The organism is Cupriavidus phytohabitans (genome assembly GCF_017815025.1).
Taxonomy (GTDB): Bacteria; Pseudomonadota; Gammaproteobacteria; order Burkholderiales; family Burkholderiaceae; genus Cupriavidus.
This window is the reverse complement of the sequence record NZ_JAGIQB010000002.1, coordinates 1-56,166: the sequence shown is the minus strand read 5'-3', so window position 1 is coordinate 56,166 and position 56,166 is coordinate 1. Positions and strand designations below refer to the sequence as shown.

Annotated in this window: 49 protein-coding genes and 3 pseudogenes (1 of these 52 only partly in view); 24 read left to right on the top strand and 28 right to left on the bottom strand. The window is 67.6% G+C overall.

Going from position 1 to position 56,166, the window contains the following annotated elements; translation table 11 throughout:
• The 3 genes from J8I34_RS01565 to J8I34_RS01555 form a co-directional block, all read left to right on the top strand.
• Positions 1–2,278: the 3' portion of a penicillin acylase family protein gene (locus J8I34_RS01565; protein ID WP_209805191.1), read on the top strand. It extends 170 nt beyond the left edge of the window; the window shows 2,278 of its 2,448 coding nt (coding positions 171–2,448); the start codon falls outside the window, past its left edge; the stop codon is at positions 2,276–2,278.
• A gap of 122 nt (positions 2,279–2,400) precedes the next feature.
• Positions 2,401–3,108, top strand: coding sequence for a glutamine amidotransferase (locus J8I34_RS01560; RefSeq protein ID WP_029045920.1), 708 nt, complete (start codon positions 2,401–2,403; stop codon positions 3,106–3,108).
• Complete coding sequence (locus tag J8I34_RS01555; RefSeq protein WP_371748031.1) at positions 3,105–3,845, top strand: MOSC domain-containing protein; 741 nt, start codon at positions 3,105–3,107, stop codon at positions 3,843–3,845. The genes J8I34_RS01560 and J8I34_RS01555 overlap by 4 nt, the downstream gene beginning before the upstream one ends.
• Before the next feature lie 24 nt (positions 3,846–3,869).
• On the opposite strand, the gene J8I34_RS01550 is transcribed toward J8I34_RS01555, so the two are convergent.
• Positions 3,870–4,121: a DUF1289 domain-containing protein gene (locus J8I34_RS01550; RefSeq protein ID WP_245175716.1), complete on the bottom strand. Its 252-nt coding sequence runs from the start codon at positions 4,119–4,121 to the stop codon at positions 3,870–3,872.
• 172 nt (positions 4,122–4,293) lie between these two features.
• Between J8I34_RS01550 and J8I34_RS01545 the strand changes: the two genes are divergently transcribed.
• On the top strand, positions 4,294–4,761 hold the full coding sequence (locus J8I34_RS01545; protein WP_209774361.1) for a PaaI family thioesterase: 468 nt from the start codon (positions 4,294–4,296) through the stop codon (positions 4,759–4,761).
• A 243-nt stretch (positions 4,762–5,004) separates the two neighbouring features.
• Here J8I34_RS01545 and J8I34_RS01540 read toward each other — a convergent pair whose 3' ends face one another.
• From J8I34_RS01540 to prpB, 6 genes are all read right to left on the bottom strand, one after another.
• The gene (locus tag J8I34_RS01540) at positions 5,005–6,129 is read right to left on the bottom strand and encodes an asparaginase (protein WP_029045924.1); all 1,125 of its coding nucleotides are present in this window, start codon (positions 6,127–6,129) and stop codon (positions 5,005–5,007) included.
• Positions 6,130–6,336: 207 nt separating this feature from the next.
• On the bottom strand, positions 6,337–7,791 hold the full coding sequence (locus J8I34_RS01535) for a bifunctional 2-methylcitrate dehydratase/aconitate hydratase (RefSeq protein WP_029045925.1): 1,455 nt from the start codon (positions 7,789–7,791) through the stop codon (positions 6,337–6,339).
• Between the two features lie 25 nt (positions 7,792–7,816).
• Entirely contained in the window at positions 7,817–9,007 is a 1,191-nt protein-coding gene (gene prpF, locus J8I34_RS01530; protein ID WP_029045926.1) for a 2-methylaconitate cis-trans isomerase PrpF, read from the bottom strand.
• A 209-nt stretch (positions 9,008–9,216) separates the two neighbouring features.
• On the bottom strand, positions 9,217–11,829 hold the full coding sequence (gene acnD, locus J8I34_RS01525; protein WP_029045927.1) for a Fe/S-dependent 2-methylisocitrate dehydratase AcnD: 2,613 nt from the start codon (positions 11,827–11,829) through the stop codon (positions 9,217–9,219).
• A gap of 120 nt (positions 11,830–11,949) precedes the next feature.
• Entirely contained in the window at positions 11,950–13,107 is a 1,158-nt protein-coding gene (prpC, locus tag J8I34_RS01520) for a bifunctional 2-methylcitrate synthase/citrate synthase (RefSeq protein WP_209805190.1), read from the bottom strand.
• 101 nt (positions 13,108–13,208) lie between these two features.
• Positions 13,209–14,117 (bottom strand): methylisocitrate lyase, encoded by a 909-nt coding sequence (prpB, locus tag J8I34_RS01515; protein ID WP_029045929.1) that lies wholly within the window; start codon positions 14,115–14,117, stop codon positions 13,209–13,211.
• 295 nt (positions 14,118–14,412) lie between these two features.
• On the opposite strand from prpB, the gene prpR reads away from it, so the two are divergent.
• Positions 14,413–16,389: a propionate catabolism operon regulatory protein PrpR gene (prpR, locus tag J8I34_RS01510; protein WP_209805189.1), complete on the top strand. Its 1,977-nt coding sequence runs from the start codon at positions 14,413–14,415 to the stop codon at positions 16,387–16,389.
• A 13-nt stretch (positions 16,390–16,402) separates the two neighbouring features.
• Here prpR and J8I34_RS01505 read toward each other — a convergent pair whose 3' ends face one another.
• Positions 16,403–17,404, bottom strand: coding sequence for a cysteine synthase A (locus J8I34_RS01505; RefSeq protein WP_209774366.1), 1,002 nt, complete (start codon positions 17,402–17,404; stop codon positions 16,403–16,405).
• A gap of 177 nt (positions 17,405–17,581) precedes the next feature.
• Complete coding sequence (locus J8I34_RS01500; protein WP_029045932.1) at positions 17,582–17,875, bottom strand: putative quinol monooxygenase; 294 nt, start codon at positions 17,873–17,875, stop codon at positions 17,582–17,584.
• A 227-nt stretch (positions 17,876–18,102) separates the two neighbouring features.
• Here J8I34_RS01500 and J8I34_RS01495 point away from each other — a divergent pair, with 227 nt between their 5' ends.
• On the top strand, positions 18,103–19,326 hold the full coding sequence (locus J8I34_RS01495) for an HD-GYP domain-containing protein (protein ID WP_209774368.1): 1,224 nt from the start codon (positions 18,103–18,105) through the stop codon (positions 19,324–19,326).
• On the opposite strand, the gene J8I34_RS01490 is transcribed toward J8I34_RS01495, so the two are convergent.
• Positions 19,321–20,256, bottom strand: coding sequence for a LysR family transcriptional regulator (locus tag J8I34_RS01490; protein ID WP_209805188.1), 936 nt, complete (start codon positions 20,254–20,256; stop codon positions 19,321–19,323). The genes J8I34_RS01495 and J8I34_RS01490 overlap by 6 nt on opposite strands.
• A 115-nt stretch (positions 20,257–20,371) precedes the next feature.
• Here J8I34_RS01490 and J8I34_RS01485 point away from each other — a divergent pair, with 115 nt between their 5' ends.
• Complete coding sequence (locus J8I34_RS01485) at positions 20,372–20,689, top strand: DMT family transporter (protein WP_029045934.1); 318 nt, start codon at positions 20,372–20,374, stop codon at positions 20,687–20,689.
• A 107-nt stretch (positions 20,690–20,796) separates the two neighbouring features.
• Entirely contained in the window at positions 20,797–22,122 is a 1,326-nt protein-coding gene (locus J8I34_RS01480; protein ID WP_209805187.1) for a mechanosensitive ion channel family protein, read from the top strand.
• Positions 22,123–22,141: 19 nt separating this feature from the next.
• On the opposite strand, the gene purT is transcribed toward J8I34_RS01480, so the two are convergent.
• Both purT and J8I34_RS01470 read right to left on the bottom strand, forming a co-directional pair.
• Entirely contained in the window at positions 22,142–23,347 is a 1,206-nt protein-coding gene (gene purT / locus J8I34_RS01475) for a formate-dependent phosphoribosylglycinamide formyltransferase (protein WP_209805186.1), read from the bottom strand.
• 71 nt (positions 23,348–23,418) lie between these two features.
• Complete coding sequence (locus tag J8I34_RS01470) at positions 23,419–23,898, bottom strand: hypothetical protein (RefSeq protein ID WP_209805185.1); 480 nt, start codon at positions 23,896–23,898, stop codon at positions 23,419–23,421.
• A 169-nt stretch (positions 23,899–24,067) separates the two neighbouring features.
• Between J8I34_RS01470 and J8I34_RS01465 the strand changes: the two genes are divergently transcribed.
• Positions 24,068–25,048, top strand: coding sequence for an SDR family oxidoreductase (locus J8I34_RS01465; RefSeq protein WP_209805184.1), 981 nt, complete (start codon positions 24,068–24,070; stop codon positions 25,046–25,048).
• A 317-nt stretch (positions 25,049–25,365) separates the two neighbouring features.
• Here J8I34_RS01465 and J8I34_RS01460 read toward each other — a convergent pair whose 3' ends face one another.
• From J8I34_RS01460 to J8I34_RS01435, 6 genes are all read right to left on the bottom strand, one after another.
• Positions 25,366–25,698 (bottom strand): YnfA family protein, encoded by a 333-nt coding sequence (locus tag J8I34_RS01460; protein WP_029045940.1) that lies wholly within the window; start codon positions 25,696–25,698, stop codon positions 25,366–25,368.
• A gap of 71 nt (positions 25,699–25,769) precedes the next feature.
• Complete coding sequence (locus tag J8I34_RS01455) at positions 25,770–27,014, bottom strand: MFS transporter (protein ID WP_209774377.1); 1,245 nt, start codon at positions 27,012–27,014, stop codon at positions 25,770–25,772.
• A gap of 177 nt (positions 27,015–27,191) precedes the next feature.
• On the bottom strand, positions 27,192–28,193 hold the full coding sequence (locus J8I34_RS01450) for a Bug family tripartite tricarboxylate transporter substrate binding protein (protein ID WP_209774378.1): 1,002 nt from the start codon (positions 28,191–28,193) through the stop codon (positions 27,192–27,194).
• 111 nt (positions 28,194–28,304) lie between these two features.
• Entirely contained in the window at positions 28,305–29,069 is a 765-nt protein-coding gene (locus J8I34_RS01445) for a crotonase/enoyl-CoA hydratase family protein (RefSeq protein ID WP_029045943.1), read from the bottom strand.
• Positions 29,070–29,126: 57 nt separating this feature from the next.
• On the bottom strand, positions 29,127–29,891 hold the full coding sequence (locus J8I34_RS01440) for an SDR family NAD(P)-dependent oxidoreductase (RefSeq protein WP_029045944.1): 765 nt from the start codon (positions 29,889–29,891) through the stop codon (positions 29,127–29,129).
• Positions 29,892–29,973: 82 nt separating this feature from the next.
• Entirely contained in the window at positions 29,974–31,152 is a 1,179-nt protein-coding gene (locus J8I34_RS01435) for a thiolase family protein (RefSeq protein WP_029045945.1), read from the bottom strand.
• Positions 31,153–31,369: 217 nt separating this feature from the next.
• Here J8I34_RS01435 and J8I34_RS01430 point away from each other — a divergent pair, with 217 nt between their 5' ends.
• Positions 31,370–32,185: an IclR family transcriptional regulator gene (locus J8I34_RS01430; RefSeq protein WP_209805183.1), complete on the top strand. Its 816-nt coding sequence runs from the start codon at positions 31,370–31,372 to the stop codon at positions 32,183–32,185.
• Positions 32,186–32,314: 129 nt separating this feature from the next.
• Positions 32,315–32,761: an acyl-CoA-binding protein gene (locus tag J8I34_RS01425; RefSeq protein WP_209805182.1), complete on the top strand. Its 447-nt coding sequence runs from the start codon at positions 32,315–32,317 to the stop codon at positions 32,759–32,761.
• Here the strand turns inward: J8I34_RS01425 and J8I34_RS01420 are convergent.
• Positions 32,748–33,545 carry a crotonase/enoyl-CoA hydratase family protein gene (locus tag J8I34_RS01420; RefSeq protein ID WP_029045948.1) on the bottom strand — a complete coding sequence of 266 codons (798 nt, stop codon included), beginning with the start codon at positions 33,543–33,545 and terminating at the stop codon, positions 32,748–32,750. The genes J8I34_RS01425 and J8I34_RS01420 overlap by 14 nt on opposite strands.
• Before the next feature lie 281 nt (positions 33,546–33,826).
• Here J8I34_RS01420 and J8I34_RS01415 point away from each other — a divergent pair, with 281 nt between their 5' ends.
• Genes J8I34_RS01415 through J8I34_RS01385 form a run of 7 tightly spaced genes read left to right on the top strand, consistent with a single transcriptional unit; the run spans position 33,827 to position 39,848 of the window.
• Positions 33,827–33,991: a hypothetical protein gene (locus J8I34_RS01415; RefSeq protein WP_209805181.1), complete on the top strand. Its 165-nt coding sequence runs from the start codon at positions 33,827–33,829 to the stop codon at positions 33,989–33,991.
• 10 nt (positions 33,992–34,001) lie between these two features.
• On the top strand, positions 34,002–36,809 hold the full coding sequence (locus tag J8I34_RS01410) for a monovalent cation/H+ antiporter subunit A (protein ID WP_209805180.1): 2,808 nt from the start codon (positions 34,002–34,004) through the stop codon (positions 36,807–36,809).
• Positions 36,809–37,192, top strand: coding sequence for a Na+/H+ antiporter subunit C (locus J8I34_RS01405; protein ID WP_051320382.1), 384 nt, complete (start codon positions 36,809–36,811; stop codon positions 37,190–37,192). Before J8I34_RS01410 ends, J8I34_RS01405 begins: the two co-directional genes overlap by 1 nt.
• Positions 37,189–38,727 carry a monovalent cation/H+ antiporter subunit D gene (locus tag J8I34_RS01400; protein WP_209805179.1) on the top strand — a complete coding sequence of 513 codons (1,539 nt, stop codon included), beginning with the start codon at positions 37,189–37,191 and terminating at the stop codon, positions 38,725–38,727. The genes J8I34_RS01405 and J8I34_RS01400 overlap by 4 nt, the downstream gene beginning before the upstream one ends.
• A 3-nt stretch (positions 38,728–38,730) precedes the next feature.
• Positions 38,731–39,234: a Na+/H+ antiporter subunit E gene (locus J8I34_RS01395; RefSeq protein WP_209805178.1), complete on the top strand. Its 504-nt coding sequence runs from the start codon at positions 38,731–38,733 to the stop codon at positions 39,232–39,234.
• Entirely contained in the window at positions 39,219–39,491 is a 273-nt protein-coding gene (locus tag J8I34_RS01390; protein WP_029045952.1) for a K+/H+ antiporter subunit F, read from the top strand. Before J8I34_RS01395 ends, J8I34_RS01390 begins: the two co-directional genes overlap by 16 nt.
• Positions 39,492–39,503: 12 nt before the next feature.
• Positions 39,504–39,848 (top strand): Na+/H+ antiporter subunit G, encoded by a 345-nt coding sequence (locus J8I34_RS01385; protein WP_209805177.1) that lies wholly within the window; start codon positions 39,504–39,506, stop codon positions 39,846–39,848.
• A gap of 16 nt (positions 39,849–39,864) precedes the next feature.
• On the opposite strand, the gene J8I34_RS01380 is transcribed toward J8I34_RS01385, so the two are convergent.
• Entirely contained in the window at positions 39,865–40,734 is an 870-nt protein-coding gene (locus tag J8I34_RS01380; RefSeq protein WP_209805176.1) for a DUF72 domain-containing protein, read from the bottom strand.
• Between the two features lie 90 nt (positions 40,735–40,824).
• Between J8I34_RS01380 and J8I34_RS01375 the strand changes: the two genes are divergently transcribed.
• Positions 40,825–41,067, top strand: a complete 243-nt coding sequence (locus J8I34_RS01375) for a hypothetical protein (RefSeq protein ID WP_371748030.1) — start codon at positions 40,825–40,827, stop codon at positions 41,065–41,067.
• An 18-nt stretch (positions 41,068–41,085) separates the two neighbouring features.
• Here J8I34_RS01375 and fahA read toward each other — a convergent pair.
• From fahA to J8I34_RS01360, 3 pseudogenes are all read right to left on the bottom strand, one after another.
• Positions 41,086–43,779, bottom strand: a pseudogene (gene fahA / locus J8I34_RS35430) (fumarylacetoacetase).
• 66 nt (positions 43,780–43,845) lie between these two features.
• Positions 43,846–44,172, bottom strand: a pseudogene (locus tag J8I34_RS35425) (fumarylacetoacetase); the annotation flags it as partial.
• 7 nt (positions 44,173–44,179) lie between these two features.
• Positions 44,180–44,912, bottom strand: a pseudogene (locus tag J8I34_RS01360) (cyclase family protein).
• Between the two features lie 172 nt (positions 44,913–45,084).
• Between J8I34_RS01360 and J8I34_RS01355 the strand changes: the two are divergent.
• The 3 genes from J8I34_RS01355 to J8I34_RS01345 all read left to right on the top strand — a co-directional run bounded on the left by J8I34_RS01355 (position 45,085) and on the right by J8I34_RS01345 (position 47,964).
• Positions 45,085–45,798 (top strand): TetR/AcrR family transcriptional regulator, encoded by a 714-nt coding sequence (locus tag J8I34_RS01355; RefSeq protein ID WP_209774383.1) that lies wholly within the window; start codon positions 45,085–45,087, stop codon positions 45,796–45,798.
• Positions 45,799–45,891: 93 nt separating this feature from the next.
• On the top strand, positions 45,892–46,740 hold the full coding sequence (locus J8I34_RS01350) for a class I SAM-dependent methyltransferase (RefSeq protein ID WP_209774384.1): 849 nt from the start codon (positions 45,892–45,894) through the stop codon (positions 46,738–46,740).
• Between the two features lie 192 nt (positions 46,741–46,932).
• On the top strand, positions 46,933–47,964 hold the full coding sequence (locus J8I34_RS01345; protein WP_029050159.1) for a patatin-like phospholipase family protein: 1,032 nt from the start codon (positions 46,933–46,935) through the stop codon (positions 47,962–47,964).
• Here the strand turns inward: J8I34_RS01345 and J8I34_RS01340 are convergent.
• A complete protein-coding gene (locus J8I34_RS01340) occupies positions 47,945–48,598 on the bottom strand; it encodes an HD domain-containing protein (RefSeq protein WP_029050158.1) in 654 nt (217 codons plus the stop codon). The two genes, J8I34_RS01345 and J8I34_RS01340, sit on opposite strands and share 20 nt — an antisense overlap.
• Positions 48,595–52,095, bottom strand: a complete 3,501-nt coding sequence (locus tag J8I34_RS01335) for an adenylate/guanylate cyclase domain-containing protein (RefSeq protein WP_209805175.1) — start codon at positions 52,093–52,095, stop codon at positions 48,595–48,597. The genes J8I34_RS01340 and J8I34_RS01335 overlap by 4 nt, the downstream gene beginning before the upstream one ends.
• Before the next feature lie 192 nt (positions 52,096–52,287).
• Here J8I34_RS01335 and J8I34_RS01330 point away from each other — a divergent pair, with 192 nt between their 5' ends.
• Entirely contained in the window at positions 52,288–52,698 is a 411-nt protein-coding gene (locus J8I34_RS01330) for a DUF1801 domain-containing protein (RefSeq protein WP_209774387.1), read from the top strand.
• On the opposite strand, the gene J8I34_RS01325 is transcribed toward J8I34_RS01330, so the two are convergent.
• Together J8I34_RS01325 and J8I34_RS01320 are read right to left on the bottom strand one after the other, a co-directional pair.
• Complete coding sequence (locus tag J8I34_RS01325; protein ID WP_209774388.1) at positions 52,695–54,029, bottom strand: type II toxin-antitoxin system HipA family toxin; 1,335 nt, start codon at positions 54,027–54,029, stop codon at positions 52,695–52,697. The genes J8I34_RS01330 and J8I34_RS01325 overlap by 4 nt on opposite strands.
• Positions 54,030–54,031: 2 nt before the next feature.
• Entirely contained in the window at positions 54,032–54,412 is a 381-nt protein-coding gene (locus tag J8I34_RS01320; RefSeq protein WP_209774389.1) for a helix-turn-helix domain-containing protein, read from the bottom strand.
• A 316-nt stretch (positions 54,413–54,728) separates the two neighbouring features.
• On the opposite strand from J8I34_RS01320, the gene J8I34_RS01310 reads away from it, so the two are divergent.
• Positions 54,729–55,622, top strand: a complete 894-nt coding sequence (locus J8I34_RS01310) for a universal stress protein (protein WP_232232522.1) — start codon at positions 54,729–54,731, stop codon at positions 55,620–55,622.
• A 126-nt stretch (positions 55,623–55,748) separates the two neighbouring features.
• Here the strand turns inward: J8I34_RS01310 and J8I34_RS01305 are convergent, their stop codons facing one another.
• Entirely contained in the window at positions 55,749–55,916 is a 168-nt protein-coding gene (locus tag J8I34_RS01305) for a hypothetical protein (RefSeq protein ID WP_245175715.1), read from the bottom strand.
• Positions 55,917–56,166: the final 250 nt, after the last annotated feature.

Genomic DNA, 56,166 nt, shown 5'->3' with positions numbered 1-56,166 from the left:
CGGCGTGCCGCAGATCCGTGCCGCCAGCAAGGCCGACGCCTGGTTTGCGCTCGGTTATGTCCACGCGCAGGACCGGCTGTGGCAGATGCAGATGAACAAGCGCGTGGTGGCCGGACGGCTCGCCGAGATCCTGGGCCCCTCCGCATTCGATACCGACAAGTTCCTGCGCACGCTGGGCGTGCGGCGCAACGCCGAAGCGATCCTTGCGCAGGCCTCGCCGCAGACGCGGGCCGCACTGCAGGCATACGCCGACGGCGTCAATGCGTGGATCGACCACCGGCAGGGACCGCTGCCGCCTGAATTCCTGCTGCTGCGCACGCAGCCGGAGCGCTGGGAGCCGGCCGATACGCTGGGCTGGCAGACCATGATGGCCTGGGACCTGGGCGGCAACTGGAACCAGGAAACGCTGCGCATGCGCCTGGCGCAGGTGCTGCCGGTGGCGCGCATCAGCGAACTGCTGGCGCCGTACCCGGGCGAGCAGCCGCTGCGCACCATGGATTACGGCCACCTGTACAAGCAGTTGGCGCCGCTGGCGAATGCGATGGCCAGCGTCGGCGACAAGGCGCCGCCGGGCTATGTCGAGGGCATGGGCTCGAACAACTGGGTGGTTTCCGGCGCGCACACGCGATCGGGCAAGCCGATGCTGGCCAACGACCCGCACCTGGGTTTGCAGGCGCCGGCGCTGTGGTACTTCGCGCGCATGACGGCCCCGGGACTCGACGTGGCCGGCGCCACGCTGCCCGGCATTCCGGTGGTGGTGCTCGGGCACAACGACCGCATTGCATGGGGCCTGACCAATACCGCGCCAGATGTGCAGGACCTGTTTATCGAACGGCTGCGGCCCGGCAGCGAAACCCAGTACCAGACGCCGGACGGGTGGGCCACCTTCGAGACCCGCACCGAGACCATCCGGGTCAAGGGCGCGTCCGACGTGACGCTGAAGGTCCGCAGCACGCGCCACGGGCCGGTGGTCTCGGACGTGTCCGAGCCGCTGTCCGCCGCGGCCGGGCCGCTTGGCGCGCAATACGTGGTCGCGTTCCAGTGGACCGCGCTGCGTCCGGACGACCGTACCTTCCAGGCCGGCATGAAGATGAACGAGGCGCGCGACTGGGCCAGCTTTACCGCCGCGCTGCGCGACTTCCATTCTCCGCAGCAGAACATCGTCTACGCCGATGTCGACGGCAATATCGGCTTCTTTGCGCCGGGCCGGGTACCGCTGCGCCGCGCCGACAACGACCTGAAGGGCCTGGCGCCCGCACCGGGCTGGGAAGCGCGCTATGACTGGGCCGGCTTTATCCCGTTCGAGGCCTTGCCGCAGCGCTACAACCCGGCCGAAGGCGTGATCGTGACCGCCAACCAGCGCATCGTGCCGCCTGACTACCCGTACTTCATCACCAGCGAATGGACGGTGCCGTATCGGCATGACCGCATCCATGCGCTGCTGGCGGCCACGCCCAGACACACCTTCGACACCTTCGCCGCGATCCAGAAAGACGTGCTGTCGCTGGCCGTGCGCGATGCCTTGCCGCTGCTGCTGGCCGCACCGGTCAGCCACGACGGCGCACGGCCGCAGCGCGAGCGCGCGCTGCTCGATGCGCTGCGCGAGTGGGACGGCACCATGGACGCCGAGCGCGCCGAGCCGCTGGTGGTCACCGCCTGGCTGCGCGAGCTGTCGCGGCGGCTGTTCGAGGAAAAGGTCGGCGAGGCGATCTTTGTGCGGCTGTGGGACCAGCGCAACGTGCAGCAGCCGATGCTGAATATCCTGCGCGATCCCGGCAAGCTGGGGGCATTCTGGTGCGACCGTCCGCACACGCGCCCCGCAGAAAGCTGCAACGACGCGATCGCCGATGCCTGGACCCAGGCCATGGCCGACCTGTCGCGCCGCTATGGCGACGACCCGACACGCTGGCGCTGGGGCGAAGCGCATGCGGCCCGTTCCGAGCACAAGCCGTTCGGCAAGGTCGCGTACCTGTCGCCGCTGTTCAACCTGCGCGTGCCGACCGGCGGCGACACGTATACGGTCAACGTCGGCCGCCACAACCTGCGCGACGAGAAGGCGCCGTTCGAGAATACCCATGCCGCCAGCGTGCGGGCGCTGTATGACCTGGCCGACCTGCCGGGTTCGCGCTTCATGGATTCGACGGGGCAGTCCGGCAACGCGTTGCTGCCGCGCTATCGCGACTGGACCGGCAAATGGGCGGCGGTGGAGTACGTGACCATGCCCTTGGCACCCGCGCAGGCCGAAGCCCTGATCTTGGTTCCGGCTGCGGCAAAATAGCGCACCATGGCGGCATTCCGTGCCGGGATGCCGCCGCAATAGGTGATATCCCTCCGTGGTTTTCTCGCCGCATGGCCGTTGGCGCTACCATTAGGGCCCTTTCCGATCGGCAGGAGTCGCCCATGGCCACACGCACCACCCATGTCATCCAGCACCTCGCATTCGAGCATGCGGGCGTGATCGGCAACGCGCTGCGCGCGCGCGGCCATGCGCTGCGGGCATTCCAGGCGGGCGTCGACGACCTGCGGCCCATCGTCGATGACCCGGCCGACCTGCTGCTGATCCTGGGCGGCCCGATCGGCGTCTACGAGACCGATGCCTATCCGTGGCTGGAAGGCGAAATCGCGCTGATCCGCCAGCGGCTGGCCGCCGGCGGCAAGATGATCGGGGTTTGCCTGGGCGCGCAGCTGATCGCCCGTGCCGCCGGCGCGCGCGTGTATCCCGGTACGCGCGAGATCGGCTGGGCGCCGATCGTGCCGACGCCGGCAGGACTAGATTCGGCGCTTGGTGAGCTCGGCGCGGCCGGCTGGGAAGTGCTGCACTGGCATGGCGATACCTTCGACCTGCCGCCCGGCGCCGAACTGCTGGCGTCCACGGCGGCGGTGACGAACCAGGCGTACGCCATCGGCAACCAGGTGCTGGCGCTGCAATTCCATCCCGAAGTGCTGCCCGGCGACATCGAGGCCTGGCTGATCGGCCATACCGTCGAACTCGGCAAGGCCGGCATCGACCCGCGCACCATCCGGGCGCGCACGGCGGAAGTCGGCGCGAGCGTGGCGGCGGCAGGCGAACGCATGTTTGCCCGCTGGCTGGAGCAGGCGGGGCTGTGAGCACCTCAGCATTGCCGGTGCCGCCGCCGGCGTCGCATGTGCGGGCCGTGATCGACGCAGTGCTTGTTGGCGAAGTGCGGCCGTTCGGGCCCAGGGGTGTACCCAGCGGCATCGCCAAGTCAGCCGCCAGCGGGCGTGTGCGCATCGGCTCGCTCGGGCTGGAAGGCGACCAGCAGGGCGATCCCCGCCATCACGGCGGCCCGGAAAAGGCGCTGCACCACTATCCGCGCGACCACTACCCCGGCTGGCGTGCCGAACTGGCGGAACAGGGCGCGGCCGGCATTGCCGTGCTCGACGCTCCAGGTGCATTCGGCGAGAACCTGAGCACGCAGGGGCTGACCGAGGCCGATATCTGCATCGGCGACCGTTTCCGGCTCGGCACCGCGCTGGTCGAGGTCTCGCAGGCACGCCAGCCGTGCTTCAAGCTCAACCACCGTTTCGGCTATCCCGGCATGTCGCGGGCGGTGCAGCAGAGCCTGCGCACCGGGTGGTACTACCGCGTGCTGGAAGATGGCGAGGCAGGCGCGGGCGATACGCTGGCGCTGGTGGCGCGTCCATATCCGCAATGGCCGCTGCAGCGGCTGCTGCGCGTACTGTATGTCGACCGGCTCGACTACGCCGCGCTCGGCGACATGGCCGGGCTGGTTCCGCTGGCGGAAAGCTGGCGCAAGCTTGCACGGCAGCGCCTGGAGCGGCGCGAAGTCGAAGACATGGAGCGGCGCCTGGCGGGCGGCTGAGCGGCCGGTCGGCGAAGGTGGGTGTCAGCCCTGCCGGAAGCGTCGGGCCGTGCCCTCGCGCGTGATGCGCTCCCACACCGCCTGCTTTTCAGCATCGCTGAAGAATACCCAGTTGCTGACCTCGGCTGCGGTGCGGCCGCAGCCCTGGCAGATTTCATCGAACAGCGTGGAGCAGATGCCGACACAGGGGCTGTCCGGACGGTCGGACAGCGTGGAATCCGTATTGCCGGTGTCCGTTTCGGGGCGGAGCGGGGCGGATTCGAAAGACTGCGGCATGGTGTCGGGAGCGGGGTTGGGGTGAAACGGGGGGACATTATACGGGGTCCGGGTGGTGGCCTGCCGGGCGCGGGCGGGCCGCAAGCCAACTACGTCCCACGTAATTGAGCCGGGTCATCGCAGCCACTACCCTCCAGCCATACCCGCAAGGACCACACCCTGGAGCCGCCCCATGCTGCAAGCCATTGCCACTCTCGCCCCCTCGCGCCGCGATGCCGCCGTCGACCCCCGCATGCACGCGATGATCGACAACATCCTGCTGGGCTCGCCAGTCGCGCGGGCGCTTGGCGTGCGGCTGGCGAGCCTCGCCCCCGAGCATGTCGAACTCGAAATGCCGTTCCTGCCGACCAATGTGACCCATGGCAGCACCGTGCACGGTGGGGTAATCGCCACCCTGGTCGATATTGCCGGCGCCGCGGCCGCAGCGTCCGGAGCCAGCGCCGACGAAGTGAAGGGAGGGGCGACCAGTTCGCTGTCCGTCCAGTACCTTGCGCCGGCGCAAGGGGCGGCGTTGCGCGCCGTGGCGACAGTGGTGCGGCGTGGCCGGCGGCAGGTGGCGACCGAGGTGTCGGTCTACGCCGAGGCCGCCGACGAAGGCGTGCTGGTGGCAAAGGCGTTGATGAGCAGCGCCATGTTCTGAGTCGCTGGAGGACCAGCGCATGCGCGCTGGCTTCCGCTTTAAAATGCAATTAACCGCCAGAACTTGCGTCCCACACCGTTGCGCGCCAGTAAACTGGCGCGAATGCGCTTCCAATAAGGTGGTCAGCCGGTTTCCGGGGTGAGGGGGCTTTTTCCCTCTCCCACAATTGGGAGGGGGCCCAGAAGAGAAGGCGGGCGCGTCTGGCATCGGCGCCGACACGCCCGCGCCGCCATCAGTACGGCATCAGTACTTCCAGAAAACCTGCTGCAGCGCCTTCGGGTCGCTGGTCTGGGTCAGTGCCAGCGCCATCAGGATGCGCGCCTTCTGCGGCAGCTGGTCATCGGTGACGATCCAGTCGTACTTGTCGTCCGGCTGCTCCGCATTGCGGACCACCACGCCGCTGCCAGTGCGCGAGGCACGCACGATCTGCACGCCCTTGGCGCGCGCTGCCTTGAGCGGCTCGACCATGTAGTCGCCGACGCTGCCGTTGCCGGTGGCGGCGTAGATGATGGCCTTGGCGCCGTTCTTCACCGCGGCGTCGATGCTGGCCGGATTGACGTTGCCATAGGCGTAGACCACGGCCACTTCAGGCAGCTTGTCGATCTTGTCGATATCCCACTCGGTCTGCAGCGTGTGCGGGCGCGCCGGCAGGCGGTAGAACAGCGAGCGGCCTTCCACCACGTAGCCCAGCGGGCCGAACTGCGAGCGGAAAGTCTCCGCCTTGAAGGTATTGCTCTTGGTGACGTCGCGGCCGGTGTGGATCTCGTCGTTCAGCACCACCAGCGTGCCCTTGCCTTTCGAAGCGGGATTGGAGGCTACCAGCACCGCGTCATACAGGTTCAGTGCGCCGTCCGCGCCCAGCGCCGTGCCCGGGCGCATCGAGCCGACCACCACCACCGGCTTGTCGCTCTTCAGCGTCAGGTTGAGGAAGTACGCGGTTTCCTCAATGGTGTCGGTGCCGTGCGTGATGACGATGCCGTCGACATCGGGCTGCTTGAGCAGTTCCGACACGCGCTTGCCCAGTTTCAGCAGGCGTTCGTTGTTGAAGCTTTCCGAGCCGATCTGGAAGATCTGCTCGCCCTTGACGTTGGCAACCTTGGAGACTTCCGGGACCGACGCGATGATCTTGTCGACCGGCACCACGGCGGACTGGTAGGCCGCGGTATTGATGGCCGATGCGCCGGCGCCGGCAATCGTGCCGCCGGTACCGATGATGACGATATTGGCCTTGCGGGCTTGAGCGGGAGCCGTGGCGGGCGCGGCGGACGGCTGGGCGGCCGTTGCCAGTTGCGCACTGGCGGTGCCGCTGATGAGGCTGGCCGACAGCAGGGCGGCAGCCAGCGTGGTGACGCGGGCAAAACGGTTCATGATTCTCCTCGGTATATATACGAACGTGTAGGCGCGTATAGACGTGGCGGCACATACCTTTTGGGTGGAATGGTGCCGGCCACATGCAGGCGTCGGCTGTCCACCAGGCCTGTGTTCAGGCTGCGTGGCGGGCAGCGGCAGAGACTATACGTTAGGAGAATCTTGAGGGGTTATGCCGATTCGGCATGAACACCGCCGGGCGATAAACTAAATCGCATACATATCGAGATATTCATTGACCGCGATCGCCTCCAGGCGCGCCTGGTCCAGCGATACCGCCAGGATGGCCTGCTGCTGCTTCGGCGGGAAGCGCCGCGCCAGGTTGGCGCGAAATTTCTCCACCAGCAGCGGGATGCCCTCGGCGCGGCGGCGCATGTGGCCGAGGGGATACTCGACCAGCACTTCGTCGAGCACGGTGCCGTCATCCAGCGTCACGGTCAGCGCATTGGCGATCGAGCGCTTGTCGGGATCGTGGTAGTCGCGCGTCAGCGCCGGATCTTCCACGCAGGTGATCCTGGCGCGCAGCGCGTCGATGCGCGGGTCGGCCGCAACATCATCCTCATAGTCCGCGGCGGTCAGGCGCCCGAACAGCAATGGCACCGCCACCATGTACTGGATGCAATGGTCGCGGTCAGCGGGATTGCTGAGCGGGCCTTTCTTGTCGATGATGCGCAGGCACGCCTCATGGGTGCGGATGGTGATGGATGCAATATCCGCGGCCCCGTGCCCGGCGAGCGCGAGCGCGCCATGCAGCTGCATGGCCGCTTCCACCGCGGTCTGCGCATGGAACTCGGCCGGGAACGCGACCTTGAACAGCACGTTCTCCATCACGTATGTACCGTACGGCCGCTGGAATTTGAACGGCTGTCCCTTGAACAGCACGTCATAGAAGCCCCACGTCTTCGCTGTCAGCACCGACGGGTAGCCCATTTCACCGGTGCGCGCGATCAGAGCCAGCCGCACCGCGCGGCTGGTGGCATCGCCGGCGGCCCAGCTCTTGCGGCTGCCGGTGTTGGGCGCATGGCGATAGGTGCGCAGGCTCTGGCCGTCGACCCAAGCCAGCGACACCGCGTTGATGATCTCGTCGCGCGTCAGCCCCAGCATTTGCGCGACCACGGCGGTGGACGCCACCTTGACCAGCACCACGTGGTCCAGGCCCACCTTGTTGAACGAGTTTTCCAGCGCAATGCAGCCCTGGATCTCATGCGCCTTGATCATGGCCGTGAGCACGGCCCTCATCGTCAGTGGCTTGCGGCCGGCGGCAATGTCGTTGCGCGAGATCCAATCCGCGGTGGCGAGGATGCCGCCGAGGTTGTCGGACGGGTGGCCCCATTCGGCGGCCAGCCAGGTGTCGTTGAAATCCAGCCAGCGGATCATCGCGCCGATGTTGAACGCGGCCTGGACCGGGTCGAGCTGGAACTGGGTGCCCGGCACGCGCGCGCCGTTGGGCACGATCGTGCCCGGGACGACGGGGCCGAGCAGCTTGGTGCAGGCCGGGTAGGACAGGGCTTCGAGCCCGCAGCCGAGTGTGTCGATCAGGCAGTTGCGGGCGGTATCGTAGGCGAGGCCGCTCCTGATCTCGTAGCCGGTGACATAGTCGACGATGTCGACCAGCACCTGGTCCGGATCGGGGCGTTGCGTGGACGGCGTGCCGGTGGACATGAGCGGCCTCGCGGGAGGGCAAGGGTCAGAACGCGTCGCCCGGCACGCGCACCCAGCCTTCCATCAGCACGCGCGCGCTGCGGCTCATGATGGCCTTCTTGACGGCCCATTCGCCATTGACCTGCTGCGCCTCGGCGCCCACGCGCAGCGTGCCGGAGGGGTGCCCGAAACGCACTGCGTTGCGTTCGCCGCCGCCGGCAGCCAGGTTGACCAGCGTGCCGGGGATGGCCGCCGCGGTGCCGATGGCAACGGCCGCCGTGCCCATCATCGCGTGGTGCAGCTTGCCCATCGAGAGCGCACGCACCAGCAGGTCGACGTCGGCCGCAGCCACCTTCTTGCCGCTGGAGGCGGTGTAGTCGGCCGGCTTGGCCACGAATGCGACCTTGGGCGTGTGCTGGCGCTTGGCGGCCTCGTCCACGTCCTTGATCAGGCCCATGCGCAGCGCGCCATAGGCGCGGATGGTCTCGAACATCGCCAGCGCCTTGGTATCGCTGTTGATGGCGTCCTGCAGTTCGGTGCCCGTATAGCCGATGCTCTCCGCATTGACGAAGATGGTCGGGATGCCGGCGTTGATCATGGTCGCCTTGAGCGTGCCGACGCCCGGCACTTCCAGGTCGTCGACCACGTTGCCGGTCGGGAACATCGCGCCGCCGGCGCCTTCTTCCTCGGCGGCCGGGTCCATGAACTCGAGCTGCACTTCGGCGGCCGGGAACGTCACGCCGTCGAGTTCGAAGTCACCGGTTTCCTGCACTTCACCGTTGGTGATGGGCACGTGGCCGATGATGGTCTTGCCGATATTGGCTTGCCAGATGCGCACGGTGGCAACGCCGTTCTGCGGGATGCGGCTCGGGTCGAGCAGGCCGGCGCTGATGGCGAACGGGCCGACCGCTGCGGACAGGTTGCCGCAGTTGCCGCTCCAGTCCACGAACGACTGGTCGATCGAGACCTGGCCGAACAGGTAGTCGACATCGTGGTCCGCACGCGTGCTCTTCGACACGATTACGGTCTTGCTGGTGCTGGAGGTGGCGCCGCCCATGCCGTCGATCTGCTTGCCGTACGGGTCGGGGCTGCCGATCACGCGCATCAGCAGTGCGTCGCGGGCGGGGCCGGGGGCCTGCGCGGTCTCGGGCAGGTCTTGCAGGCGGAAGAACACGCCCTTGCTGGTGCCGCCACGGATGTAGGTGGCGGGGATCTTGATCTGGGGTACGTGGGCCATGGGAATGAATGTCGTGGTTAGGTATGCGAAGGGAGCCGATCGTAGCCGGCACCCCTGGCGGACGCTCCCCTCTCCCGCGAAGGGGGAGAGGGGTGGGGGTGAGGGCGGGAGCACCCACGAAGTGAAGCGCTTCGGTGCTGCACGCGCCGGCCCTCACCCCCGGCCCCTCTCCCGCGCGCGGGAGAGGGGAGCAAACACTCGGCAACTTGTTATGCCGCCGCCTTGCTCGACTCCAGGAAGTCCTGCGCAAACCGCTGCAGCACCCCGCCAGCCTCATAGATCGAAACTTCCTCGTCGCTGTCGAGGCGGCAAGTCACCGGCACTTCCACGCGCTCGCCATTCTTGCGATGCACCACCAGCGTCAGCGTGGCGCGCGGCTGGCGTTCGCCGATCACGTCATAGGTCTCGGTGCCGTCCAGCCCCAGCGTCAGGCGGTTCACGCCCGGCTTGAACTCCAGCGGCAGCACGCCCATGCCGATCAGGTTGGTGCGGTGGATGCGCTCGAAGCCTTCGGCAACGATCACTTCCACGCCGGCCAGGCGCACACCCTTGGCGGCCCAGTCGCGCGACGAACCCTGGCCATAGTCCGCGCCGGCGATGATGATCAGCGGCTGCTTGCGGTCCATGTAGGTCTCGATCGCTTCCCACATGCGCACGACCTTGCCTTCCGGCTCGATGCGCGCCAGCGAACCCTTCTTGACCTGGCCGTCGACCACGGCCATTTCATTGATGAGCGTGGGGTTGGCGAAGGTGGCGCGCTGCGCCGTCAGGTGGTCGCCCCGGTGCGTCGCGTACGAGTTGAAGTCCTCTTCCGGCAGGCCCATCTTGGCCAGGTACTCGCCGGCCGCGCTGTTCAGCAGGATCGCGTTGGACGGCGACAGGTGGTCGGTGGTGATGTTGTCGCCCAGCACCGCCAGCGGACGCAGGCCCTGGAGCGTGCGCTCGCCGGCCAGCGCGCCTTCCCAGTACGGCGGACGGCGGATATAGGTGCTCTGCGGGCGCCAGTCGTACAGCGGCGCGGCGCTCTCGCCGGTTTCGGCGGTCAGCGCGAACATCGGCTCGTAGACCTTGCGGAACTGCTCGGGCTTCACGCTTTGCCTGACGATGGCGTCGATCTCTTCATCGGTCGGCCAGATGTCCTTCAGGTAGACCGGCTTGCCGTCCTGGTCCGTGCCCAGCACATCCTTTTCGATATCGAAGCGGATGGTGCCGGCAATGGCGTAGGCGACCACCAGCGGCGGCGAGGCCAGGAAGGCCTGCTTGGCGTACGGGTGGATGCGGCCGTCGAAGTTGCGGTTGCCGGACAGCACGGCGGTGGCGTACAGGTCGCGGTCGATGATTTCCTGCTGGATCTTCGGATCGAGCGCGCCGGACATGCCATTGCAGGTAGTGCACGCGAACGCGACGATGCCGAAGCCGAGCTTTTCCAGGTCAGGCAGCAGGTTCGCTTCTTCCAGGTACAGCTCGACCGCCTTGGAGCCAGGCGCCAGCGACGACTTGACCCACGGCTTGCGCGTCAGGCCGCGCGCGTTGGCGTTGCGTGCCAGCAGCGCGGCGGCGATCACGTTGCGCGGGTTGCTGGTGTTGGTGCAGCTGGTAATGGCGGCGATGATCACGGCGCCATCGGGCATCAGGCCTTCGGCCTCCTGCGCGCGGGCCTTGTCCAGGTCCACGGCGATGCCACGCTCGGCCAGCGCCGAGGTCGGCAGGCGCTTGTGCGGGTTCGACGGGCCGGCCATGTTGCGCACCACGCTCGACAGGTCGAACTTCAGCACGCGCTCGTATTCGGCGTTCTGCAGCGAATCCGCCCACAGGCCCGCGGTCTTGGCGTACGTTTCGACCAGCTTGAGCTGCTCGTCCGTGCGGCCGGTCAGGCGCAGGTATTCGATGGTCTGCTCGTCGATGAAGAACATCGCCGCGGTGGCGCCGTATTCCGGGGCCATGTTGGAGATGGTGGCGCGGTCGCCGAGCGTCAGGCTCGACGCGCCTTCGCCGCGGAACTCCAGGTAGGCGCCGACCACTTTTTCCTTGCGCAGGAATTCGGTCAGGGCCAGCACGATGTCGGTAGCGGTGATGCCGGGCTGGCGCTTGCCAGTCAGCTCGACGCCGACGATATCCGGCAGGCGCATCCACGAGGCGCGGCCGAGCATCACGTTCTCGGCTTCCAGGCCGCCCACGCCGATGGCGATCACGCCCAGCGCATCGACGTGCGGGGTGTGGCTGTCGGTACCGACGCAGGTATCGGGGTAGGCCACGCCATGGTCTGCGTGGATCACGGGCGACATCTTTTCCAGGTTGATCTGGTGCATGATGCCGTTGCCCGGCGGGATCACGTCGACGTTCTTGAACGCCTTCTTGGTCCAGTCGATGAAATGGAAACGGTCTTCGTTGCGGCGGTCCTCGATGGCGCGGTTTTTCTCGAACGCCTGCGGGTCGAAGCCACCGCATTCCACTGCCAGCGAGTGGTCGACGATCAGCTGCACCGGCACCACCGGGTTGACCTTGGCGGGGTCGCCGCCCTGGTCGGCAATGGCGTCGCGCAGGCCGGCCAGGTCCACCAGCGCGGTCTGGCCCAGGATGTCGTGGCACACCACGCGCGCGGGGAACCACGGGAAGTCGAGGTCGCGCTTGCGCTCGATCAGCTGCTTCAGCGAATCCGTCAGCGTGGCGGGCTCGCAGCGGCGCACCAGGTTTTCTGCCAGCACGCGCGACGTGTACGGCAGCTTGTCGTAGGCACCCGGCTGGATGGCCTCAACGGCGGCGCGCGCGTCGAAGTAATCCAGCTTGGTGCCCGGTAGCGGTTTGCGGTTTGCAGAATTCATGGTGTAGGGAAATCTATATAAGTATGAAAAAGGGGTAGTGGTCCCGTGTCAGCGACCAACTACCCCTTTGCCCTCAGGCGGATCAATGCAACCCGACAAAGGGCAATCCGGCAGCCGGTCTTACTTGCGATCCTTGATCGGCACGAACTTCAGGTTCTCCGGACCGGTGTAGTTGGCGCTCGGGCGGATGATCTTGTTGTCGATGCGTTGCTCGATGATGTGCGCGGCCCAGCCGGACGTACGCGCGATCACGAACAGCGGCGTGAACATCGCCGTCGGCACGCCCATCATGTGGTAGCTCACCGCGCTGAACCAGTCCAGGTTCGGGAACATCTTCTTGATGTCCCACATCACCGTCTCCAGGCGCTCGGCGATGTCGAACATCTTCATCGAGCCGGCGTCCTTCGACAGCTTGCGCGCGGTTTCCTTGATCACCTGGTTGCGCGGATCGGCAATGGTGTACACCGGGTGACCGAAGCCGATCACCACTTCCTTGTTCTCGACGCGGCGGGTGATGTCGGCCTGCGCCTCATCCGGGCTGTCGTAGCGCTTCTGGATCTCGAAGGCCACTTCGTTGGCGCCTCCGTGCTTGGGGCCGCGCAGCGCACCGATCGCGCCGGCGATCGACGAGTACATGTCCGAACCCGTGCCAGCGATCACGCGGGCGGTGAAGGTCGAGGCGTTGAACTCGTGCTCGGCGTACAGGTTGAGCGACGTGTTCATGGCGCTTTCCCACAGCGCCGACGGTTTCTTGCCATGCAGCAGGTGCAGGAAGTGGCCGCCGATGGAGTCATCGTCGGTTTCCACCTCGATACGCTTGCCGTTGTGGCTGTAGTGGTACCAGTACAGCAGCATCGAACCCAGGCTGGCCATCAGGCGGTCGGCAATATCGCGCGCGCCCGGGGTGTTGTGGTCCTCCTTCTCCGGCAGCACGGTGCCCAGCACCGACACGCCGGTGCGCATCACGTCCATCGGGTGGGCGCTGGCCGGAACCCATTCCAGCGCGGCCTTGACGTTGGCGGGCAGGCCGCGCAGCGACTTCAGCTTGGCCTTGTACGCGGTCAGCTCGGATTTGGTTGGCAGCTTGCCGTGCACCAGCAGGTGGGCGATTTCTTCGAATTCGCAGGTCTCGGCGATGTCGAGGATGTCGTAGCCGCGGTAGTGCAGGTCGTTGCCGGTACGGCCGACAGTGCACAGTGCGGTATTGCCGGCGGTGACGCCGGACAGCGCGACGGATTTCTTGGGCTTGGGAGTGACGAGCGGTTGCGCTTCGGACATCTGGGGTCTCCTTGGTGTGATGCCTGGTGTTGCCTGTCTTTGTCAGGCGAACGGCCGGGAGGGGATATACCCGGCCCGGCCGCGCCTGCCTCTATGGTGTCTTACTTGCCCTTGCCTTGTGCGAACAGGGCGTCGAGCTTCTGCTCGAAGTCATGGTAGCCGATGCTCTCGTAGAGTTCCGAGCGGGTCTGCATGGTATCGACCACGTTCTTCTGCGTGCCGTCGCGGCGGATGGCTGCGTAGACATTCTCCGCGGCCTTGTTCATGGCGCGGAAGGCGGACAGCGGGTACAGCACCATCGACACGCCGGCGCTGCCCAGTTCTTCCGTGGTGAACAGCGGCGTGGCGCCGAACTCGGTGATGTTGGCCAGCACCGGCACCTTTACCGCGTCAACGAACTTGCGATACATGGCCAGGTCGGTCATGGCTTCCGGGAAGATGGCGTCGGCGCCGGCTTCCACGCACGCCACGGCGCGCTCGATGGCCTTGTCCAGGCCTTCCACGGCCAGCGCGTCGGTGCGGGCCATGATGACGAAGTTCTCGTCGGTGCGGGCGTCGACGGCGGCCTTGATGCGATCGACCATTTCACCCTGGGTGACGATTTCCTTGTTGGGACGGTGGCCGCAGCGCTTGGCGCCGACCTGGTCCTCGATGTGCATGGCAGCGGCGCCGAACTTGATCAGCGACTTGGTGGTGCGGGCCACGTTGAAGGCCGAGGCGCCGAAGCCGGTATCGACGTCGACCAGCAGCGGCGTGTCGCACACATCGGTGATGCGGCGGACGTCGGTCAGCACGTCGTCCAGGTTGGAGATGCCCAGGTCGGGCAGCCCCAGCGAGCCGGCCGCGACACCGCCGCCGGACAGGTAGATGGCACGGTAGCCGGCGCGCTTGGCCAGCAGGGCGTGGTTGGCGTTGATGGCGCCGACCACCTGAAGCGGATGCTCTTCGGCAAGCGCCTGGCGGAAACGGGCGCCAGCGGAGCGCGCGAGGTCGGAAGCGGAGTAGGTCATGGCGTTTGCTTGGCGTTTGCGTTGAGGTGAACAAGACGGAGCCATAAGCGCAAGGGCCGTGCCAGCCCTCGCGGCGGGTCTCGGGGAAACCCCGGAAAACCTTGCCAGGACTAGGCTGGCGGGCAGCAGGGAGAATTTTCGCGGAAGCCAGATGTCATCATTTCAGCACATTTGCATTTCACATTCGCAAATCGAGAATTCAAAGTTGAAATCGGGGCTGGCATGACGGACAATGTGCCAGCACTGTACGCCTGTTCCGGCGGGGTTTCACCCGCTCCTCACGCCGCGCCGCACCATGAGTCCTCCCGTCTCCAAGCCCGCCCGCCCGCGCATCTGGGCCATCGGTATCAGCCGCCTTGCGCGCGCCTTTGCCGACCTGATTCCGTCCTATGCCGCGCGCGCGGAATTCCGCATCGTCGGCAAGGGCTTCGAAGCCGCCGCCAGCGCCGTATCGCGTGAAGTGCGCGAGGGCCGCCTCGACGTGGTGGTGGCCGGCGGCTCGAATGGCGCCTACCTGCGGCAGCACGTCGACGTGCCGGTTGTGCTGGTCAAGGTGACGGGCTTCGACGTCATGAGCGCGCTCGCCACCGCGCGCCGCATCTCGCCCAAGGTGGCGCTGGTCACGCATGCCTCCACTTATGCCGAGGTGGATGAATTCGTGCGCGCATTCTCGCTGGCGATCCCGGCCTATACCTACCTGACCGAGGACGATGCGGTGGCGCGGGTCAAGGCGCTCAAGCAGGAGGGCATCCAGGTCGTGGTCGGCCCCGGGCTGGTCACGGACCTGGCCGATCGCTACGGCCTGACCGGAGTATTCCTGTATTCCGGCAATTCGGTGCGCATGGCACTGGAAGACGCCATCGAGGCCGCACGGCTGCGCCGCATCGAATCCACCCGGCGCGACTATGTCAATGCCATCCTGGCGCACCTGAACGAGGGCGTGGCGGCCGTCGACGCGGAAGGGCGGATCCAGTCGTTCAACCCTGCCATGGAGCGTTTCCTCGGCACCTCCGCCGCGGCCGCGGTGGGCCGCAAGCTGCAGACGCTGGCGCCCAACCTGTCGCTCGAAGGCGTGATGCAGAGCGGCGACAAGGAACTGGAGGCGATCCACAAGCTCGGCGACAAGATGGTGGTGGTCAACCGCATCCCGATCTCCAGCGATGCGGGCACCACCGGCGCGGTGCTGACCATCCAGGATGCCAGCGCGATCCAGCGCGTCGACCGCAACCTGCGCTCGCGCAGCCGCGCCCGGCCCGCGGGCGTGCGCTACAGCCTCGACGACCTGGCCGGCACCTCCGCGGTGATGACCGAACTGCGCACGCTGGCGCGGCGCTACGCCGTGGTCGATTCCACCGTGCTGATCGGCGGCGAGAGCGGCACCGGCAAGGAAGTGCTGGCGCAGGGCATGCACGACGCCAGCCCACGCCGCGCGTTCCCGTTCGTGGCGGTCAATTGCGCCGCGTTTCCGGAAGCGCTGCTGGAAAGCGAGCTGTTCGGCTACGAAGAGGGCGCCTTCACCGGCGCGCGCCGTGGCGGCAAGGCCGGCCTGTTCGAGTCGGCGCATAACGGCACGCTGTTCCTTGACGAGGTGGGCGACATGCCGCCCACGCTGCAGACCCGGCTGCTGCGCGTGCTGCAGGAAAAACAGGTGCTCCCGATCGGCGGCCTCGACGCCGTGCCCGTCAACGTGCGCGTGATCGCCGCCACCCACCGCGACCTGCCTGCGATGGTGCGCGATGGCTCCTTCCGCCAGGACCTGTACTACCGCCTCAATATCCTGCGCATCGAGATGCCGCCGTTGCGCGAGCGCGCCGAAGACCTGGGCGAGCTCGCCGAACTGCTGTACCGGCGCGCACAGGAACGCCTGGGCACCGAGCGCCCGCAACGGCTGCCGGCAGCGGCGCGGTCGCGGCTGGCGCGCTATGCGTGGCCGGGCAATATCCGCGAGCTGGAAAATGTCACCGAGCGCATCGCGGTGCTGGTGGCCGGCCGCAAGCTGGAAGCCGATGCGCTGGTGCGCGAGCTGCAGGCTGCCGTGCCGGAGCTGTTCGGTGGCGACGGTGCCATGGCCATCGCGCAAGCGCCGGCCGTGGCCGCCGCACGCAACGCGCAGGCCGGCAAGCCCGGCCATTCGCTGGCGCGCGTCAAGCAATCGAGCGAAGTCGAGCATATCCGCCGCGTGCTGGCCGAATGCGGCGGCGACCGGACCGCCGCGTGCCATGTCCTGGGAATCAGCCCGACCACGCTGTGGCGGCGGCTGAAGGCGGCGTAGCCGCTGGTCGTGCCTACACCCCCGGCCCGACGCGCCGGAACGGAATCGGCTGCAGGCCCTTGCCGGCCAGCCATGCCTCGTTGAAGAGCCGCCCCATGTACAGGTCGCCGCGATCGCACAGCAGCGTCACAATGGTATGGCCCGGCCCCATCTCGCGGGCCAGCGCTACGGCGGCGCCGACATTGATTCCTGACGAGCCACCCAGGAACAGCCCTTCCTCGCGCAGCATCCGGTAGACCATGTCGACGCAGGTCTGGTCGTCGATCCGCACCGCATCGTCGATCGGCGTGTCCTGCAGGTTGGCGGTGACGCGGCTCGAGCCGATGCCCTCGGTGATCGAACTGCCCTCGGCCTTCACCTCGCGGTGCTTCACATAGTGGTACAGCCCGCTGCCGTGCGGATCGGCCAGCACGATGCGCACGGCCGGCTTGTGTTCCTTAAGGCAGCGGGCGATGCCCGCCAGCGACCCGCCGGTGCCGGTGGAGCAGGTGAAGGCATCGATGCGGCCAGCCGTGGCGTGCCAGATCTCGGGGCCGGTGGTTTCGTAGTGGGCCTGCCGGTTGGCGAGGTTGTCGAACTGGTTGGCCCAGATCGCATTGTCGGTTTCCTCGGCCAGCCGGCCGGCGATCTTCTGGTAGTTGCCGGGATCGGCATAGGGCTTGGCGGGAACGGGGCGAACCTCCGCGCCCAGCATGCGCAGCCGCTCCATCTTCTCCGGCGACTGCGTGTCCGGGATCACCACGATGCAGCGGTAGCCGCGCGCCGCGCACAGGTGGGCCAGGCCGATGCCGGTATTGCCTGCGGTGCCTTCGATCACGGTGCCGCCGGGCTTCAGCAGCCCGCGGCGCTCGGCGTCGCGGATGATGTAGAGCGCGGCGCGGTCCTTGACCGAGCCGCCCGGGTTCAGGAATTCGGCCTTGCCGTAGATATCGCAGCCGGTCTCGGCGCTCAGCCCCGCCAGCCGGATCAGCGGGGTGTGGCCGATGGTGCCGGCAAATCCGTCCCTGACTTCCATGATGCACTCCTGCCGGGCCGCGGCGGCCCTAGATGAGAGTCAATCTGATTGATAGACCGGGGCGGCGGGAATGACAAGCGGGGGAGGTGGCCGGATGGGCCGCGTGGAAGTGGCGCGCCTGACGCCTGGCGCCCTGGGCGCGCAAGGAGCCATGGGGGGGGGGCGTATGAGGCGGCGTCAGGCGGCGTTGAGCCAGCGGAAGCTGAAGTCGCCCTCGACGAATTCCTGCCGCGACGCGTGGAAATCGCGCATGTACGGCCGGTTCAGGTGGGATTCCAGCGCGCCTTTCGAGTCCCAGACCATGTAGATCACGAAGACCCGCGCATCCTCGGCATCCTGCCCGACGTGGTAGTCCAGGCAGCCCGGCTCCTTCAGCCCGCGCGTCTGCAGGGTGGTGAGCTGGGACACCAGCGCCTCGCGGCGATGGGACTTGGCACGGGCGATGCCGACTAGCGTGTACGTTCCGGACATGGTTGAACGGGGGCGACTGGCTGGCGTCTGGTGAGCACTGGGCGCGCCATTGTAGCGCCGGCTCCGGGTCCGCCCGGAATGCCTGACGGCGCCGTCCGGGCATTTGGCCGCCCCTTGACAAGGGCCACCGGCCCGGTTCCGGCAGGCAAAATCAGCCCTCAAGTCTGGCGCCGGCTTGCCGATAGTCATCCCGGCAAGAAGAAAACCAACGTCCGGGGGGACATCTCATGCTGAGACGGATCGGGTCGGAACAATTGCAGGTCGGGATGTTTGTCGCCAGGCTGGGCGGGCCGTGGATCAGCCACCCGTTCTGGCGGGCAAGGTTTCTGGTCAGCCACGAAGACCAGATCCGGCAGATCCAGTCCGCGGGCGTCCGCGAAGTCTGGATCGATATCCTCAAGGGCCGCAATTTGCCGGCAGCAGGCGTGCCCGAGGCGCCGCCCGCGCCCGTTGCGGAGCCGGCGCCACAGCTGCGGGAGTCCGCGGGCTCGCAGCCAGTCGCGTCGCTCGAAGCCGAGCTAGGCCGCGCGCGCGAGTTGCTCCAGTCCGGCAAGACCGTGATTGGGTCCATGTTCGCCGACATCCGCATGGGCCGCGCGCTGGAAGTCGGGCGCGCGCTGCCGCTGGTCGACGCAGCCTCGCGCTCCCTGTCCCGCCACGGGCACGCGCTGCTGGCGCTGGCGCGGCTCAAGGCGCGCGACGACTACAGCTACCTGCATGCCTTCGCCGTCTGCGCGCTGATGATCGCGGTCGGGCGAACGCTGGGCCTGCCGGACGACGAGGTGCGCGAACTCGGCCTCGCCGGCCTGGTGCACGATATCGGCAAGCTGACGCTGCCCGAGTCCGTGCAGCACAAGGCCACCGCGCGCACGCCTGAAGAAGAGGAAAGCTACCGCCGCCATCCCTCGGCGGGCTACCGCATCCTCAACGAGGCGCGGCTGGTTTCCAATATCCCCCTCGATGTCTGCGTTCACCACCACGAGCGCGTGGACGGGCGCGGCTATCCTTTCGGCCTGGTCGGCCGCGAGCTCAGCATCCACGCCAGGATTGCGGCAATCTGCGATGCCTACGACTCGTTGACCTCGGATCGTCCCGGCCACCGGCAATGGTCGCCGGCGCGTGCCATGGAATACATGGCCGTGCGGGTCGACACGCTGTTCGACCGGCGCGTGTTCAAGGCCTTCACGCGCACTGTCGGCATCTACCCGCTGGGCACCGTGCTGCGGCTGCGCTCCAACCGGCTGGCGGTAGTGTGCGGGCAAAACGAAACCGACCCGTTGCGGCCGCTGGTGATGGTGTTCTATTCGGTGTCGCAGTCACGCCCGGTGCCGACGGAACTGGTCGACCTGCGGCATAGCGAGGAAACGGTGGTGGCATTCGAGAATGCCGCCGAATGGGGCTATACGGACGAGCAATTGATGGCGATGTACACGAATACAAGCGCTTCATAGTGCTGGTGCTGGTGCCGGTGCCGGTGCCGGCTTCAACCACGGCGATGCGCTGAGCTTCGCGTAAAGAAAATCGTTGAACGCACGGACCCGCGCGCTGTGGCGCAGGTCGGGATGGGTCAGGATCCATAACGGCGTGCCGAGCGCAGCGTCGGGCCGGGCGAGCCGGACCAGCCTTGCATCGCGCTCGGCCAGCAGGCAAAGCAGCATGCCGACACCCATGCCATGCGTGACGGCATCGACCATGGCCAGGAGGCTGTCGACGCTCACCAGCCGGCGCGCCGGCGGCACGTGTTCGGCCACCCAGCGCGCCTGCGCGAGATGCGCAAGCGCGTCGTCCGGGACCACCCAGTCGTGGTCGGCCCAGGCCGGCGCGGTGGCTTCCCGGGCCGGGGTCTTGCCAGTCCGCGCCAGGTAGTCGCGCGATGCGTACGGCGCCGTTTCCAGCATGCCGACCTGGCGCCCCACCAGATACTCCGGCGGCGCACCGGCCGGCCGTATCGCCACATCCGCCTCACGCCGGCTCAGGCTCAGGAAACTGTTGTTGACCACGATCTGCAACTGGATCCCCGGATGCAGCGCGCGGAATTCGGCGAGCAGCGGCATCAGCAGCCCGGTCAGCAGCGTGTCCGTGGTGGTGACCCGCAGCGGCCCGCTTAGCTGGCTGTCCAGGCCGGACAACTGGCGTTGCGCGGCATCGATCTGTTCGCCGACGCCGGCAAGCCGCTGGGCCAGCGCTTCTCCCGCAGCCGTGAGGGCGTAGCCCGTCGGGTGCCGCTCGAAGAGCAAGGTGCCCAGCACCTGTTCCAGCCGGGCGAGCCGGCGCAGCACGGTGGAGTGGTTGACGTGCAGCGTCCGCGCGGCGCCGGCCAGCGAGCCGGATTGGCTGACGGCAAGGAAGTACTTCAGGTCATCCCAGTCCGCTTCCTGCATGTTTGCATATCCCCTTTGCGAAAATTGCCAGTTCCCGTGCTGATTCGCACAGCCTACATTGGCCTGGCAGGCGCGGCAATGGTCGCCGGGCGGCAAGACCGGAAAGGAAGAGGCAATGGCGTGGATGCTGCTGGTGCTGGCGGGGCTGATCGAGATTGTGATGGCGCTCGCCCTCAAATACACGGATGGGTGGACGCGGCCGGGGCCGACGGTGCTGGGTATCGGGGCCGCACTGGCCAGCATCTTCCTGCTCAGCGCGGCCTTGCGGCACCTGCCGGTGGGGACGGCGTACGCGGTATGGACCGGGATCGGGGCGATCGGGGTCACCGTGATCGGGATCCTGTTCCTTGGGGAGAGCGCGGCGCCGATGCGGCTGGCGTTGATCGCGTTGATTTTCGTCGGGATCGGAGGGCTGAAGCTGCTGCCTGCCTGAGCGAGGGCAGGGCGAGCTTATGCGAGCCAAGGATCGCAGTTTTACGAACGAGCGGCGCACGTTTTGTACACTATCTGGCCGAATCACTGGCTTGACGTCGCTCCCTTATGAGTTTCGATGCCCTGCTGGAGCTGTTCCAGCAACGTATTCCGGCCCATCCCTGGGCGCAGATCACGCTGTACCTGGTGGTGCTGGTGCTGATCGCGGTGCTCGCGCAATGGCTGTGCGGCCATGTGATGTCGCGCATCGCCCATCGCGTGCTGACGGTCTGGGGCAAGGCGCCGTGGAGCAAGGCGCTCACGCGCCATCGCGCATACCGGCGTTTCGGCTATGCGGTGGGCTTCGCGGTGATCACCGTCGGTATCGGCGAGGTGCCGCACATGGGCCGCTACGCGCTGCTGGTGGAGCGCCTGGCCCATTCCAGCCTGTGGGTGTGCTTCTTCCTGATGCTGGGCGGCGTGCTGGGCGCATGGCAGGACGTTTACGCCAGCAGCCGGCGCGCGCAGACGCGCTCGATCAAGGGCTACATCCAGGTGGGGCGGCTCGGGCTGGGACTGGTGTGCGCGGTGCTGGTGCTGTCGATCCTGATCAACCGCTCGCCGCTGTGGATGCTGTCCGGCCTGGGCGCGCTGTCGGCGGTACTGCTGCTGGTGTTCAAGGACACGCTGCTGTCGCTGGTGGCCAGCACCCAGCTGACCTCGAACGACATGCTGCGCATCGGCGACTGGATCGAGATGCCGCAATGCAATGCCGATGGCTACGTCAAGGACATTGCGCTGCATACGGTCAAGGTGCAGAACTGGGACAACACCGTGACCACGGTGCCGACCTACAAGCTGTTCTCGGAGAGCTACCGCAACTACCGGCAGATGTTCGAGTCAGGCGCGCGCCGCATCAAGCGGACGCTGCGCATCGATGCGAGCAGCGTGCGCTTCCTCGAAGACGACGAAGTGCATGCGCTGATGCGCTTCCAGCTGCTGCACGACTACCTGGCGGAGAAGCAGGCCAAGGTCGACGAGGCCAACCGGCTGCTGATCGCCGCCGGCAATGACCCGGTGAACAGGCGGCGGCTGACCAATGTCGGCACCTTCCGCGCGTATGGCATTGCCTACCTGAAGGCGCTTCCCGAAATCCATCACGACCTGCTGCTGAACGTGCGCATGATGGAGCCCGATTCGCAGGGCATCCCGGTGGAGATCTATTGCTTTACCGCGCTGACGGCGTGGATGGACTACGAGCGCATCCAGGGCGATGTGTTCGACCACCTGCTGGCGATCCTGCCGGAACTGGGCCTGCGGCTGTACCAGGCCCCGTCCGGCGCCGACCTGAGCGGCGTGCGCATGGCGCCGGTGCTGGCCGCGGCGCAGGTTGCCGCACAGGTTGCGGCACCGCACCCGCCCGGTCACGCCGCGGCGGGCAGCCACGTGTTCTGAGGCCTTCCGCGCCTCCAGATCAGCCCACCGCGCGCGGACGCACGCGGCTTGCGGCTTCCTTGGCGCGGATGCGGGCGGTGTCGACGTCATCCGCATAGGCCAGCGCCACGCCCATGCGGCGTTTGACGAAACTCTCGGGCTTGCCGAACAGGCGCACCTCGGTCTGCGGCACGCTCAGCGCCTGGTCGACACCGTCGAACACCACGCCCTGCGCGTCCATGCCGCCGTAGATCACCGCGCTGGCGCCGGGGCTGCGCAGCGAGGTATCGACCGGCAGGCCCAGGATGGCGCGCGCATGCAGCTCGAACTCGTTCTGGTGCTGCGTGGCCATGGTCACCATGCCGGTGTCGTGCGGGCGCGGGCTGACTTCGCTGAACCAGACCTGCTCGCCCTTGACGAACAGTTCCACGCCGAAGAGGCCCGTGCCGCCCAGGTCGGCGGTGACGGCCTGCGCGATCTGCTGGGCCTGCTGCAGCGCGGCCGGGTGCATCGGCTGCGGCTGCCAGCTCTCGACGTAGTCGCCACTGACCTGCACGTGGCCGATCGGCGCGCAGAACTGCGTCTCGACCTGGCCGCTGGCGCCGATGGCGCGCACGGTCAGCAGCGTGATCTCGTAGTCGAAGTCGATAAAGCCTTCCACGATGATGCGGCCGTGGCTGACGCGGCCGCCGGCCATGGCGTAGTCCCAGGCGGCCTGCACGCCCTCGGGGCCGTCGATCTTGCTCTGGCCCTTGCCCGAGCTGCTCATCACCGGCTTGACCACGCACGGATAGCCGATGCCGCCATCGATGGCGGACCGCAGTTCTTCCAGCGAATCACAGAACTTGTACGGGCTGGTCGGCACGCCCAGCGATTCCGCTGCCAGGCGGCGGATGCCTTCGCGGTCCATGGTCAGGCGCGCGGCGCGGGCGGTGGGGATCACGCGCACGGTGCCCGCGGCTTCCAGCGTTTCCAGCATGGGGGTGGCGATGGCTTCGATCTCGGGCACCACCAGGTGGGGCTTCTCGGCCTCGATCAGCGCCTTGAGCTGGTCCGGGTCGCTCATGGCAATGGTGCGCGCGTGGTGGGCCACCTGCTGGCCCGGCGCATTCTCATAGCGGTCGACGGCGATGGTCTCCACGCCCAGGCGCTGGAGCGCGATCAGCACTTCCTTGCCCAGCTCGCCGGAGCCGAGCAGCATCACTTTGGTGGCAGAGGGGGAAAGGGGCGTTCCGAGGGTGGTCATGGCGGCAAGGCGTCGGGGCGAAGGGAAAACCGAGATTGTACGTGCTGCCGCCCGCCATGGCGCCGCCGGGCCTAGTCTTCGGCGTCGCGCGATCCGGGGTGGCGGCGCGCCGCCTCGTCCTTGCGGTCTGCCGCCTCGGCCTCTGCCGGGGTGGACGCGACGCCGTACATGCCATGGCGCGGCGTGCCGGCCGGCAGGTTGCCGAGATCGGTGGCCTGGTAGGGGTGCGGGCCGGGCGGGGGCTGCGAGGTGTCGCTCGACGGATGCGCGCGGCCGGTCAGCTTTTCGTCCTGGGTCACGCCGTGGCCGCCGTAGTGGTAGTCGGTCAGCGATCCTTCATGCGCGGGGGCCGAGGGTGCCGGCGCGCCTGAGATATCGGTCACGCGAACCGGAATCGACGGATAGACCTGCTGGGCGCCGGCGATGGCCATGTCGGGTGAATCAAACTCGCCGGCGAGCCGCTCCGGTGCGCCGTTGCCGGTGCGCATTTCGAGGTGCCAGCGGCCGTTTTCCGGGCCGCACACCAGGATTTCCTGTTCGGTCGAGGTCATGGCAGGGCTCCTTGTGAGGTTCCAGGCGGGCCGGCGCGGCATACCGGAGGCGCGGTCCGTCTGGATGGAAACAGGCAAGTTGCATTCCAGCGACGCGCGCTGGAACGGAACCTGCTGCTCTGCCGGGAATACGCCCGGGAATACGCCGTTAACGCGCAAGAGGTCCACCATGCCCCCGACCCGACCGCTGACCGTTGTCATCACCGGTGCCTCGAGCGGCATCGGGCTGGCCACCGCGCTGGCCTTCGCACGCGCCCAGGCACGCGTGGTGCTGTGCGCGCGCGGCGAGGCGCCGCTGGCGCGCGCCGCCGCGGCCTGCCGCGAACTGGGCGCGCGGGCGCTGGCCGTGCCCGGCGACGTCACGCAGCCGGCGGCCATGCACCGGCTGGCCGAGCGTGCGGCGGAGTTCGGCGATGGCGGCATCGATGTCTGGGTCAACAACGCCGGTGTCGGCGCGGTGGGCCTGTTTGACGAAACGCCGGTGGCCGCGCATGAGCAAGTGGTCCGCATCAACCTGCTGGGCTACCTGCACGGCGCGCATGCGGTGCTGCCGTTCTTCAAGGCGGCGCGCAAGGGCGTGCTGGTCAATATCGTGTCGCTGGGCGCATGGGCCCCTTCGCCATATGGCGTGTCGTATACGGCAAGCAAGTTCGGCCTGCGCGGCTTCTCGGAGGCGTTGCGCGCCGAGCTGGTCGACTATCCGCAGATCCGCATCTGCGACATCTTCCCGGCTACCGCCGACACGCCGGGCATGCGCCACAGTGCCAACTACACCGGCAAGGCGCTGCGTCCGCCGCGGCCGCTGGTCGAGGCGGACGCGGTCGCTCGTGCCGTGCTGCGCGCGGTGGCGGCGCCAACCTCGCAGGCGGTGACGGTAGGCGTCGTGGCAAGGCTGGCGCGTGTTGCCAACCTGCTGGCGCCGGGCCTGCTGCAGCAGGCGTACGGCCGTATCCTGCATCGGCATTTCAGCGGCGCGCACGAGATACCGGTCACTGACGGCAACCTCTTCCATGCCTCGCTGGGGCATATGGATGTCGAGGGCAACTGGAGCTCACCGGAACGGATGCGCCTGGTTCGGATTGCCGGCACGGCGGTGGCGGCGGGGCTGGTCGGCCTGGCACTCTGGCATTGGCGCCGTCACGTCCGCTGAGTGCAGGCGGCGAGGGACAGCGAGGGGCAGATTTACAACAGCGGGCGATTCTTACCTGCCTGCGGCGCGCGGCTGCCGGCCGCAAGAAAAAAGGCCCGCGCGGACGCGGGCCGCAAAGGCCTGAGGATCCGCTAGAGGACCGCTCAGTATTTATCCTAAGTGCCGGGCATCGCTCACGCATCCCCCGTTCGGGGTGGCAGACCGCATTCGTGCGTGATTCCGCGTCGATAAGTTGGGGGGCAACCTGCTTAATACGCCACCACGAAATCTTCGGTTCTGCATCCAGTTCGCCAGCGCCTGGCATTGACAGCGCGGCATCAGCGTGCCGCCGGCTGCAGCGCGATCACGGCCATGCCGGCCAGCGCAATGGCGGCGCCGGCCACATCCCAGCGCGTCAGCGCCAGGCCATCGACGAAACGCAGCCATAGCAGCGCCACGGCGATATACATGCCGCCGTAGGCGGCATAGGTGCGTCCGGCGGCGGCTGGATGCAGCGTCAGCAGCCAGGCGAACAGGCCCAGCGAGACGGCGGCGGGCAGCAGCAACAGCGCGCTCTTGCCCTGGCGCAGCACCAGCCAGGGAAGATAGCAGCCGACGATTTCGGCCAGCGCCGTCACGGCAAACAGCAGGGCGATGCGAACGAGATCCAAGGTTTGGCGGCAGCGGAAATGAAAAAGGGGTTCCTGGAAGGAACCCCGGATTCTGACACGGCACGGCGCCGTCAGGAGGTCGCCATCAGCGGCGGCCGGCGCTGCGTCGCCATCGCGAAGACGATCTGCGCCAGCCCCCCCGCCAGCCCCATCGCCACGCCCGCCTGCCAGGCAACGGTGTACGAGCCCAGCGCGTCATAGACCACGCCGCCGCCAAAGGCACCGGTAAAGCTGCCGATCTGGTGGCTGAAGAAGGCCACGCCGCCCAACATGGCTTGCCAGCGCAGGCCGAAGGTCTCGGCAATCCAGCCCGACACCAGCGGCGCCACGCCCAGCCACAGGAAGCCCATCACCGCGGCAAACACCAGCGTGCTGTCCGGCGTGGGCGCCGACGAGAAATACCAGGTCAGCGCCAGCGAGCGCACGGTATAGATGCCGCCCAGCAGCATCAGCTTGTTGAAGCGCCCGCCGGCCCAGCCGAAGAAGATGCTGCCGAGCACATTGAAGCCGCCGATCACGCCCAGTGCCTGCGCGCTGAGCATCGGGTCCATGCCGCAGATATCCAGGTACGACGGCAGGTGCGTGGTCAGGAACACCAGCTGCATGCCGCAGACGAAATACGCCAGCGCCATGACGATGAACGGCGCGTGCCGCAATGCCGTGCCCAGCGCCTGCCGCGCATTGCTCTGGTCGGCACCGACGAATGCCGGCAACGGCAGCTTGTCCACGCGCCCCGCCATCCATGCCGCCGGCAGCATCACCAGCGCCAGCAGCACGAAGGCGGCAAGCCCGGCGCGCCAGCCGTAAGTCTGCGTCACCACCTGCCCGATCGGCGCCGCCAGCAGCGCCCCGAGTGAGCCGGCTCCGGACACCAGCCCCAGCACCGTACTACGCAGCGCCGCCGGCACCGGCCGTGCCGCCACCGCCATCGCCAGCGCGCTGCCGGTGCAGGCCATCGAAGCACCGATCGCCACGCCAGCGCCCAGCGTGACGCCGATCATTCCTTGCGCGGTCGCCAGCAGCACCAGCCCAACCACATACGACAGCGAGCCGGCCAGCATCAGCGGGCGGAAGCCGATCCGCGTCGCCCACGCGCCCGCCAGCGGCTGCAGCAGGCCCCAGGCCAGGTTTTGCACGGCAATGGCCACCGTGAAGTCGGAGACCGAGATGCCGATGTCCCGCGTCAGCGGCGGCATGAAGATGCCCAGGCTCTGGCGCAGGCCCATGGCCAGGCTGAGCATCAGGGAGGCGCCAAGCAGGATCGGCAGGGCGGGGCGCAGGCCTTCCAGGCGGGAAGGCGCGGTGGGGGTCGGCACGGTGGTCGTCTCGCGGGATTGTCGTTGTGGTTGTGCCCGCGGCGGCGCCTGGCATATTAAGCACACGCTGAATATACCGCAGGGTAGGGCGAGCGTAAGCGGTGGCCGGCACCGTGTCAATTTGGCTTTGGGCCGGCCCGACTTCCGCTTTGCCGAAGGCGGGTGCCGGCGCACGCGCTAGTCCAGGCTGACCCTGGAAGCGCGGATGGTGTCGCCCCAGCGCTTGATGTCACCGCTGACCAGCGCGGCGAAGCGGGGCTGCGGTTCGCCGCCGGGGATGCCGCCCATGTCGCGGAATTTCGCCACCACGTCGGGATCGCGCATGGCCCGGGACAGCGCATCCTGCAGCACGGCGGCGACGGCTGGCGGCGTCTTCGCGGGCGCGAACACCCCGAGCCAGCCCATCACCACGAAATCCTTCACGCCGGCCTGCTCCATGGTCGGCACGTCCGGCAGCGACGGCAGCCGCTCGGCGCCGGTCACCGCCAGCGCGCGCAGCTTGCCGGCGCGGATATGCGGCAGCGCCTGCGTCAGGTTGTCGAACATGAAGGTGGTTTCGCCGGCAAGCACCGACGTGGTGGCCGGCGTCGAGCCCTTGTACGGCACGTGCAGCACCTCGGTGGCGGTGCGCAGCCGGAACAGCTCGGCGGTCAGGTGCGTGGTCTGGCCGATGCCCGCCGAGGCATACGAATACTTGCCCGGCGACTGCTTCAGCTGCGCCACCAGTTCGGCCACGCTGCGCACCGGCGCCTGCGCGTTGACCACCAGCACGTTGGGGAAGGAAATCATGTCTGTCAGCGGCATGAAGTCCTGCGGCTGGTAGGCCAGCTGCTTGTAGGCGCTGTAGTTGATGGCATGCGAGCCGGTGTTGCCGACCAGCAGCGTGTAGCCGTCAGGCGCGGTGCGCAACAGTGCCTGCGTCCCGATGATGCCGCCGCTGCCGGGCTTGTTGTCGACCACCACGGGCTGGCCGAGGATGGCCGACAGCTTCTGCGCGACCAGGCGGGTCGGGATGTCGGTGGTGCCGCCGGGCGCGCCGGGGACGATGATGGTGATCGGCTTGTCGGGCCATGCGGGGGCGGCGTGAACGACTGTCGGCAGCGTGGCGGCGGTGATGGCCATCAGGCTGGCGCAAAGGGAAAGGGAAGGGCACAGCGATTGCGGCAGCTTGGTGTGCATGGGTCTCCTCCATGTTGTGATGTCAGTGCTGCGGTTCCATGTGCAAACGGCCGGCTTGCGGCCGGCCGTCCAGGCGAAAATAAGCGCGACTACGGCATTACCTGTCCCGCTTTACTTGCCGGTCCATACCGGCTTGCGCTTTTCCGCAAAGGCCGCGGCGCCTTCGCGCGCATCGGCCGAGGTGAACACCGGCGCCATCAGCGGGCGCTGGCGCTCGAACATCTCCTCGTTGCTCCAGTCCGCGGACTCGGCCACGATCTGCTTGCTGACCGCCACCGCCAGCGGGCCGTTGGCGCCGATCTCGTCGGCCAGCGCCAGCGCGCCCTGCAGCGCTTCGCCCGGTTCGGTCAGGCGGTTGATCAGGCCGTAGGCATGGGCCTGCTCGGCACCGAGCATATTGCCGGTCAGCGCGTATTCCATGGCGATGTGGTACGGCACGCGGCGCGGCAGGCGCATCAGGCCGCCGGCAGCGGCGACCAGTCCGCGCTTGACTTCGGGCAGGCCGAACCTGGCCGCCTTTGACGAGACGATCAGGTCGCACGCCAGCGCCAGCTCAAAGCCGCCCGCCAGCGCATAGCCTTCCACCGCGGCGATCAGCACCTTGCGCGGCGGCTTCTCGGTCAGCCCGCCGAAGCCACGGCCGGGCAGGCTGGGGCGCTTGCCTTCCAGGAAGCCCTTCAGGTCCATGCCGGAGCAGAAGGTGCCGCCGGCGCCGGTCAGGATGGCGACAGCGAGGTCGTCGCGGCTTTCCAGCTGGTCGATCGCGGCGGCCAGGGCGGTCGCGGTCTCGAAGTCCATGGCGTTGCGCGCCTGGGGCCGGTTCATGGTGATCAGCAGCGTATTGCCGCGGGTCTCTAGTTGCAGCGTGTCGCTCATGCAGAAGTCCTGGTCAAGAAGGCCATAGGGGATTGCCGGATGTTGATCGATGGCGGCTCAGCGCGGGGCCATGCGGATGGCGCCGTCCAGGCGGATGGTTTCGCCGTTGAGCATCGGGTTCTCCAGGATGTGCAGCGCGGTCGAGGCGTACTCGTCCGGCGCGCCCAGGCGCGCCGGGTGCGGCACCATGGCGCCCAGCGAGGTGCGCACGTTCTCCGGCAGCTTTGCCAGCAGCGGCGTGTCGAACAGGCCCGGGGCGATGGTGCACACGCGGATGGCGCGCTGCGCCAGGTCGCGCGCGGCCACCAGCGTCATGCCGACGATGCCGGCCTTGGCCGAGCTGTAGGGGATCTGGCCGATCTGGCCTTCGTAGGCGGCCACCGAGGCGGTCAGCACGCAGGCGCCGCGTTCGCCGTCCACCATTTCGTTCTTGGCCATGCGCGCCGCACCCAGGCGCAGCGCGTTGAACGTGCCGATCAGGTTGATGCGCACCACCGACTCGTACTTCTCCAGCGAACCCGGCGAGCCGTCCTTCTCGACCACGCGCACCGGCGCGCCCAGGCCGGCGCAGTGGATCAGCGCGCGCAGCGGTGCGATGGCCTCGGCGGCGTCGTAGACGGCGTTCATCTGGTCGGTATCGGTGACGTCGGCCTTGACGAAGCGGACCTTGCCGCCGAACTCGTCCACCACCGCGTTGCCGCGCTCTTCGTTCAGGTCGGCGATGACCACGCCGACGCCGCGCTCCACCAGGCGACGCGTGCAGGCCAGGCCCAGGCCGGAAGCACCGCCGGTGACGACGGCGGACATGTTTTCGAGTTTCATGGGTGTCTCCTAGGAAAGGAATCGCCAGGTTCCCGCGACGGCGGGAATGGCAGAGGTGTTGTCTACAGGCGCTTGCAGGCGCTTACAGGCGCTCGATGATGGTGGCGTTGGCCATGCCGCCGGCCTCGCACATCGACTGCAGGCCGTAGCGCTGGCCGCTGTCTTCCAGCGCATGCAGCATGGTGGTCATCAGGCGCACGCCCGACGCACCCAGCGGATGGCCCAGCGCGATCGCGCCGCCGCGCGGGTTCAGGCGCGCCGGGTCTGCGCCCAGCGCCTTCTGCCATGCCAGCGGCACGCAGGCAAAGGCTTCGTTGATTTCGTAGTGGTCGATCTGCTCCAGCGCCAGGCCGCTCTTCCTGATGGCGCGCTGGCTGGCCGCGATCGGGGCGGTCAGCATCATCACCGGATCGTCGCCGCAGACATCGAACGCGACAAAGCGCGCGCGCGGCTTCAGGCCCAGGCGCTGCGCCATGGCTTCGCTCATCAGCAGCATGGCCGAGGCGCCGTCACTGATCTGCGAGGCGTTGCCGGCGGTGACGTTCCAGCCGATCTGCGGGAAGCGCGCGCTCAGTTCGTCGTTGCGGAACGAGGCCTGCAGCGTGCCCAGCTTTTCCACCGAGGTGCCGGGGCGAATGGTTTCGTCTTGCTCCACCACGCCGTTGGGGGTGCTGATCGGCAGGATTTCGCGGCGGAAGGCGCCGCTTTCGCGCGCCGCGGCGGCCAGCTCGTGCGAGCGGGCCGAGTAGCTGTCCATGTCCTGGCGCGACAGCTCATATTTGGCCGCCACCAGCTCGGCCGCCACGCCCTGCGACACCAGCCCCGGCGCGTAGCGCGCTTCCATCGACGGGCCGTACGGGTTCTGGCCGATGCGCGCCGAGCCCATCGGCACGCGGCTCATCGACTCGATGCCGCAGGCGATGACGATGTCGTAGGCGCCGGCCATGATGCCCTGCGCGGCGAAGTGCACCGCCTGCTGGCTCGAACCGCACTTGCGGTCGATGGTGGTGGCGGGGACATGGTCAGGAAAGCCTGCCGCCAGCCAGGCGACGCGGCCAGGACCCGCGGACTGCTCGCCGGCCTGCGTCACGCAACCGGTGATGACGTCGTCGACCAGGCCGGGGTCGAGCTTGTTGCGTTCGAACAGGCCCTTGAGCACCTGCGCCAGCAGTTCGGTGGCGTGCAGCTCGGTAAAGGCCGATCCCGGCTTGGAGCGGCCCATCGGGCTGCGGATGGCGTCGACGATGACGGCTTGTTGCATGGGGGTGTCTCCTGATGCTGAGCGGTTGCGAGTCGTTGGTTCGGGATATTGAGACGTCGGTTTCAGAAAGTGATCGTCCAATACGATGAATCGGAATTCTCGCGTCGGAAACTCGCTATGTAAACTCAAAATCCCACGTTTGACTTCGGAATCAACGAAGGGCAACATCTGGCTTTTGAGACGCTGGTATCAAAAAAATCCAGATGAAGAGCCGTTTATGACGAATGAAGCACGTGCCTCCCTGACCCCGCCGTCCACCGATGCCGATGGCGAGTCGCGCCTTGTCAGCGCGCTGGCGCGGGGCGTTTCGATCCTCAACTGCTTCTCGCCGACGGTGCAGGAGCTGAGCAGCCGCGAGCTGATGGAGCGCACCGGGCTGGCCAAGCCGACGCTGTTCCGCCTGCTCGATACCTTGTGCGAGCTGGGCCTGCTGCACTACTCGGAGCGCCTGTCGCGCTATGTGCCGGGGGTCGGGCTGGTCAATCTCGCCGCGCCCGCACTGGCGCGGATGACGGTGCGCCAGCTGGCGCGGCCGGCCATGCAGGAGCTTGCCGACCATATCGCCGGACAGGTCGAACTGATCGTCGGCAACGGCAATGCAATGACCTACGTCGAAATCGCCCAGGGCGTGGGCAGCCACGTGTTCCGGCCAGAGGTCGGCACCCGGGTATCGATCTCCCGCACCGGCTCGGGCCGCGGCTACCTGTTGCTGATGCCGGAGCCCGAGCGCGAAGCGTACCTCGCCCAGCTGCGCGCCGCCGATCCCGCGCGCGCCGACTGGCTGCAGCAGCGCCTGGCCGATGCCGCGCGCGACCTGCAGGAGCGCGGCTTCTGCCGCGGCCATCGCGACCTGCATCGCGAGGTGGAATCCGTTGCCGTACCGATGCGCGCGCGGCGCGATGGGGAAGCGTGGATCTTTGCCGCGTCGGTGCCGGTGTTCAGCCCGCAGAGCAAGCAGATCGAGGAAGACATCGGTCCGCGCCTGGTCAGCCTGGTGCGCAACGTGGAGGGCGCGCTGGGAGTATCCGGCTGACGTGCGGGAGCCCCGGCCTGGCCGGCGGGCGCCAACCGGACCAGCGGGGTCTACCGTGGCGATCGTGGCCTGGCGCGGCTGCGCGAGTGGGCGGATGCGGGGCTGGCGTTCGCCGCCCTCGGCGCGCCGGTGCTCAACACCGGCATGGCCGTGGTGCCCGCGACCTTGCGCAGCGGCACGCTGGCCTCGCAGGGCGTGCTGGCCTTTGCGCTGCGCGATGGCAAGCTGCTGGAGGCGCGGTGGTTCCCGGACGAAGTCGCGCTGGAAGATGCGCATTTCGGCGGCACGCCGGCGGTGCAGGGACCGGGCCCGGCCTTGAAAACGATTGAGGCCTTCGAGGCCGCCGCGTTGTCGAAGACGCTGCGCCAGGCACCCGACAACGATACCTTGCTGTCGCTCTATGCGCTCATGATGGACATGGTCGGGCGCGCCAAGTACGACGCTGGGCTGCCCGGCGTGGCCTGCCGCGCGAGCAGGCCATGCGCGATTACGTGGCGCTGGTCAACCAGCTCAAGGCGGCGGAAACGCAATCCGCCTGAAGCTGGCTGGGCTGCCAGTCGGGTCAGTTGCCGCTGAACACCGGCGCGCGCTTGTCCAGGAACGCCTGCACCGCCTCGCGGTGGTCGGCGGTCTGGTGCGACAGGGCCTGGAAGCCGGCCGACAATTCCAGCAGCGTGTCGAGGCGGGTGTGCATGGCCTCGCGCATCAGCCGCTTGGCCAGCCGCACCGCGTGCGGCGGGTTGGCGGCGATGCGCCCGGCCAGCTCGTATGCGGTCGGCAGCAGTGCCTCGGGCGCCACCACGCGCGACACCAGGTTCCATTCCAGCGCGGTCTTCGCATCGATCGCCTGGCCGGTAAAGGTCATCTCGGCGGCTCGCGACAGTCCGATCACGCGCGGCAGCAGCCAGGCGCCGCCATCGCCGGGGATGATGCCCAGCTTGACGAACGACTCGGCAAACTGCGCACGCTCGGAGGCGATGCGGATATCGCACATGCAGGTCAGGTCCAGCCCCGCGCCCATGGCGGCGCCGTTGACCGCGGCGATCACCGGCACTTCCAGGTTGAACAGCGCCAGCGGCAGGCGCTGGATGCCGCAGCGGTAGTCCTGCCGGATCTCCATGCCCGGCACCTGGCCGGAGGCCTGGCGTTCCATGTCATTGATGTTGCCGCCCGACGAGAACGCCGTGCCGGCGCCGGTGATGACCACGGCGCGCACGCTGCGGTCCGCATGGATGCGCTCGATCGCGGCCAGGAACTCCGGCACCGCGGTGTTGCCGGTCAGCGGGTTGCGGCGCTCGGGCTCGTTCATCGTCAGCGTGACGATGTGGCCGTCCTGCTCGTAGAGGAGGAAGTTGCTCATGATGGGGGTCTCCGGGGGCATCGGGTTCGGTTGCTGGCGCCAAGGCTAAGGCAGGCGGGCCGGCCGCGTCCAATATTCATTTGTTGGCGGGCGATAGCGGTCATGTATCGATTGCCGGGCCGGTTCTCTTGCTCGGCAGTGCGCATTCAGCAAGTTATGCAGGGCGATGAATTCTTTCGTGCAGCCACTGGCAGGGCAGGCATGACTTGCGCAATACCCCCGGAATCCGGAAAGTAGGGGGCACGCCTGCCCGCTGCATTGCCAAGCCTGGATCTTTGCCCATGACAGTCGCCGTACTCGCGATGGACGGATCGTCCGACAGCGTTGCCGCCGCCCGCCGCCAGGCCAGTCGCCCGCCGCTGGCCCGGCCCGTGTCCGTGCATGTTGCCCATGCCTCGCCGGTGCGGGGCAGACCCGGCCCGCCGCGCGCGCCGGCCGCGGCCTGAGGCGGCGCCCATGGAACTGCCGCTGCTGCTCGCGTTGCCGCTGCTTGCCGCGGGACTGACCTGGGTGATCGGCATGCGCGCGCCGCGGCTGGTGGCGCCCGTCATCGTCGGCCTGCCGCTGGCCGCGCTGCTGCTGCTGCTGCTGCAGTTGCGTGGGGCGGTCTTCGACCAGCCCGGGGACGGCCTGGCCTGGCGCGTGAGCTGGCTGCCTGCGCTGGGACTCGACCTGTCGCTGCGCCTGGACGGCCTGGCCTACCTGTTTGCGCTGCTGGTGGTGGGCGTGGGCCTGCTGGTGATCCTGTACGCGCGCTACTATCTCGCGCGCAATGAATCGGCCGTGCGTTTCTTCTGCCTGCTGCTGCTGTTCATGGCGGCCATGCTGGGCGTGGTGCTGGCCGGCAACCTGCTGTTGCTGGCGGTGTTCTGGGAGCTGACCAGCATCCTGTCGTTCCTGCTGATCGGCTTCTGGTCGTGGCGCGGCGATGCCCGCCAGGGCGCGCGCATGGCCCTGGCCGTCACCGGCGGCGGCGGTCTGGCGCTGCTGGCCGGGGTGCTGCTGCTGGGCCATATCTGCGGCAGTTTCGAGCTGTCGGCGGTGCTGGCGCAGGCCGGCAGCGTGCAGCACCATCCGCTCTACATGCCGATGCTGGTGCTGATCCTGCTGGCGGTGTTTACCAAGTCGGCGCAGTTCCCGTTCAGCTTCTGGCTGCCGCAGGCGATGGCCGCACCCACGCCGGTATCCGCGTACCTGCACTCCGCCACCATGGTCAAGGCCGGCGTGTTCCTGCTGGCGCGGCTGTACCCGGTGCTGGACGGCACCAACGGCTGGTTCTACCTGGTCAGCATGACCGGGCTGGCCACGCTGATCTTCGGCGCGGCGATGGCGCTGCTGCAGCGCGACCTCAAGGGGCTGCTGGCGTATTCCACCATCAGCCACCTGGGGCTGATCACGCTGCTGTTCGGGCTCGATACCCAGCTCAGCACGGTGGCGGCGATCTTCCACATCATCAACCACGCCGTGTTCAAGGCGTCGCTGTTCATGGCCGCCGGCATCATCGACCACGAGACCGGCACGCGCGACCTGGACCGCCTGCACGGGCTGGCGCACTACATGCCGCATACGGCGGTACTGGCGATCGTGGCGTCGCTGTCGATGGCGGGCGTGCCGCTGTTCAACGGCTTCCTCAGCAAGGAAATGTTCTTTGGCGAGACGCTGGCGCAGGGCCTGCTGGGCGACTTCAACTGGGTCATCCCGGCTGCGGCAACCATGGCCGGCGCGCTCACGATGGCGTATTCGCTGCGCTTCATCTACGGCGTGTTCTTCGGCGGCAGGCAGCCCGACGTCCCCAACTATCCACCGCACGAGCCGCCGCGCTTCATGAAGGTGCCGGTGGAATTCCTGGTGGTGATCTGCCTGGTGGTAGGGCTGGTGCCTGCCTACACGGTTGGCACCCTGCTGGCGGCGGCGTCGCTGGCCACGCTGCGCGCGCCGCTGCCCCCATACAGCCTGAACCTGTGGCATGGCGTCAACCTGCCGCTGGTGATGAGCCTGCTGTCCATGACAGGCGGCGCGGCGCTGTTCTTCCTGCGCCGCGACGCGTTGCGCCGCTGGCAGCAGTCGCTCGAGCACCTGAATGCGCGCCGCTCGTTCGAGAGTGCCATGCGCGCGCTCGAGCGCATGGCCACCGCGATCACGCGCACGCTGGAGCGCGGCTCGCTGCCGGGCTATATCGCCTGGATGCTGCTGGCAATGCTGGCGCTGCCGGCCTGGTTCCTGGCAGACCTCGATGCGCTCGCGGGCACCGTCCCGGCCGGCGCGCTCGACCCGATGGGCACTGCCGCTCTGGTGCTGCTGTCGGCGCTGGCAATTGCGGTGGTGGTCGCGCACGGGCAACGGCTGGCGGCGCTGGTGCTGCTCAGCGGCTGCGGGCTGATGGTGTCGCTGGTATTCCTGCGCTTCTCGGCACCGGACCTGGCGCTGACGCAGCTGTCGGTGGAAGTGGTGACGGTGCTGCTGCTGGTGCTGGCGCTGTTCTACCTGCCGCGCGAGATGGCCGGGCAGGGCGGCGCCGCGCGCCGCACCCGCGATGTAGCGCTGGCACTGGGCGGCGGCACGCTGCTGGCGGTGGCGGCCTACGCGGTGATGACGCGCCCGTACGACCCGGTGTCCGCGTTCTATATCGAGCAGGCGGTACCGGGCGGCGGCGGCCACAACGTGGTCAACGTGCTTCTGGTCGACTTCCGCGGCTTCGACACCATGGGCGAGATCTGCGTGCTGCTGATCGCCGGCCTGGGGGTGCAGGCGCTGCTCAAGGGCATGCGCCTGCCGACGCCGTCGGCCGCGCCGGACGGGCTGCCTTGGACCAGCCAGGCGCATCCGCTGCTGCTGGCCATGCTGGCGCGGCTGATGCTGCCGCTGACGCTGCTGGTGGCGGTGTATATCCTGCTGCGCGGGCACAACCTGCCCGGCGGCGGCTTTATCGCGGCGCTGATCACGTCGGTGGCGCTGCTGCTGCAGTACGTGGCCAACGGCGTGCGCTGGACAGAGGCGCGCATCGCGCCGGACTACCGCGCCATTGCCGGCGCCGGCATCCTGCTGGCGGGACTGACCGGTCTCGGCAGCCTGGCCTTCGGCTACCCGTTCCTGACCACGGCGTTCGGGCACTTCCACCTGCCGGGCATCGGCGAAATCGAGCTGGCCACGGCCATGATCTTTGACCTTGGGGTGTTCTGCACCGTGACCGGGACCACGCTGGTCATCATCTCGCATCTTGGCGTGCGCAACCTGCCGCCGGCGCGCGCGACGGAGGACGACTGATGGCCGCCCTCTACGCCGTGACCATCGGCATCCTGGCTGCCTGCGGCATCTACCTGCTGCTGCGCGAGCGCGTCTTCACCGTGGTGCTGGGCCTGACGCTGCTGTCGTATGCGGTCAGCCTGTTCCTGCTCGGCATGGGCCGGCTGTCGATCGGCAAGCCGCCGGTGATCGTGCCCGGCGCCAGCTACGCCGATCCGCTGCCGCAGGCGCTGGTGCTGACCGCCATCGTGATCGCGTTCGGCATGACGGCGTTTGCCGTGGTGCTGGCGCTGCGTTCGCTGGGACTGACCGGCAGCGACCATGTCGATGCCGCCGGCGAGCCGGACGGCGCCACGGTGCCTGACCCGGATGGCGACGATGAAGCGCGAGGGCCACGGCCATGAGCCACGCCGTGCTGCTTCCCATCCTGCTGCCGATGTTCGCGGGCGCGCTGCTGACGGCGATGCCGGCGCAGGCCCTGCGCGCGCAGCGTGCAGTGTCCGCGGTAGCGACGCTGTTACTGCTGCCGGTGGCCGTCATGCTGATGCAGCATGCGGCAACGGGCGCCCTCGACGTCTATGCGATGGGCAACTGGGCCGCGCCGTTCGGCATCGTGCTGCAGCTGGACCGCGCCGGCGCCATGATGCTGGTGCTGGCCGCGGTGCTGGCGCTCGCGGCGCTCGCCGCGGCAGGTGATGGCACCGCACGCCAGGGGCGGCATTTCCATGCGCTGTTCCAGTTCCAGTTGATGGGCCTGAACGGCGCGTTCCTGGCCGGCGACCTGTTCAACCTGTTCGTCTTCTTCGAGATCCTGCTGATCGCGTCCTATGCGCTGCTGGTGCATGGCGCCGGCCGCGCGCGCATCGGCGCCGGGCTCCATTACGTGATCCTGAACCTGGTCGCGTCGTCGTTCTTCCTGGTGGCGATCGGGGTACTGTACGGGCTCAGCGGCACGCTCAACATGGCGCACCTGGGCTTGCGGCTGGCCGGCCTGCCGGCGCAGGACCTGCCGCTCGCGGTGGCCGCCGGCGTCATGCTGATGCTGGTGTTCGGGCTCAAGGCGGCGCTGTTCCCGCTGTATTTCTGGCTGCCGCGCGCCTATGCCAGCGCCACCGGCCCGGTCGCCGCGCTGTTCGCCATCATGACCAAGGTCGGCATCTACGCCATGTTGCGCTGTGCCGCGCTGCTGTTCGGCGGCGAGCAGGGCTTGCTGGGGCCGTTCCTGCATGACTGGGTGTTTCCGCTGGCGCTGGTGACGCTGGCGATCGGCGGCATCGGCGCGGTGGCCGCCCGCACGCTGCGCGCGATGACAAGCTACCTGGTGGTGGCATCGGTGGGCTTGCTGTCGGCGTGCGTGGCGATGCAGACGCAGGCCGGCTGGGCCGCCGCGCTGTACTACCTGCCCAGCACCACGCTGTGCACGGCCGGGCTGTTCCTGCTGGCCGATGCGCTGGAGCCGGATCCCGCGCGCGATGGCGCGCCGCCAGTGGCCTCGCGGCTGGCCGGCGTGCTGTACCTGGTCGGCGTGCTCGCGGCGGTGGGCCTGCCGCCGCTGTCGGGCTTCCTGGGCAAGGCCATGATCCTGCGCGCGACCCCGGTGCCGTGGATGCCTGCGCTGTGGCCGGTGGTGCTGGTGTCGAGCCTGCTGCTGCTGATCGCGGCGTCGCGCACCGGCACGCGGCTGCTGTGGCGCCTGCCGCACGAGGCAGCGCAAGTACCGGAAGGCGCCGAGTATCTCGACGAGGGCCATCCCTTTGCCGCGCGCTCCCGCATGCGGCCGGATCCGCGCAAGCTGGCCTGCTGCGCGCTGCTGCTGGCGGGCAACGTCGCGCTGACCGTGTATGCGCGGCCGGCCACCGAATATATGGCGGACGCCGCCGCGCAACTGCTGGACCGCGCGGCCTACCTGCGGGCCGTGCTGCCCGCGCAGAAGGAGTAGGCCATGCTGCATCGCCTGCTGCCGCATCCCTGGCTCAGCCTGATCCTGCTGCTCATGTGGCTGATGCTGACCAACAGCATCGCGCCCGGCCATTTGCTGCTGGGCGCGATGCTCGGCTGGGCCATTGGCCGCCTGGCCGACCGCTGGCTCGTGCTGGGCGCGTTCCGGCTGTCGCGTCCCGACCTGATCCTGCGCCTGGGCATCCATGTGCTGATCGATATCGTCATGGCCAATATCGAAGTAGCCGTCCTGGTGCTGGGCCGCACGGCGCGGCTGCGGCCGGCCTTTATCGTGGTGCCGCTGGACGTGGAGCACGAACTGGCCACCACCGCGCTGATCAGCATCGTCTCGCTGAGCCCCGGCACGCTGTGCGCCGAACTGAGCGACGACCGGCGCGCGCTGCTGGTGCACGTGCTGGACCTCGAAGAAGAGGCGGCCCTGGTCGAACGCATCAAGTCGCGCTATGAAGTCCCATTGAAGGAGATCTTCCAATGCTTGCCATCGTGATACCGGTGTGCCTGGTCATCCTTGGGCTGGCCTTCCTGCTGACCTTTGCCCGGCTGCTGCGCGGGCCCAGCCTGCCGGACCGCATCGTGGCGCTCGATACGCTCAATATCAACGCCATCGCGCTGATCGTGCTGGTGGGCATCAGCCTGGATTCGGCGATGTTCTTCGAGGCTGCGCTCTTGATCGCCGTAATGGGCTTCGTCGGCACGGTGGCGCTGTCCAAGTACCTGCAGCGCGGCGACATCATCGAATACTAGGGAGCCACGGCCATGCTGCATCCCGTCGCGGAATTCGTTGTCTGCGCGTTGCTTTTGATCGGCAGCGTATTCATGCTGGTGGGGGCGATCGGGCTGTTCCGCCTGCCGGATTTCTTCATGCGCCTGCACGGGCCCACCAAGTCGACCACGCTGGGCGTGGGTGGTGTAGTGCTGGCGTCGGTGGCGTATTTCAGCTTCCGCGGCGATGCCAGCCTGCATGAGCTGCTGGTGACCGCGTTTCTGTTCCTGACCGCGCCGATCAGTGCCCATATGCTGTCCAAGGCCGCGTTGCAGCGCCAGCTGCCGGTGGACCCGCGCACGCGCGGCAGCGGCTGGATGCCGCGCATCCGCGACTGAGGCCAGCCTCAATTCCTCATTCCTTCCGCAGCATGCGCATCAGGCGCTGCGCATCGAACGGCGCCTTGACCTTCTGGTCGTTATCGAAATAGCAGTAGACGTCGCGGTGCGCCGCCTTGCGCGGGCGCCGGGGCGAGATCCGCTGCGCATCGGCCGGTTCGTGGCCGCTCGCCCATTTGCCCAGCCGCGCCGCCCAGCGGTGCAGCGCCTTGTCGGAGTAGCTGCCACCGTACAGCGTCTGGCTGCCATGCAGCCGCAAGTAAAGGAAATCGCTGGTGACGTCTTCGGCGTAAGGCCACTCAGCCACGGCGTCGGAGATCACCAGCGCGACGCGATGGCGCCGCAGCAGCGCGGGGAAATCCGGCGTGCAGAAGCTGTCGTGCCGGATTTCCACGGCGTGCCGGATCCGGCGCCGGCGCCGCGTCTCGCACCAGGGCTGCTTGACCCGGCTGTCATGCTCGCGCGCCAGTTCGCGCGCGCTGTGGGTGTCGTGCGGCAGCAGGGCGAGGAAGCGCTCCATCCGCTCGGGATCGAAGGCGAAGTTTGGCGGGAACTGCCACAGCAGCGGGCCCAGCTTCTCCTCCAGCGCCAGCACGCCGGACGCCAGGAAGTTGGCCATGGCCGTGCGGGTCTTGTCGTCACGCACGCGCAGCATGTGCGTCAGGTAGCGCGATCCCTTGACGCTGAAGACAAAATCCTCGGGCGTGGCCTCGTACCACGCGCGATAGCTGCGCAGCGTCTGCAGCGCATAGTGGGAGCCGTTGATCTCGATCGAATCGACCGCGCGCGAGGCGAACTCCAGCTCGCGCCGCTGCACCAGCCCCTTGGGATAGAACACGCCGCGCCACCCGTCGTAGCGCCAGCCCGAGATGCCGATCCGGATCATTGCCTCGCCCGTGTGTGCCCTGTATTTTTGCAATGACGCGCACCACGCGCGGTGCGCGCGCCGTGCCCAACGTTACAGGGGGAAAGCTCCGTGACCGCCATGCAAGTTTCGCGCCTTGACGCCTGCGCCTATCTGCTGCACCTGCTGCTGCGCATCGAAGTCAGCCAGCCTGGCTTTCTGGACGACCTGATCGACGGCGTTGCCGCCGACCGCGCTGGCATGCCGCAGGTGCCTGACCGGGCACAGGCGCTGAGGGTATTTGACGAAGTGCTGCGTATGCTCGAATTTGCCAACGCACAGATGAAGGAGGCGCGGGCACTGGGGCGGCCCTGAGGCCACTCATGCCTTCGGTCAGCGTGTTGCGGGAATGACGGGCAGAAGCAGGAACGACGGGTACTCCGCGCCCGTGTAAACGGTGGCCTGACCGGCGAATCGTTCAGGCCTGCGGTCCTCCGGGTGATCGTGCAGCAACACTGACGACCCGCGCATCGGCTTGCCATAAATCTGCGGATAGGGACCGGGCAGGTCGTGCTCGAAGTCCGAGCTGCCGACAGTCAACACCAGCCGGTAGCCCTTCGGGAAGACGAAGCACATTGGCCAGATCTCGACCTGCAGTTCGTAGATCTCATTCGGTTCGAGAAGCTGGATCTCCTCGTGCGTGTGCACGGGCTGATACGGCCTGGAGGCTTGAAGATCCAGCTTTCGGTGCGACGCTCTGAGCCAGCCTTGCCCGAGAGGTGCGTTGGGTTCTACCGCCCCCACGATCAGGTGCTCCTTCCCGTCCGGAGCAAAAGCCCGCAGCGTCAGGAACAGGTCCGCATCCCGGGCGGTCGTGGAGATCCAGAGCGTGGCAGCCAGCGGGCCGGTCACCTCGGTGTCGTGCTCGAAGGGTACGGTGCTGAAGCTCACCTTGCCTGCCATGCCGTCAAACGAGAGGCAAGAATCTGTCCCGGCCGGCTCCGAGCGCAGGGCCTGTGCGCCAGCGTCCAGGTACATGGGCGTCCAGGCCGTGCGCGCCAATGGCCATTCATGCTCGTCGCGTTCCACGAAACGATCGACGTGGCGCACCTGCATCTTGATGGGCGGTTGCCGATCCCAGCCGTTGTCCTCGCCCTTGAGGAAGTGGTCGAAGAACCGCTTCTGAAGCGCAACGCCGTAATCCGTATAGAACTCCGTCCAATGCTCGAGTCCGTGCAACTCGAGCCACTTCTGCTTCGAGCCGGCCTCCAGGTAGCCTTGGACATTGCCGCGCAGGTGCAGGCCATGGCCACCCCAGTTGCCGCAGGAAAGCACCGGTACGTCGATCGCAGCCAGGTCCGCACGGCGGCCGTCGAAGTAGCTGTCAGTGATGAGTTCGGCGTTCGACTGCATCGCGTTGATATCGACGCGATTGGCGAGCAATTCCCCGTCGCTGAGCTCTGCCGGTCCGGAGATCGGCAGCCCGTTGTTGGGGTTCACTCCCGCGCGCCGCCCCAGACCGTGCTGCACGGCTTCCACCTGCTTCGGATACCAGGCTAGCATGAACGTATTGAGGATGCCGCCGTGCCGGCAGGCGTCGCGATAGTAGTCCGAAAACCCCTCGAACGGGCAGATCGCGGCCAGATGCGGAGGACGCTTCGCCGCCACCAGCCATTGGGTGGCGCCGTAGTAGGAAACGCCGGCCAGGCCGATCTTCCCGTTGCTCCACGGTTGTTTCGCTGCCCATTCAATGCAGTCGTAGAAGTCCTGTGCCTCACGCGGGGAGAAGCAATCGATGACGCCCGGCGACCGGCCAGCGCCGCGCGAGTCCACGCGAATGCAGATATAACCCAGCGGCACCCATCTCTCCGGATCCGCGGTTTCCCAGTTTGCGTGCTTGCCGCTGCTTCCCTTCAGGACTTCCGGGTGCCTGGTCGTGAGCGATTGCCATTGCGCAGCGAATCCCACCTGGAATGGCAGGCCCTTGGCGTACGGTCCGTAGGACATCAACACGGGGTAGCGTCCTTCCTCTTTCGGGCGAAAGACGTCGGCCCGAACTACCAAACCATCGTCCATGGGAATTTCAACGTCCCAATCGATTTGCATGTCTGTCTCCTGATCGGTTTGTCTTGCAAGAGTGGCGCGCCCCGGTATGGGTAAGAGACCGTCAGGCACACTGGGGGCCGGCAGCACGGTCGCATGGTTGACGCCGAAACCAATCCGGGCGTAGTCCTGGCGCTCACACCAGCCGCGGAATACGACGGTGTCGCCGTCCTCAAGGAAGCCGCGTTGCTCGCCGTTGCCGATATCGACCGGTTGCGTCCCGGATACTGTGAGTTCGATCAGCGCGCCGGCCTCGCCAGGCGAGGGACCCGAGATCGTGCCGCTGCCCAGCAGGTCGCCGCCCTGGAGATTGCAACCTCCCATGGTGTGGTGAGCAATCATCTGGCCCAGCGTCCAGTACTGGTGGCGAAAACTGGTGCGGGTCAGCGTGCGTGGTTGCAGGTCCTGTGCCAACTGACGCGCGCTGCGTATCGAAACCCCCAGCTGGATGTCAAAGGCACCGGCCGCCTCATTCTGCGCCGAACGAAGGTAGTCAAGCGGCTGTGGGCGCTCCGGGGCGCGTGTCCAGCTCGCGCGGTAAGGCAGCAGCGCTTCGAGCGTGACGATCCAGGGCGATAGCGTGGTTGCGAAGTTCTTGGCGAGAAACGGCCCGAGCGGTTACATCTCCCAGGCCTGGATATCGCGCGCGGACCAATCGTTGAGCAGGCAGAGCCCGAAGATGTGCTGCTGTGCCCTTGCCAGCGGGATAGGCGTGCCACGTTCATTGCCGATGCCAATCACCGCGCCCACTTCCAGTTCGTAGTCGAGACGCTGGCACGGTCCGTGCACGGGTGCTCCGCCGGGATCGGGACGGTACTGCCCCATCGGCCGATAGACCTGCTGGCCGCTGACGCCGATGGAAGACACGCGGCCGTGATACGCGACCGGCAGCCAGTCAAAGTTGGGATTCACCTCCAGCCCGAACTGGCGACAGCAGTTCACGGCATGGTCGAGCGAAGTATAGAAATCCGTGTAGTCGCCGATGCGTACCGGGACCGCAAACTCGGCCGCCGCCTGCGGCACCAGCGTTCCGCGTACTTGACGCTCATGCACACCTCCTGCCTCCAGCAGCGCAAAGACGCCGTGGCGCAATGCCCGCCAGGCGCTCGGACCCAGGTCCAGCAGTGCATTCAGCGTCGGCGCCGCGGCGGCCCGCGTAGCCTCGGCGGCCAGGTCTCGCAGGCAGCCTGTGCCATGCAACGCGGCCAGGTCGAGGATCTGGTCGCCGATCGCTACGCCGCCACGCCAGGCCTCGCCGCTGCCAGGCCGACGGAATATTCCGAGCGGAAGATTCTGCAGCGGAAAATCGCAGCCCGACGCATTGGCCGAGTCCAGCCAGCTGCGGCGGGAGGCATCATGGGTGTGGTTCAGCTCCATGGCGGGATCAGGCGGCATTCAGGGCATCGTCGAAGATGGCAACGGCGCGGGTCCAGCCGGCCGAAGCCCCGCGAATCTTGTGCGGGAAGCAGGAGATGTAGAAGCCATGCGGCGGCAGCGCCTCCAAGTTGTGCAGCTTCTCCAGGTGGCAATAGCCAATGTTGCGGCCCGCCTTGTGGCCTTCCCAGATCAGCGAGGCGTCCTGTGTCTCGGCATACTTGCGGGCCGTGTGCACGAACGGCGCGTCCCAACTCCACGCGTCGGTACCGGTCAGCCGCACGCCACGTTCAAGCAGGTACATGGTGGCGTCGAACCCGATGCCGCAGCCGGACGAGATGCCCGATTCTGTCGAGTTCGGCATCAACGTCGTTAGCGGTCACCACATAGCCGTCGTCCAGCCCGGTGAAGTCGAGCTTCACGCCTGGCTGGAAGCACCACTCCAGCGGCACTTCGTCAATGGTGATGGCGCGCTCGCTCTGCCCCAATGACTCGTTCATGGTGCTGTGGAAGTGATAGGGCGCATCCAGGTGGGTGCCATTGTGCGTATTGAGCTGGACGCGCTCGATCGCCCAGCCTTCACTGTCCGGCAGGTCGGACGGCTTCAGTCCCGGAAAGAAAGCCGTGACCTGCCCGGCGGTGGCACGGTGCGAGAGGTATTCGATCCGGGGGCCATAGCCGGGAGGATCGGAGACGACATCGTTTTCCAGGTAGATCGAGAGATCGACGAAGCGGCGTGTCATGGTGGCAGGTCCCCTTTGAAAATGCGTGAACGTTCTGCGCTGACTGTACGATCGTTCAGTAGCGCGCAAACGGACTGTACACTCGTACAGTCAAGCGCTACACTGGGGTAAACGCGGACGCGGATGTGACGATAAGAGGTTCGCTACAATGCCGCATCGATATGGAGGCAGCATGGAAGGCAGGGAAGCGCGGAAGCCAGCGGTCGGGGCACGGGGCAGGGCGCGGGAGGAAACGCAGGAATTGCCACTCCCGGAAGCGAGCAAGCGCGAGCGCGTGCTCGATGCAGCGGAGCGCCTCTTCGCCGAGGGCGGCTTCGACGGCGTGTCGATGCGCGATATCGCCGCAGCCGCGGACGTTGGCTTGCCGCTGATCGTTTACCACTTCGAGACCAAGCGCAACCTGTACCGCGCGCTGTTCGACCGGCGCAAGACGCTGTTCGAGGCCCGGCTGGCCGCCCTGCGCCAACCACTCGCCGCGGGCGAGGACGCGGTCGAGCACATCGTGCGCGCATTGGTGGAGCCGGTGATGCGGATTCAGGACACCGATGCCGGCATCGCCTACGCCAAGCTCGTCGCACGCGAGGCCTCCGATCCAAAAGAATCCGAGCGCGGTATTGTTGCCGACTATTTCGACCCGTTCGCCATGGAATTCGTCAAGGCGATCCGCAAGGCCCTGCCAGGCAAGAGCGCCAGCTATGCGCATTGGGCCTATCTGTTTGCCGTGGGGGCGCTGGTGATGAGCGTGTTCGACAGCCGTATCGAGCGCATCTCCGGCGGCAAGTTCAAGGCCGGCGACGTGCGGCGCAAGTCCGAATACCTGGTGACTTTCATCGCAGCGGGCATTCGCGCCGGGGCTGAGCGGACGTCGTCGAGGCGTTCCGGATAAATCACCGGTTCCGGCTGGTTTACTTTCGCGGCAAGGTGTCCTACACCCACTGAGGCGATCCCGGCTTCCAGCACGCCGGGCAAGGGGACTTCCATGGCTTTGCCGAATGCCGACCAGCCGGGTGCCGACCACTCTGACCACGTTTTCGCGGGTGCGATCCCCGACGTGTATGCGTCGCTGATGGTGCCCATGATCTTTGCGCCCTATGCCGTCGACCTGGCCGAACGCATCGCCGCGCTGCATCCACGCCGTGTGCTGGAACTGGCGGCCGGCACCGGCGTGCTCACGCGCGAGCTGGCGCGCCGGCTCGCGCCCGACGCCGCCATCGTCGCCACCGACCTCAATGCGCCGATGCTGGCGCGGGCCCAGGCCGAAGGCACGGAGCGCCCCGTGACCTGGCGCGAGGCCGACGCGATGGCGCTGCCGTTCGGCGATGCCAGCTTCGACCTGGTGGCCTGCCAGTTCGGCGCGATGTTCTTCCCGGACAAGGCCAGGGCCTTCGCCGAAGCGCGCCGCGTGCTGGTGCCCGGCGGGACGCTGGTGTTCAACGTGTGGGACCGGATCGAATTCAACGCCTTTGCCCGCGATGTCGCGGCAGCGCTGGCCCGCCTGTTCCCCGAGTCGCCGCCGGATTTCATGGCGCGCACGCCGCACGGCTATCACAGCCAGGCGGCGATCGAGCAGGACTTGCGCCAGGGCGGCTTTACCGCGCCGCCGCTGTTCGAGACCGTCACGGCCACCAGCCGCGCCGATGCCGCCCGCATCCCTGCGGTGGCGTACTGCCAGGGCACGCCACTGCGCGCGGACCTGGAGCGGCGCGGTCCCGATGCGCTGGCGCGGGCGACCGACGCGTGCGCGCAGGCGTTCCTGGCGGCATATGGAGACGGCCCCGTCTTCGGCCCGATGCAGGCGCACGTCGTGATGGCCGCTGCCGGCGCCTGAGGGATGTCCAGGCATGGCGCAAGCAGCAAGGCCGCCACTGGTCCGCCTGCCGGTGCAGCCGTCGGTCCGCCCGTCAGGCCACGCGCCGGGCTGCCGGAAAAACGGCTTATTCCCTACACTTGATGTATACGGATAACCGCCCGCAGCACGGAGCCTGGCGCACCGCACGGCGCGCCGGGAAGGGAGCCTCGGATGCAGCCGGACCAGCCAGACCACAAACCCGTGTCGCTTGCCTTGCAGGGCGGCGGCATGCACGGCGCATTCACCTGGGGCGTGCTCGACCGTCTGCTTGAGGACGGCAGGCTGGTGATCGAGGGCGTCAGCGCCACCAGCGCCGGGGCCATGAACGGCGCGGTGCTGGCCTACGGGCTGCTGCAAGGCGGCAGCGCCGGCGCGCGCGAGGCCTTGCACTCGTTCTGGCAGGCGATCTCGAACTCGGCGCAGCGCTATAGCCCGTTCCGCTGGATGCCCTGGTTCAAGACCGGCCATACGCTGGGGCTGAACCATTCGCCGCTGTATGCCATGGCCGACATTGCGCTGCGCCTGCTGTCGCCGTACCAGTTCAATCCCAACAACCTGAACCCCCTGCGCGAAGTGCTCGGCAGGCAGGTGGACTTTGCCGCGCTGCGCGAGCATTGCCCGATCCAGCTCTACCTGTGCGCGACCAATATCGAAACCGGCCGCATACGCATCTTCCCGCCGGAGGAACTGAGCATCGATGCCGTGCTGGCCTCGGCCTGTGTTCCCACGCTGTTCCAGGCGGTGTGCATCGATGGCCAGTACTACTGGGACGGCGGCTATGTCGGCAATCCGGCAATCTTTCCGCTGATCTACCACTGCCAGACGCACGACGTGGTCATCGTCCATATCAACCCGATCGTGCGCCACGGGGTGCCGACCTCGGCGGCGGATATCCTCAACCGCGTCAACGAACTCAGCTTCAACTCATCGCTGATGCGCGAGATGCGCGCCATTGCCTTTGTCACCGCGCTGATCCAGCAGGGCAAGGTGGACGGGCGCGAGATGAAGGAGATGTGGATCCACTCGATCCGCTCCGACGAGACCATGGCGGCGCTCGGCGTGTCGACCAAGTACAACGCCGACTGGGGCTTCCTGTGCGCACTGCGCGACCAGGGCAGGGCACAGGCCACGACCTGGCTGGCGCAGCACTACGACAGCATCGGCCAGCGTTCCAGCATCGACATCAGCGGCGAATTCCTGTGACGCCGCCCGGGCCCGGCTGCGCCAGCCGCCAAGCCAGGTTGCCGCGCGCGCGCGCTTCGTAGCGCGCGTGGAACGGCTCGGTGTGGTAGATGCGCGGGCTGTCCAGCAGCGCGCGCAGGAAGGCACGCTCGGCCGCGTCGTAGGCCTGGTCGTCCAGGTCGGTGCGCTCGGCGCGCAGGCAGGCGCCGTTATGGCGGAAGCGCATCCGGCTGCAGCCGAGCGCCGCCAGGTCGATATCGGCGGTAAAGCGGCCCGCTGTGCTGGCAGGGATCCCGTCGTGGACGGTTTCCAGCACCAGTGCGGCGATCCGGTCGATCCTGGCGATGCCGGCCCCCCATTGCAGGATCCAGCCGGCGCTGCGCGCTTCGTTGTCGGTCGCGCCGGGCACATAGATGACGTCATGGCACCACAGCGCCAGTTCCACCGCCTCGGCGTCGGCCACAGCGATGGCGCCGCGTGCCCAATCCAGGTCGCGCAGGCAGCGGCGGATGTGGTCGAGGGTATGGTAATGGCGGCCCGGCTCGCCATAGCGGCCGGCAAGATCTGCATAGGCATCGAGCGCACGCGCACCGCCCGCGCGCGTCCACACGGCAACGAAGCGGTCCTGCAGCAGGCGGGCCTGGAGCTGGGTCATGGGCGCGCAGGGGTTGAGGTGCCGGCTGGGGTGCCGTCGGGGGTGCCGCCTGCAGTGTCCGATACCTCGCCTCCCAGCGCCGCCAGCAGCGCGGCGGCCTCCTGCTGGTCGGCGGTGTCGCTGCCTTCGGTCAGCGGCGCAAGGTGCCGGGCCAGCGTCTCGCGCGCCACGCCGGTCTTGCCTTGGGCGTGCCACAGCCTGGCCAGGCTTAGCGCGGCGCGCAGCGCCAGCATCCTGGAGCCTTGCCCGGTGGCGATGTCGAGTGCCTGCCGGAAGCAGGCTTCCGCTTGCTGGTGTTCGTCCGGCTGCAGCCGGCACAGCATGTCGCCGCGCAGGCGCCACAGCGTGGCTTCGTCGAGCCGCTCGCCGTTCTCTTCGGCCAGCGCCAGACCGCGCCCCAGCGCTTCATGCGCGGCGTCCGTCTGTCCGGCCTTGTTGCAGGCGTCGGCCAGCAGCGACAACAGGTTGGGCGTGCCGAGTACCGCGCCGGTGGCCTCATAGGCGGCCAGGCCATGGCGGATGCGGGCGATCCCTTTTTCGACCTCTCCCAGCTCCGCCATGGCCCAGCCTTGCACCACCGTGGCCCACGCCAGGTAGATCGGGAAACCCTGTTCGCCGGAGATCGCGATCGCGGCCTCGGCATACTCGCGTGCCAGCTGCGCCTCGCGCCGGCACTGGTGCACTTCCGCGGCAAATACCAGGCACAGCGCCAGGTTGTAGGCATCGGGCCGCGCGCGCGCCATCACCAGCGCCTCCTGGCACAGCGCGCGGGCATGGTCGGGACAGCCGAGATACCACAGGATCCAGCCCAGCGTGCTGGTCGCGTGCACGGTCGGATCGCGCCCATAGCCCATCAGGAAGTCATAAGCCTGCGCGTCGGGGTGGGGCAGGGCTAGCACCGTCTCCATATGCGAGCGCGCCGCGTCGAGCTTGCCCATCCGGAACAGCGTGGCGCCCAGCACGCGATGGCCTTCGGCCAGCTGCTTGGGACGCTGCGACTGCATCGCCAGGCCGAGCAGCCGCTTGGCGAGCGGCAACGCCACCCGGTACTGCGCACGCAGCTGGTAGAAGGCCCACAGGCCAAGCTGCGCGGAAAAGACGTAGGGCGTCTGCCGTCCCTGTTCGCACAGCGCCAGCGCGCGCCGGTAATTGGCCTCGACTTCCGGCGACGCCTGCCCTCGCGCCGCCATCAGTGCCGGCCCGAGGGTCAGCAGCAGCGTCAGTTCCTGGCGCGCGCGCTCGGGCGTATCGGGCTGGCGCTTCAGCAGCTCGATGGCGGTGCTCAGGTGCCGGATCGCTTCGGCCTGCGCCGAGCGCTGCAGCGCCTGCTGGCCGGCGCAGTGCAGGTATTCGACCGCCTTGGGCACGTTGCCGCTGAGGCTGTAGTGGTGGGCCAGCTCGCTGCAATAGTCCTTGAGCCGGCCCTGGAACAGGTCCTCGATCGCCCGCGCCGTGATTTCATGCAAGGCGCTGCGCCGTTCGGTCAGCAGCGAATTGCCCGCGACTTCCTGGGTCAGCGCGTGCTTAAAGGCGTACTCGACTTCCGGGAACGCCGGCCGTTCGTGGATGAAATCCGCGGCCTGCAGGTCGGCCAGCAGCGGATGCAGCCGGTCGCCCTCCAGCCCGGCCACCCGCAGCACCAGGCTCTGCGGGAATTCCTTGCCGATGATTGCCAGCGTCTGCAGCAGTTCTTTCTGCGCCAGCGGCAACCGGTCGATACGCGCGGCCAGCACTCCCTGGACCGTGGTGGGGATATGGAGCAGCGCCGGCGCCTGCTCGATGCGGTAGCAGCCGGGCTGGCCCAGCAGCGCGCCTTCCTCGGACAGCGTCTGGACCACTTCCTCCATGAAGAACGGGTTGCCTTCGGTCTTGTCGAGGATCAGGCGCTTGAGCGGCACCAGGCTCTGGTCCTCGCCCAGCAGCGCGGTCAGCAGGCCCTGCGCCTCGGCCGGACCCAGCGGCTGCAGCCGCAGCTGCGAGTAATGCGGCCCGGCTTCCCAGCGATGGGTGTATTCGGGCCGGTAATTGACCAGCAGCACCATGCGCGCGGCGGGCACATGGTCGACCATCATGTTGAGGAAGGCCTCGGTCTCGCCATCGAGCCATTGCAGGTCTTCGAAGATCAGCATCAGCGGCTGGTTGGCGCTCTCGCGCACCAGCAGGCGGGCGATCGCGTCGAAGGTGCGCTGGCGCCGGATCGACGGGTCCATGGTCTGCAGCGGCGAGGCCGGTTCGATGGTGCCGAGCAGGTAGAGCAGGTAGGGCAGGTGATCTTCCAGCGAACGGTCGAGCGTCAGCAACCGGCCCGTCACCTTCTCGCGACAGGCGCGGTCGCCGTCCTGCGCGGTGATCTGGAAATAGTTCTTCAGCAACTCGATCAGCGGCAGGTAGGCGAAGGCCTTGCCATGCGAAACCGAGAACGTCTCCAGCACCAGGCAGCCCTGTTGCGAACGTGTCTTGAACTCATGGAACAGCCGCGACTTGCCGACGCCCGCTTCGCCGACCACGGCGACGATGCGCCCGCTGCCGGCCTTGGCATGCTCCAGCGCCTCCTGCAGGTGCTCCAGTTCCTGCTGGCGCCCGACGAAGCGCGCCAGCCCGCGGTGCGCGGCCACCTGCAGGCGCGTGCGCAACGCCCCCAGGCCCACCACCTCGTACACCGCCAGCGGCTCGCGCACGCCCTTGACGTGCGTGGTGCCCAGCGCCGTGAACTCGAAATAGCCCTCGGCGAGCTTGTGCGTGGATTCGCTGACCAGGATCGATGCCGGGGTGGCAATCCCTTCCATGCGCGAGGCAATGTGGATGGTGTGGCCGACCGGATCGTAATCGGTATGCAGGTCGTCCTTGCGGATCGATCGCACCACCACCTCGCCGGTATGGATGCCGATGCGGATCTGCAGCGGGATGCCTTGCTCCAGCCGCACCCGGTCGCTGTGGCGGTGCATCGCGCCCTGCATGCGCAGTGCGGCGTACAGCGCGCGCAGGGCATGGTCCTCGTGCGCGATCGGGGCGCCGAACAGCGCCAGGATGCCGTCGCCGAGGAACTTGGCGACATAGCCTTCGTAATGATGGACTGCCTCCATCATCAGCGTCACGACCGGGTCGATCAGGCGGCGCGCGTCTTCCGGATCCATGTCCTGCGTCAGCGCGGTCGAGCCGGCCATGTCGGCGAACAGTGCCGTGATGGTCTTGCGCTCGCCGGCGGACTCGCCGCGGGCTTCCATCGCGGCCTGTTCCGCCAGGATGCGCTCGGCGAGATGGGGCGGGGTGTAATGGACCGGGGCGGATGCAGCAGGCCGCGGCGGTTGGGGCTGCGGCACGGGTGCCGGTGCCGGTGCTGGTGTATCGGCCAGGGACACGCCGCAGGCCCGGCAGAATTTGGCGGCGGGCGTGGCTTCGGCACCACACTGCGGACAAATGCGGGCAAGCCTTGTCCCGCACTCCTCGCAGAAGTTGGCGCCCGCAAGGTTCGCGAAGCCGCAATGCGTGCAGCGCATTTCGCCTCCTGACCGGACCGGGTCATGCCGACCCGCCTGTTCAGACTATTAGAGGCAGATTTGGGCGGCGTGGCAAGGTGAGGGCGGTGGCGGGACGCCGGTGGCGCGGTGGTGGCGGCAGAGCGCCGGGTTCGGCACAATGCAGGGCCAGCCATGTGCCGCGGGCACGGCATCCGCTTGAGGAGCAGCGCCATGAAAAAGAGCGAGGGACAGGACAGCAGGCAGGACAGCATTCCGGCTTCCGAGCTGATCGACGCCAGGATCCGGGAACTCGACGACTGGCGCGGCCAGATGCTCGGCCGCCTGCGCGCGCTGGTCAGGGAAGCCGACCCCGAAGTCGTCGAGGAATGGAAATGGCGCGGCGTCCCGGTCTGGTCGCACGACGGTATCGTCTGCACCGGCGAGACCTACAAGAACGTGGTCAAGATGACCTTCGCCAAGGGCGCGGCGGTGGACGATCCTGCCGGCCTGTTCAACGCCAGCCTGGAGGGCAACACCCGGCGCGCCATCGATTTCCAGGAAGGCGACAAGATCGACGAGAAAGCGCTGAAGGCGCTGGTCCGCGCCGCCGTGGCGCTGAACCAGTCCAAACGCCGGCGCTAGCCTCGGGCGGCGAGGCGCCGCTGCTGCCGGCGCATGCCATCGAAGATCGCATCGGCCAGGTCCATGGGGAATTCCGGTGGCAGCGCTGAAGCGGCGGCGTCGATGGCCCGGCTGGTCTGCGACCCGACCTCGTCGAGCATCGACTCGACATCGCCGGGCGGGAAGCCGATGCGCTGTCCCTGGGCAACCCAGTGCCGCCGCTGGATTTCCTGGATGGCGTAGTGCGAATTCTTGCCGTGCAACGCCATCGCCAGCCGGGCCCGTTGCGGCGCCACCTGGTTCTTGCCTTTGCCGATGATCGGATGCGCCGACAGGATGTCGTACAGCGGCGTCGCTTCATAGCGGCTGCCCGGCAGATGGCTGATGCTGAAGTTCTTGCCATGGCCATCGGTGGCCGCGAGCAGCCAGAAGACGATCTGCGCGAGAAAGAAGTTGCGGCGATCGGACAGCGCCGAGCGCGAGCCCGAGAGGATCTCCGCGATCTGCTGGATGCCCGGCCCGCCGTCCGACTCGTATTTCTGCAATGCCGACGTCCCGGTGGCCTGGCACATGTCTTCCTGCGGCAGCCGCAGCAGCCAGGAACCGTCGGCCGAGGGCTTGCGGTCGAAGCGTTCGACGACCAGTGCCTTGATATCCCCGAAGCGCGCGATCTCGCAGGCAGCGACCGGCAGGCCGAAGGCGGCGACGATCCTGGCGCAGAGCCATTCGTTTTCCACCGAGGTCCGCATGTCGGCGCGCATATTGCCCACCAGTCCCATCGGCAGCTTGAAGATATGCGTGGTGGGCGTACTGCCTTGCGGCAACAGCCATTGCCCGTCCCAGCGCAGCAGCGCGGTCTTTTCCTGCGCGCCGGCGATGGACAGGCGCAGGTCATCGATGGGCTCGCGCAGCCCGAGCACGGGCTCGGCCGTGGCCTCGTGCAGCAGGGTGGCGATGTCCGTCTCGGACAGCGGGCGGCCCTGGACGCGCTTCAGCGCCATCGGCGCTTCCTGCGCCGGCAGCATCTGGAGGGCGCCGGCGCAATCGCGGCCGAGCTTGGCCAGCAGCGCGAAGGCGTCGGTCCCGCCGGTCTGGTACCGGGCCGCGATGCGCCGTCTGATGGCGTCGCTGTCGGGCAGCAGGTTGTCGAAATAGTTGGCGACTGCCGGCCCACGGTGTGGCTGGTTGCCTGGCGTAAAGGGCAATGACAGGGACAGCGGCCGGCCTTGCGGGTCGGCAATCCAGTCATCGCGATACGCCAGCCGGTCGCCGGCGGGCGTGGTTTCCCAGTGACCCACCGGCAATCCGTTCATCCACAGGTCGAGACGCTTCGCTTGCGTGCCGCGCGCCATGGCTACCAGTCCTCCCGCGGTGGCTGGCCGGTCTTGCCGGCGGTCCGGCTTGCCTTGCGCTTCACGGGCATTTTCGGCTGTTCTACCTGTGTCACCCGGCGCGGATCCTCTTCCGGCGGCGTCACGGTGCCGGAAGGAGGCTCCGGTTCCGGCTGCATGGCGATCTCTGGTGCAGGGGAAAGGACCATCTCCACGCCAAGCACGCGCAGCGCCTTGAACAGCCGCTCCACGCTGGCCGCGGCGGGGTTGGCTTCCAGTTCGGCATAGGTCTGCTGCCTGACGCCGAGATAAGCCGCCATATTTGCCTGCGTCAGGCCCCTGGACTTCCTGAAGCCCTGCAGGATCGGCCGCAGCTGGCTGAGTGTCTGGATGGAATAGTGCATATCGGCGGCTGCCGGCCCGGGATGGCCGGCCATCGTTTGCTGACGATATACAGGATATAACCTGTTTTACGCTTTTACAAGCTGTGGCCTGTATTACTGTCGAACAGGTTATGGCCTGTATTGCGAGGTAACAGGAAATCCCCTGTAAGCAAACCGGAATCGTGCCAAATGTGCCGCGGCCTGCAGCCTGGCGCCGCCAGTGCAGAGTATGGTGGCAATCGATCTGGCTGAACCAGGATCGCAGTCCTAAGATCATCCTTGCTGGTAGCGGCATGGCCACGGGCGGCCGCGTCGTATCGGCTCGGTGAATCAAAGCATGCAGATCCTTCACAACCAGCAGGCCCACACCATGAATTTCAAGACGATCCTTGTCGACCTGACCGATGGGCCGGCGTGTGCGGCGCGCGTCGAGAGCGCAGCGCAGGTTGCGGCGGCATTCGACGGCAGCGTGGTCGGACTCACGGCAACCGGGACGCAACTGGAGCCGTTTCGCGGTGCAGGGGAAGAGGCCGGACGATATGCCGCCCTCGCACGGGACAAGCTCCAGCACCTGGCTGCGAGACAACATGAAGCGCTGCGGGAGTGGGTGGGGCGAGTCTCGCCGGCGATTCCAACGCGGCATGTCGTGGTTGAAGCTGAAGCCGGCTGGGCGCTGGCTACACACGGCCGTTTCGCCGACCTTATCCTGCCCGGACCGCCCTCCGTACACACCGACATTCCCATCGGACTGCCGGGCGTTGCCGAGTATGTGATGCTGCAAGCGGGACGGCCCATCCTGCTACTGCCGGGGCTGGCCAGCGTCACCCTGGAAGGCCGCGTCGCGATAGCGTGGAATGGCTCGCGGGCGGCCGCCCGGGCGGTAGCGGATGCGATGCCATGGCTGGCGCGTGCCGCCGCCGTGTCTGTCCTGGTGGTTGCGACGGCGAACGAAAGCCGTGAGCCGCAGGCTCACGAAACCCATGAAAGCGACGCGAGCCACGAGAGCGGGCAGCGCCTCATGGCCTGGCTGGCTAGCCACGGCGTCGAGGCTGACCTGCATGTGGAGCAGGGTGACCCGGATGAGGCGCTGCCGCGGCTTGTCGACGCCGTGCAGGCCGGCCTGCTCGTTGCAGGCGGCTATGGCCACTCGCGCCTGCGCGAGCTCGTGCTAGGAGGATCGACCCGCTGCCTGCTACGCCAGTCTGCCTTCCCGGTCTTCATGTCGCACTGACGAGGACATTTGCCACGGCGTCACGCATTTCACGTCCTCGTCCGGCCCGCCGCCAGTACGGCGCATGCGTGCAGCCACCACGCTGGTCGCGCTTCGCGCAGCCTGTACTTCGATGCCGGCGCAAGCCTAATCGTAGTGCAGGTCGATACCAAAACCTCCGGCCAGCTCGCAGTCGACGATGCCTGCCGCATAGGCAAAGAGCCATTCTTCGGCCTGTTGCAGGCTGGCGGGCGGGTTAGGCCAGTCTGGCGTAAAGCGGATGCCGAGACCACCGTCTGGCGCGGTGAGATCCACGCGACCGCAGGGCCTGCCCGGTTCGACGGTGCCCGGCACGCATAGGACAACGTGAAACCCTTTGTACGAACGTCTTGTTTCAGTCACATCCTGCCTCCAGGAAAATGGGGGGCGCTACCACGTGCTGGTTCCTGTAGACCTACGAGCCCATCATGATGGGCACAAAACTCCATTTTGTAGCAGCAAAGCGGTAATGTCCGGTTTTAGCAAAGCAGAAATGTCCGCCTGAGGCGCTCTTCATGGTATTCAG

Coding starts and splice junctions, on each gene's coding strand:
- J8I34_RS01560 (WP_029045920.1), top strand. CDS start 2,401: ATGGCCACACGCACCACCCATGTCATCCAGCACCTCGCATTCGAGCAT.
- J8I34_RS01550 (WP_245175716.1), bottom strand. CDS start 4,121: ATGCCGCAGTCTTTCGAATCCGCCCCGCTCCGCCCCGAAACGGACACC.
- J8I34_RS01545 (WP_209774361.1), top strand. CDS start 4,294: ATGCTGCAAGCCATTGCCACTCTCGCCCCCTCGCGCCGCGATGCCGCC.
- J8I34_RS01540 (WP_029045924.1), bottom strand. CDS start 6,129: ATGAACCGTTTTGCCCGCGTCACCACGCTGGCTGCCGCCCTGCTGTCG.
- J8I34_RS01535 (WP_029045925.1), bottom strand. CDS start 7,791: ATGTCCACCGGCACGCCGTCCACGCAACGCCCCGATCCGGACCAGGTG.
- prpF (WP_029045926.1), bottom strand. CDS start 9,007: ATGGCCCACGTACCCCAGATCAAGATCCCCGCCACCTACATCCGTGGC.
- acnD (WP_029045927.1), bottom strand. CDS start 11,829: ATGAATTCTGCAAACCGCAAACCGCTACCGGGCACCAAGCTGGATTAC.
- prpC (WP_209805190.1), bottom strand. CDS start 13,107: ATGTCCGAAGCGCAACCGCTCGTCACTCCCAAGCCCAAGAAATCCGTC.
- prpB (WP_029045929.1), bottom strand. CDS start 14,117: ATGACCTACTCCGCTTCCGACCTCGCGCGCTCCGCTGGCGCCCGTTTC.
- prpR (WP_209805189.1), top strand. CDS start 14,413: ATGAGTCCTCCCGTCTCCAAGCCCGCCCGCCCGCGCATCTGGGCCATC.
- J8I34_RS01505 (WP_209774366.1), bottom strand. CDS start 17,404: ATGGAAGTCAGGGACGGATTTGCCGGCACCATCGGCCACACCCCGCTG.
- J8I34_RS01500 (WP_029045932.1), bottom strand. CDS start 17,875: ATGTCCGGAACGTACACGCTAGTCGGCATCGCCCGTGCCAAGTCCCAT.
- J8I34_RS01495 (WP_209774368.1), top strand. CDS start 18,103: ATGCTGAGACGGATCGGGTCGGAACAATTGCAGGTCGGGATGTTTGTC.
- J8I34_RS01490 (WP_209805188.1), bottom strand. CDS start 20,256: ATGCAGGAAGCGGACTGGGATGACCTGAAGTACTTCCTTGCCGTCAGC.
- J8I34_RS01485 (WP_029045934.1), top strand. CDS start 20,372: ATGGCGTGGATGCTGCTGGTGCTGGCGGGGCTGATCGAGATTGTGATG.
- J8I34_RS01480 (WP_209805187.1), top strand. CDS start 20,797: ATGAGTTTCGATGCCCTGCTGGAGCTGTTCCAGCAACGTATTCCGGCC.
- purT (WP_209805186.1), bottom strand. CDS start 23,347: ATGACCACCCTCGGAACGCCCCTTTCCCCCTCTGCCACCAAAGTGATG.
- J8I34_RS01470 (WP_209805185.1), bottom strand. CDS start 23,898: ATGACCTCGACCGAACAGGAAATCCTGGTGTGCGGCCCGGAAAACGGC.
- J8I34_RS01465 (WP_209805184.1), top strand. CDS start 24,068: ATGCCCCCGACCCGACCGCTGACCGTTGTCATCACCGGTGCCTCGAGC.
- J8I34_RS01450 (WP_209774378.1), bottom strand. CDS start 28,193: ATGCACACCAAGCTGCCGCAATCGCTGTGCCCTTCCCTTTCCCTTTGC.
- J8I34_RS01445 (WP_029045943.1), bottom strand. CDS start 29,069: ATGAGCGACACGCTGCAACTAGAGACCCGCGGCAATACGCTGCTGATC.
- J8I34_RS01440 (WP_029045944.1), bottom strand. CDS start 29,891: ATGAAACTCGAAAACATGTCCGCCGTCGTCACCGGCGGTGCTTCCGGC.
- J8I34_RS01435 (WP_029045945.1), bottom strand. CDS start 31,152: ATGCAACAAGCCGTCATCGTCGACGCCATCCGCAGCCCGATGGGCCGC.
- J8I34_RS01430 (WP_209805183.1), top strand. CDS start 31,370: ATGACGAATGAAGCACGTGCCTCCCTGACCCCGCCGTCCACCGATGCC.
- J8I34_RS01420 (WP_029045948.1), bottom strand. CDS start 33,545: ATGAGCAACTTCCTCCTCTACGAGCAGGACGGCCACATCGTCACGCTG.
- J8I34_RS01415 (WP_209805181.1), top strand. CDS start 33,827: ATGACAGTCGCCGTACTCGCGATGGACGGATCGTCCGACAGCGTTGCC.
- J8I34_RS01410 (WP_209805180.1), top strand. CDS start 34,002: ATGGAACTGCCGCTGCTGCTCGCGTTGCCGCTGCTTGCCGCGGGACTG.
- J8I34_RS01405 (WP_051320382.1), top strand. CDS start 36,809: ATGGCCGCCCTCTACGCCGTGACCATCGGCATCCTGGCTGCCTGCGGC.
- J8I34_RS01400 (WP_209805179.1), top strand. CDS start 37,189: ATGAGCCACGCCGTGCTGCTTCCCATCCTGCTGCCGATGTTCGCGGGC.
- J8I34_RS01395 (WP_209805178.1), top strand. CDS start 38,731: ATGCTGCATCGCCTGCTGCCGCATCCCTGGCTCAGCCTGATCCTGCTG.
- J8I34_RS01390 (WP_029045952.1), top strand. CDS start 39,219: ATGCTTGCCATCGTGATACCGGTGTGCCTGGTCATCCTTGGGCTGGCC.
- J8I34_RS01385 (WP_209805177.1), top strand. CDS start 39,504: ATGCTGCATCCCGTCGCGGAATTCGTTGTCTGCGCGTTGCTTTTGATC.
- J8I34_RS01380 (WP_209805176.1), bottom strand. CDS start 40,734: ATGATCCGGATCGGCATCTCGGGCTGGCGCTACGACGGGTGGCGCGGC.
- J8I34_RS01355 (WP_209774383.1), top strand. CDS start 45,085: ATGGAAGGCAGGGAAGCGCGGAAGCCAGCGGTCGGGGCACGGGGCAGG.
- J8I34_RS01350 (WP_209774384.1), top strand. CDS start 45,892: ATGGCTTTGCCGAATGCCGACCAGCCGGGTGCCGACCACTCTGACCAC.
- J8I34_RS01345 (WP_029050159.1), top strand. CDS start 46,933: ATGCAGCCGGACCAGCCAGACCACAAACCCGTGTCGCTTGCCTTGCAG.
- J8I34_RS01340 (WP_029050158.1), bottom strand. CDS start 48,598: ATGACCCAGCTCCAGGCCCGCCTGCTGCAGGACCGCTTCGTTGCCGTG.
- J8I34_RS01335 (WP_209805175.1), bottom strand. CDS start 52,095: ATGCGCTGCACGCATTGCGGCTTCGCGAACCTTGCGGGCGCCAACTTC.
- J8I34_RS01330 (WP_209774387.1), top strand. CDS start 52,288: ATGAAAAAGAGCGAGGGACAGGACAGCAGGCAGGACAGCATTCCGGCT.
- J8I34_RS01325 (WP_209774388.1), bottom strand. CDS start 54,029: ATGGCGCGCGGCACGCAAGCGAAGCGTCTCGACCTGTGGATGAACGGA.
- J8I34_RS01320 (WP_209774389.1), bottom strand. CDS start 54,412: ATGCACTATTCCATCCAGACACTCAGCCAGCTGCGGCCGATCCTGCAG.
- J8I34_RS01310 (WP_232232522.1), top strand. CDS start 54,729: ATGCAGATCCTTCACAACCAGCAGGCCCACACCATGAATTTCAAGACG.